Source organism: Streptomyces sp. NPDC052020 (assembly GCF_040680575.1).
GTDB lineage: Bacteria > Actinomycetota > Actinomycetes > Streptomycetales > Streptomycetaceae > Streptomyces.
In genome coordinates this window covers 1-56,556 of the sequence record NZ_JBFAWY010000019.1, presented here as the reverse complement: position 1 = coordinate 56,556, position 56,556 = coordinate 1, and the positions used below count along the sequence as shown (strand labels likewise).

Sequence of the window (56,556 nt, the reverse complement as noted above, 5' to 3'; positions counted from 1 at the left end):
CTCGGGGGCCGCGCCCAGGCCGCACGGGCATCCTGATCACGGGCAGCCGGACCGGAGGCATCCGGTTCGCGCGCACCCGGACCGGGCACATCGGGACCGGGCACATCCGGACCGCGTGCACCCGGATCGCGTGCACCCGGATCGCGCGCAGCCGGACCGGGCGCAGCCGTTGTTCCGGGTGCCGTTGCTGGTGGCCGACCGGGACGCGGCGATCGCGGCACTGGCCCGGCGGGGCATCGTCGTCGGCTACCTCTACGACCCGCCCCTGGACGACTACGCGGGCGCGGACTTCACCGACGTGTCGCCCGCCCCCGAGGGGGCGCGCTGGTTCGCCCGGCACGCGCTGCCCGTCGATCCGCTGCGCGCCCGCGAGGTCGCCGTCGTGCTGGAGGAGTGCGGGGCACGGCCCGCCGAGCCACCGCGCGGACGAGGTTCGGCGCGTGGCTGAGACGCGGGTGCACGAGCCCGCCACGGCTCCCGCCGACGGCGGCCCGAAGGCGCCCGGCGGCGGGCCCGCCGCCGACTCGCTGTTCAAGAACGCCTACTTCCTCATGCTCAGCACCGGCGTGTCCGCGGTGCTCGGGCTGGGGTTCTGGCTCGTGGCCGCGCGCTACTACTCGGAGGAGGCCGTCGGGCAGGGCTCGGCCGCCATCGCCGCGATGCGGCTCCTCGCCAGCATCACGGCGACCACGCTGATCGGCGCGGTCGTCCGCTTCGTGCCGCGCGCGGGCCGGGCCACCGCGTCCCTGGTGTGGCGTACGTACGCGGCCAGTTCGGTGGTCGTCACCCTCGCCGCCCTGGTCTTCCTGCTCACGCTGGACCTGTGGGGGGCGTCGTACGCGCCGCTGGGCACCCCCGCGGCGGGCGCGCTGTTCGTGGCGGCGTGCGCGGCGTGGGCGCTGCTCACCCTCCAGGACGGGGTGCTGACCGGGCTGCGCAAGGCCGAGTGGGTGCCGGCCGGCAACGCGGTCTTCTCGGTCGGGAAACTGGTCCTGCTGGCCCTCTTCGCCGGCACCCTGCCGGTGCTGGGCGTCTTCGTCTCCTGGGCCGTGGCGATCGCCTTCTCCACACTGCCGCTCGGCTGGCTCGTCTTCCGCCGGCTCATTCCCCGCCAGGCCGCCGCCGACCGCGATCTGGAGCCGCCCGGCATCCGGGAGATGGGCCGCTTCCTGGCCGGGGACTCGCTGGGCGCGCTGTTCAGCCTGGCGATGATCAACCTGCTGCCGGTGATGGTCGCCGTGCGCTTCAGCGCGGCGGAGAACGGCTACTTCTACGTGGCGTACACCGTCGGCGGGACGATGGAGTTCATGGCCATCAACATGGCCTCCTCGCTCACCGCCCACGCCTCGCACGACCCGCGCCATCTGGCCGACGGAGTCCGCGGGGCGCTGCGCCGCATGACGCTGCTGCTGGTGCCGGTGGTGCTGGTGCTGGTGGTCTTCGCCCCGCGGATCCTCGCGCCCTTCGACGCGGACTACGCCGAGCACGGCTCCGCGGTGCTGCGGCTGCTCGCCCTCGGCGCGCTGCCGCGCGTCGCCGTCGAGCTGTACATCGGGGTGCTGCGGGTCCAGGGCCGTACCGGCGTGCTGGCCGTCGTCCAGGGCGCCATGTGCGTCCTCGTCCTGGGCGGCGCGGCCGTGCTGTTCACCCCGGCCGGGATCGCGGGCGCCGGCTGGGCGGTGCTGCTGGGCATGACGGTGGTCGCCGCGGGCTGCGTCCCCGGCCTGCGCGGCGCCCTGCGCGGCAACGAAGGCGGCGGGCCCGGGCGCCTCCCGCGCCGCCGGAAGCAGGCCGCCGGCACCCCCGCCGCCCCCGCCTACGGCACCCGCTGGGCCCGGTTGAACGCCACCGCCGGGTACGGCACGAACTGGGCCCGGCGGGCGGCGTACGAGCACAAGGGCGCCGACGAGGACACGGCCACCTTGTTCATCGGCCGTCCCGGGTACGAACGCGAGGCGCTTCAGGCGGACACGCTGGCCCTGATCGTCCGGCCGCACCAGCCCGACGCCCGCGCCCACACCGAAACCGAGAACGACACCGACACCGACACCAAGAACGACACCGACACCGACACCGGTACCGACACCGACACCAAGGGCGACACCTGGACGGAGGGTCCCGGCAGACCGCCCCCGGCCGGGAGGGGCGGGCACGCCGACCCCCGGGTGCGGTGGCTCACGGCTGCCCTGTGGTGCGTGCTCGGTCTCGCCACCGCGGTCTTCTGGGCGGCTCTGCGCGGCCTGCCCTGGCTCGACCGCGCGCCACGGCGTTCCGGGACCGGGCCGACCGGGCGCCAGCTGCTGGAGGGACTGCCGCCTTCGGCGCTCGTCGCGGGCGGTGTGCTGCTCGTGGTGTTCGTGGCGTCGGTGACGCTGCGCGCCGCGCGCGACGCGTGGCTGCCAGGGGCGGCGCTGGGCTCCGTACTGATCGCCCTGTACGCCGCGCCCGTGGCGCTCGGCTGGGAGCCGGGGCCGGTGGGCGGGCCGGGGTACGCGCCGGTGGCCGGGTTCCTGGCGGAGGTGGTGGGGCTCGACAGCTCTGAGCCGCTGCTGCGGTGGGCTCCGGTGGTCGCGCAACCGCTGTGCCTCGCACCTCTGGGGCTGCTGCTCGCCCGGGCGGCCGGGCGGCTGACCTGGCCGGGGCTGTGGGGGGTGCTGTACGTCGTCGCGCTGGGCGGCTGGGCGGGACGGGACGCGCTCGCGCCGGTCGCCGTGCCGCTGCTCGCCCTGCTCGCCGTACTCCTCCCGCTCGCCCGCGCGGTGCCGGCGCCGGGGCGTCCGCGCCCCGGAGACCCGGACGGCTGAACGGGCCATCGACGGAGCCCGTCCCGCCGCTGGCGCGGACCTGGCCGGGGAGCCGGGCCCCGGGTCAGGAAGCGGGTGTCAGCGGGTCGGCACCGGCTGGTGGAAGTACCCGTCCTTCCCCGCCTCCCGGTAGCCCTCCAGGCCCGGACCGTCGTCGACGGTCAGATCGCACACGGCCTCCTCGGACGTCGGCCGGTTCCAGTGCACCAGGGCCTTCACCGCGGGCAACTCCCTCACCGCGGCGGGGATCCGCTCGTACCAGTCGCGCTGGCGCCCCGGGTCCTCGGCGTCGGGCGCGGTGGCGAACTCCGCCAGCATCACCGGCTTGTCGTCGCTGATGTTCGCCCGCAGCCATCGGTAGCTGGGCCGCTGGCTGCGCAGGAAGTCCTTCCAGTCGGTGGTGCCGTGGCACTGGTAGTAGTTGTACTGGTCCATGGCGATCCAGTCGACGTACGCGTCCCCGGGGTAGAGCGCCTTCATCTCGTCGGCGCTGCCCAGGTAGCCGGACACGGTCCACACCCATACGACGTTGTCGGCGCCCAGCTCCCGGAAGCGGTCGCGCAGATGGCGGTAGGCCGCCACGAACTCCTCCGGGGTGCCGGCGCCTTCCCCGACGCGGGCGTCGGTCTCCTGGTCGAAGGAGAGGAAGACGCGTTTGCCGTACGCCTTGATGCGCCGGATCTGCGGATCGAGGATCTCCTCGTCGTACTTCCCCGAGGCGATGTTCTTCCAGCCGAGCTGGGTCTCCGCCCAGTTCTCGTGGTGCGGCTCGGTCCAGACGGTGGACTCCCAGGCCAGCATGAGCAGCCGGTCCTCGCCGAGCTCCTGCTCGTCGGGCGTGAGCAGCTGCCCGTCGAGCTCGGTGCCCGACATGTCGTGGTAGTTGTAGACGAGATCGAGCTTGCGGCCGATCCTCTTCTCGAAGCCGAGCACCGCGTCCTTGAGCGAGCCGTTCGCCGCGTACGGGACATAGGCCCCCCACCAGGCGCCGCACGGCGGCACCAGCGTGCCGGTGGGGGCGCAGGGCCCGCTGGGCAGCTCGCCGGAGGCGGCGTCGCGGGGCATGGCGTCCCCCGGGGCCCGGGAGTCCCCGGTGCGGGCGGCCCAGACGCCGAGCCCCGCGAGCAGCGCGGCCACCGCCACCAGGACGACGGCCGTACCGGCGCGCTTCCTTCGCCCCGCGCCCGGCACCCCGCGCGACTCGGACGGCCCGCCCCGCCGGTACCGCCCCCTCACGCGCCGCCCCCGTCGGCGGACCGGCGGGGCGCGCGCACCACCGCGCCGCGCCGCGCGGCGGGCAGCGGCAGCCCCGGCAGCGCCGCGGCGATCGTGGTGAAGACGGCGAGCGCGAGGAGGAAGGCGGTCGCCGAGAAGCCCTCCACCAGGAACAGCGAGGTGGCGGTGAGCACACCGAGCGAGAGGCTCACGGGCGCGGCGAGCGCGACGGCCTCCAGCCGGGCACCGGCGGCCAGCCCGCCCGGCTGCGGATACAGCACCGCGCAGCCCGGGCCGAACAGGGTGAACAGCAGCACCGGGATCCAACGCGGCGCGGCGGGGCCGGGTACGGCGGTGGCGGCCAGCGCGAGCCAGCCCGAGACCGCGATGAGGACTCTGAGCCGGGCCCGGGTAACCGAGGTGCCCCGGGCCCCGCCGGTCGGGCCGATGTGCTCGGACTCGGTGGTGTTCATGGGCTGGCCTGACTGACGTTCACGGTCACTTCGTCACCTCGGGGTCGTTCGTCGGATGGCCGGGCGGTACTCCAGGACGACGCCGTAGGGACGCGCCTCGACGGTGCGGAAGAGCGGCGAGGCGGACAGCTTCGCGCGCAGGGTCCGGAAGCCGCCGGCCGGCAGCAGGCCCTCTCCGGCGGTGTAGACGTCCTGGGTGCGGGTGAGGACGACGTAGGCGGTGGTGCCCGGCGGGATGCCGTCGGCGAGGTAACCGGCCGGGTCCTTCAGCATCCTCTCGTTCTCGGTCAGCTCCTGCTCGGCGAAGAACCAGTGTTCGAGACGGTCGTAGCGGTGGAGCGCCCGCGGGAAGGAACCGGTGGCGGCGAGGATCAGCGAGCCGTCGGGAGCGTTGTCGAGGGCCCGGGTGACCAGCGCGGTCTCCTCGGGCGGCGTGTAGTACATCTTCTCCTTGCCGTAGTACGACGGCAGGAAGCCGGCCAGCAGCATCAGCAGGACGGCCGGCCGGACGAACGCCGAGACCCCGCGCCACCGCACGCGGGCCCGGCTGCGGTGGCTGCCCGCGACGGCCGGTACCAGCGCGGCGGCGGCGAAGAAGGCCGCACCGGGCAGTCCGAACAGATAGACGCGGAAGAGCATCTCGCCGCCGTAGTCGTTCACGGCGAACAGCGGCACCGGGGCGACGGAGACCAGCAGCAGCGGCAGCGCGCCGCGGGTCAGCCGGCGCCGCAGTACGACGGCGGCCCCGGCGAGGGCGGCGACCGCGAGCACCATCAGCACGCCCGCGGTGCCCGCGAGTTCGGGGCCGGGGCCGGTGAGCTGCCCCGCGTAACCCGCCCGGGAGTTCCGGGTCAGCTCGCCGATCGACTCCCTGAGCGTGGAGAGCGTCTCGACGAACAGCGGCCGGCCCATGGTCAGGTCCCAGGTGAGCATCAGCAGCGCGGCGACGGCCAGCAGCCCGTGGTTGCGGTAGCGGCGGGTGAGGTTGAGCGCGAGCAGACAGACGCAGAGCATCACCGGGGTGAGCTGGTGGGTGGCGTTGACGGCGGCGATCAGCGGGGCGAGGATCACCACGCACAACGCCCGCTGCCGGGTCCCGGTGGGCGGTGGCACGGCGGCGGCCGCCGGGTCGAGGAAGGCGCGGTCGCGCAGCCGGCCGGCGGAACCGGGGCGCACGAAGTGCCGGAGCACCACCGCGATGACCGTCAGGTGCAGCAGGTACGCGAGTCCCTGCGGGGCGAAGTAGTCCTGGCCCACCCAGTTGGCGAGCTGGAAGATCCACACGGCGGTCCACACCAGCCGCCAGTCCTGGCAGAAGGTGCGGTAGATCAGGACGAGCACCGGCAGCGTGAGCAGGCCGAGGACGATCGGTGCCCAGTTGGCGTACACGGCGGCGGTCTCCACGCCGAAGGCGCGCACCAGGCCCGCGTTGAGCGTGAAGAAACCCGGCCACTGGTCGTAGGCGGACATGTTGCCCGACAGCGCGGCGCCCGGCCGCAGTGCACGGTTGGCGAGCAGGGTCTCGACGACGGCGTCGTGCTTGGAGGCCCACGGGTAGCGCACCGCCCCGTACAGCACCGCCGGGGGCGCCTTCAGCGCGAACAGCAGCGCGGCGCAGTGCGCGGCCGGCCACCAGGGGGCGGTGCCCGCGCGCCGCAGACTGAGGACGAAGCCGGCGGTGAGAACCAGCAGGGAGAGGTGATAGGCGGCGGGGAGCCGGTCCAGCAGGCCGTAGTCGCCCATGTCGCGGAAGCCGATGCGGGGCAGCGCGTACCCCCACAGGCCGGCCGCGATCAGCAGGACCGGCAGGCAGAGGCCGGGCGGCCGCCGCGGGAGCCACCGGCGTCCGCGGTCGTCGCCCGCGCTCCCCGCCGGGACGCCCGGACCGGCGGCGAGGTCAGGGGCGGGCAGCGCGCTGCTCTCGGCGCTCGGTACAGGCACATGACGCCGCACGCTGAGGCTCCCCTCCCCTGGGCCAAGTATAGGGATTAATCATGTTTTTCACGCTGAAAGTCGCCGTATGCGTGAGGATGGCGGGGGCGGTGGCGGTCTCGCCGGTCGCCCACCGCGCCCACCGCGCCCACCGCGCCCACCGCGCCCGCCGCGCTCGCCGTTCGCCTCACGATCAGCCGGCGAAGACGGGGCCGTGCAGCAGGGCACGGGCCCGGCGGTACCACCGCCAGCCGACCGTCGTCGGCCCGTCGCGGTACGGCGCGACGCGGGCGCCCTCGCCCGCCAGCCAGCTCTCGACGTCGGCGACGGTGTGGCCGCGGCGCACGATGAGGCGGGCGATGCGGTAGCGCTCGTCGCGGTCCGAGCTGAGAGCGTGCCGTACGGCGGTGGCCGTCTCGTATCCGGCGCGCGCCGACATGGCCCGCACCCGCGGGCTGTTGTAGCCGTGCGGATAGGCCAGGTGCCGGACCGGATGGCCGAGCGCGTCCTCCAGCACGGCCTTGGAGGCGCGCAGTTCGTATGCCAGCGCCTTCGGGGACAGCGTGTCGAGCTGGGCGTGCGTGACCGTGTGGCTGCCGATCTCCATGCCGTGGCGTTCCAGCTCCGCCACCCGGTCGAGGGTCATCATCGGCGCGGGCGGCAGCAGGCTGCGCCCGCCCGGGACGATGGCGCCGGTGGTGAGATACGCGGTGGCCGGCAGCCCGCGCGCGGCCAGCGCCTCGGCGGTGGGCCCGGGCAGGTCGGCGAAGCCGTCGTCGAAGGTCAGCGCCACGGGACGGGGCGGCAGGGGTGCCCGCCCGGTGAGGTGGTCGGCGATCGCTCCGATGGTGACGGGCGTGCGCCCGCTGCGGGCGATCGCGTCGAGGTGGGCGGCGAACTCCTTCGGGCGGACCGTGAACTCGGCGATCCAGGACGGCGGGTCGTCCATCACGGCGTGGTAGAGGAAGACGGGGATGGCGGCCCGGCCCCGGGCGCCGTGGCCCGCCGGCCCTCCGCCGCCGCCGTCCGCCGCCGGTGTCATCTCGCCTCCCGGGTGAGCGCGCGCAGGGCGTGCCGCGCCCGCAGATAGCCGACGGGGCCGTACAGCATCCCCCGGCGCTGGAGGCGGGAGAGGCGGTGCGGCCACGGGTGGGCGCGCGCGTCGTGCCCGCCCGGCGCACCGGCCGTGCCGCCCGCCCGGCGGGCCGCGCTCAGCGTACGGGCGCGGGCCAGGCCGCGGGGCAGCCGGGCGAGGAAGGCCGGCAGCAGCGCGGGGCGGTTGACCAGCAGCGCCGTGAGATAGGCGGTGAGGCCGGCGCCGTAGCCGTACGCCTGGGTCTCCAGGTCCCGCCACGTCTCCCGGTGGTGGTGCCACACCAGCGCCCGCGGGGTGTAGTGCAGCCGGTGCCCCTCGGCGAGGGCGCGGACGAAGCCGTACAGGTCGTCGCCGCCCCGGGCGCGGGTGCCCGCCCCGGTGGCCGGGTCGAAGCCGCCGACGCGGCGCAGCACCTCCGTACGGAAGGCCATGTTGGCGCCCGAGCCGAACCGGCCCGCGGTGAACGGGAACAGCGGGTCACCGGTCGGCGGCCGCTCCGGATCGTACGTGCGCGCGGTGAAGCCCTTGGCGAAGCCGCCGTGGCTCTCCAGCAGCACCTGGGCCGGGGTGCGCAGCCGCGCGGGCAGGATCAGCCCGGTGGCGCAGCCCAGGCGGGGGTCGGCGGCGAAGGGCGTGGTCAGCTCGGTGAGCCAGCGCGGGTCGGCGACCACGTCGTCGTCCGTGAAGGCGACCACCTCGCCCCGGACGGCCGCGAGTCCCCGGTTGTGCGCGGCCGCGAGGCCGGGGACGGGTTCACGCACGTACCGCACGCGCTCGCCGTACTCCCGCTCGACCAGCTCCCGGGTCTCCTCGGTCGCGGGCGCGTTGTCGACGACGACGATCTCGAAGCGCGGATGGTCCTGGGCCAGGAGCGAGTCCAGGGCGCGGGCGAGCTGTCCGGCACGCTCGCGGGTGGCGACGACGACGGCGGCGGAGGGCGGCTCGGGTGGCGCCGCCTCGCCCGCCGTACCGCCCATCCCCCCGGCCCCGGCCCCGCCCGCCGTACGGCCGGTCTCCTCGGCCCCGGCGGCGCCCTCCCGGCGCTCCGCGGCCCGCGCGAGCCCGGCGAGCACCTCCTGCGGATCGGTGCCCTCCGGCACCCGGCCGAGCAGCGTACCGACGGGCCTCCCACCCCTCCTGACCAAGACGAACACCTCACCGGCGGTCACCGGCGGACTGCCCGGCCCCGGTCTGAGGACGGCCTCCGCGCCGTCCGGTCCCAGGTCCAGCTCGGCGACCTGCAAGGGCTCGATCCCCTGCACCAGCGCGATCTCCTGCCGCACCCGCGTGCCACGGGACACGCGCCTTCCCCCCTCGCTCATGCGCCCGCCGCCTCCTTTGCGGCCCTGGGCCGTCCGCCGCCGCTCACGCGCCTCTCCTTCGGCCGTGGGCCCCCTGCGGCCCTGGATTCGGGCCCTTTCGGCCCTGCACCGTCCGTTCCGGCCATGCGTGCGTCCCCCCTCCGTCACCCCTCCGTCGTCACGCCTCCGGCACCCCTGAACGACCCCTGAGCACCCCGGAGGCCGGTCCCGTGCCGGTCCGGCGCCGCCCCTCCCCGGTGTCACGACCGGCGCAGCCGTGCCGCGCCCTTCAGCGAGCGTGCCGCCAGGGAGGCCAGCCGCGGCCTGCCCCGGACGAAACCCTGCGCCCGGCGGGCCGGTTCGCGGCCCAGCCAGTGCAGCGCGGCACCCGTGCCCGGGCGGGTCACCGCGCCTTCGTACACGGGCAGTTCGCCCGTCTTCAGCGATTCCTTGTACTCGGCCCGTCCCCGCCCCAGGTCGAGCAGGCCGATGCCCCGCGCCGCGGCGGCCTCGGCCATCCGCAGATGCAGCACCAGCCCCGGCGAGTACTTCGCGAACCGCGGGTCGTAGGCCGGGAACCAGCAGGCCAGCACGGACGCCGAGCACAACCCGAAGTGGGCCGCGACCGGCCGCCCGCCGGCGTAGAGCACGGACAGCGCGCCGCTGCACTGCGGTGCCCGTGTCCCGGCGAGCCGCCCGACGAGCCGGGTGATCCATTCCCGGGCGAACCGGTCCCGGCGGCCCGTACGGCGGTACTGCGCCGACTTCCACGCCATGAGCGCGCGCAGCGCCGCCGGGTCGCGCTCATCGAAGACGAACCGGACGTCCCCGACCTGGCGGCCGAGCCGGCGCTCCTTGGCGAGCGTGCTCTTGAGGAACTTCGGCGCGTGGCTGCGCAGACCGGACTCGTAGGTCTCGTACCCCTGGTCCACGTCGATGACGTAGGCGGGGTGCTCCTCGGCGGCGTACGGCGCGAACAGGCCCTGCCCCGCCTGGAGGTTGTCGAAGACGAAGCTGGACAGCGAGCAGGCCCGCAGCAGTTCGCGGGAGTCCATCCGCAGGCCCTGGCGCAGCACCGCGCCCTGGCAGTCGGACACGCCGAGCCCGATCGCCCGGCCCTGGCCGAACGGCCCCCGCTCGTGCGGCAGGAAACCGGCCGCCTCACCGCCCTCGTAGACCACCGCCACCCGTGCCCGGGGCCGTACGAGTCCCACGGCGTCGGTGAACTCCGGCTCCATGAACGGGTTCCGCGGTGCCGGGGTCTTCGCGCGCAGTTCCCGCCAGTGTTCCCGTTCCCCCTCGCCCAGCTCCTGTGGCCTCAGCACACGAACGCGTCCACTGCTCAACCTGACCCCCCGATCAAGTCCCCCCTGGACACAAGGGACGGTACCGTCGAGCCCGCCCGGACGGTAGGTAGCGGAAGATGTTGTTGCCAACCGGTGCAGAGGCCCTCAACGGTGCGCAGCCGGTGATGCGTCAGCTTTCGGACACGCGGTTCCCTCCCTCCGGGGGTCCGGGGCCGCGTTCCGCCGTACGGCGGGTGCGGCCCGCCCGGCAGCCGGACGACCCAACGCACGCCGCCCGAGGGCCTGTCGGGGCGCGTCGCGGATCGGCCGGTTCGACGGTGAAACGACGGGGCGGGTTGTCCGTATTCTCTGATCATGGACCGCTCTGCATATGCACTCATCGCCACTGACCTGGACGGAACGCTGTTGCGCGGCGACGACACCGTCTCCGACCGGTCGCGCGCGGCCCTCGCGCGGGTGGCCGAGGCCGGCGCCCGGCATCTGGTGGTCACGGGCCGCCCGGCGCCGAGGGTGCGGTCGCTGCTCGAGGACCTGGGGTGCACCGGGCTGGCGGTGTGCGGACAGGGGGCGCAGCTGTACGACGCCGGCGCCGGCCGCCTGCTGTGGTCGGTCACGCTGGACCGGGAGCTGGCCGAGACCGCGCTCGGCAAGATCGAGGCGGAGGTGGGGCAGGTCTACGCCGCCGTCGACCAGGACGGTGTCGACGGGCTCACCCTCATCGAGCCCGGGTACCTGATGCCGCACCCGACCCTGCCCGCGGTGCGGATCGACCGGCGCGACGAGCTGTGGTGCGCGCCCATCAGCAAGGTGCTGCTGCGCCATGCCGAGCTGTCCGACGACGAGCTGGCGGAGACCGCGCGCGCGGTGGTCGGCTCGCTGGCGACGGTCACCATGTCGGGGCCGGGCACCGTCGAGCTCCAGCCGTGCGGCATCACCAAGGCGACCGGGCTCGCGCTGGCCGCCGGGCGTCTCGGCCTGAGCCCGTGGCAGACCATCGCCTTCGGGGACATGCCCAACGACATCCCGATGTTCGACTGGGCGGCGCGCGGCGTCGCGATGGCCAACGCCCACCCCGACCTCAAGGCGGTCGCCGACGAGGTCACGGCGTCGAACGAGGACGACGGCATCGCCGTCGTCCTCGAACGACTGTTTTCGGCCAGCCCCGTTCGGTGACACTGTTCGGCGGTGCCCTTCGCCGGCGCCGTTCAGCGGCACGGTGCGGCGGGGCGGCCCGGCGGCGCGGACCGGGAGCGCGGTCCCGCGCCGGGGCCCCGCGGCGGATCAGTACGGTCCGAAGACGTTGTCGATCGAGCCGTACCGGTGGGCCGCGTAGTTGCAGGCGGCGGTGATGTTCGCGACCGGGTCGTACGGGTCCCACGAGGTGCCGGGCACGTGGTACGCCTGGAACGTCGGGTCGATGACCTGGAGCAGGCCCTTGGACGGGGTGCCCGCGGCGGCGTTGGAGTCCCAGTTGTTGATGGCGTACGGGTTGCCGGACGACTCGCGGATGACGTTGCGGTGGATGCCGTCGTACGTCCCCGGAATCCCCTGCTGCGCCATGATGTCGAGCGACTGCCGGATCCAGCCGTCGAGGTCGTTGGTGTAGGCGGAAGCCGCGGTGGTGGCCGCCGGCGCGGCGGCCGGGGTGGCCGCGGAGGCGCCGGTGGCGCCGACGAGCGGCAGGGCGAGTATGGCGGCGCCCGTGCCGGCGAGGGCCAGCTTGCGGGCGAGCCGGGCGGTGGTGGCGGGCCGGAGGTGACCGGTTGCGCGCATGACGTATTCCTCTCCTGCCGCCTGCGAGGTGAGCTGTCGGGTTCGGGCGGGAGGTGCCCGGCCATGGCCCTGACGGGCACGGCTTCACCCCAAGCCGCTCCGGTGTGGTGACCGGCGCGGCGACTTACCTGGGTCCCCCGCTCCTGCCGTGCGTGAGTTGGTCGAGTCGATGTGAGTGCGTCCGGGCGGCGGCAGGATTCGGCGTCCGCCCGACAGGCCGGGAAGGTATGCGAGGGAACATGTCCGAAACAAGTGCAGGAATCACCTATCGATCCTGTTGACCTTGGTCTGGGGTGTTTGCGGTACTTGATCCTTTGCGGGGGCGCAGACCCAACTGGCTTACGGGGCAAAGGGGAGGCGGCGGGCCCGGGGCGGCCGTGCGCCGGGAGTGACGCGTGAGCCAACTCACGAGAGACCGGAAGAGTGCCAAAACGGGCAATAGGGCCAACTAGCCCTCAAATGCCCAACCCTGGGGAGCGAGGCGGATGCCGGCCGGGGCTCGGCGGGTGACGAGTGTCCCGGGGCTCACCGGGAGGCGGAGTGGAAAGGCGGGGCGGGCGGGGGACGGAGGGAGATGGCGGACGGGGAACGGAGGGAGATGGGGAGGTGCGGAGGGGAGGTGGGTGCCGGATGGGTGACGTTCCCGGGGTGCCGGGCGTTGGTCGCGGTGGTGGGATCTTCCGGGCCGGCTCCGGCGCGCCGTGTCGGCTCAGGGGTGTCGGTTCATGTCTGCTCATATCGACTGATCAAAAGCATGCCGGTCATGATCCGATACCGACCATCCTGTAACGGTGGGCGCTAGCGGTGATCGAAACGTGACCGGATACGCTGACTTGAGTGATGGCAGCGACCTATCGACAAACCGTGTAAGCGCCAGTAGACACCAGCAGACAGGAGACCCCTCGTGACCGTCGTCGGGCCGTTCGGGCTGAGCGTGCGGGACCAGGCACTGGAAGCCGATGTCCAGGCCGGACTGGCGGCTGTCGAGGAAGGGTTGCTCGAGGCAACCAAAAGCGAAGTGCCGTTCATCACAGAGGCCGCCCAGCACCTGGTGCGGGCGGGCGGGAAGCGCTTCCGTCCGCTGCTGGTGATGCTCGCGGCCCGGTTCGGCGACCCGTACGCCCCGGGCATCGTGCCCTCGGCCGTCGTCGTCGAGCTGACCCACCTGGCGACGCTGTACCACGACGACGTGATGGACGAGGCCGCGGTGCGGCGCGGGGTCGCCAGCGCCAACACCCGCTGGGGCAACTCGGTGGCGGTCCTCACCGGCGACTTCCTGTTCGCGCGGGCCTCGCAGATCCTCGCCGACCTCGGCCCGGAGGCGGTCCGCGTCCAGGCCCTGGCGTTCGAGCGGCTGGTCACCGGGCAGATCCTGGAGACGGCCGGACCGCAGGACGGGCGGGACCCGGTCGACCACTACCTCGATGTCCTCGGCGGCAAGACGGGGTCGCTGGTGGCCGTCTCGTGCCGGTTCGGCGCGATGATGTCCGGGGCCGACGAGACGCACGTGGACGTGCTCACCCAGTACGGGGAGCGGCTCGGCGTCGCCTTCCAGCTCGCGGACGACGTACTGGACATCGCCTCCGACTCCCACGAGTCGGGCAAGACGCCGGGGACGGACCTGCGCGAGGGCATCGCCACCCTGCCCGTACTCCGTCTGCGGGAGCGGGCGGCCCGGCTGGGGCTGGCCGAGGACCGCGCCCTGTGCGAGCTGCTCGAATCCGACCTGTCCGACGACGAGCGCCACGCGGAGGCGCTGCGCCTGCTGCGCGCCCACCCGGCGCTGGAGCAGGCCCGCCGGGACACCGTGCGCTACGCCGAGGACGCGCGCTCCGCGCTGGCCCCGCTGCCGGAGTGCGAGGCGAAGGCGGCCCTGGTGGAGCTGTGCGACGCGGTGGTGCACCGGGCCGGATAGCCGGGGCCCGGACCGTCGGGGCCTGGGGCCCGGACAGCCGGGGCGCGCGCCCCGGGGCCGGTCGCGGGCGGCGCGTCCCCTACTGGACGGGGGTGTCGTCGTCCCCTCGTGTCATACCGCAGCAGTAGGCGGAGTTGAGTCCGCAGTCTGACGAATCCGCCTGTCCGATTTGGTCAGATGGGGATCGCGGACATCACCACTCCTCACCGATTCGGGTGAGAATGGCGGCTCACGGTGAGACCGGTGCGAGGACGCACGACGCTGAGGACACGACCCGGCCAGCCGCCGCCGACCACGGAGGTAGGGCACACATGGCACCGTACGCATCCGACGACAGCACGACCGCGGCCGAGGGCCGGGAACCGGGGACCCGGCGGCGCAGGGCCGCGCGGTACGTCGTCCCCGTCGCGGTGACAGGGGTCGCGGCGGCGACGATCGGGCTGGTCCCGGCGCTCGCCGACGCCGGCGATCCCGATCTCCCGGACATCACGGCGCAGCAGCTCATCGAGAAGATCGCGACGTCGGACGTGCAGCGGCTGTCCGGCACGGTGAAGATCAGTACGGACCTCGGCCTGCCGGACCTGGGCGGCCTCGTGGACGGGATGGCGGGCGGGCTGGCGGGCGGCATGGCCTCCGGCTCCCCGGGGCAGGACGACGGCGGCTCCGCCGCGGACCCGTCGGCCAGGCTCACGGAGCTGGTGTCCGGCACGCACACCCTGCGGGTCGCGGCCGACGGCCCGGACCGGCAGAAGCTGTCGCTGCTGGAGAACGCGGCCGAGTACAGCCTGATCCACGACGGCGAGGACGTCTGGGGCTACGACAGCGCGTCGAACGAGGTCTACCACGCCACCGTCCCCGGCTCCGCCGGCGAGCGGACGAAGGAGCGCCGGCAGATGCCGGCCACCCCGCGGGAACTCACCGAGGAGGCGCTGAAGGCGGTCGACGACACCACGTCGGTGACGGTCGACGGCACCGCGCAGGTCGCCGGCCGGGACGCCTACAAGCTGCTGATCAAGCCCCGGCAGGAGGGCTCCACGATCGGGGCGGTCAGTGTCGCCGTGGACGCGAAGACCGGGCTGCCGCTGAAGTTCACCCTCACCCCGGCCGGTGGCGGTGCCGCCGTCGTGGACGCGGGCTTCACCCAGGTCAGCTTCGCCAAGCCGCCCGCCTCGACCTTCGACTTCACCCCGCCCGAGGGCGCGAAGATCACCGAGGACGGCGGCACGGACCGGGCGCCCGAGACCGGACGGAAGACGGAGGGGGACCGCGCCGGGGAGCGCGGCGGCATCGAGGTCATCGGCGAGGGCTGGAACACGATCGCCGCCTTCGACACGGGCGGGCAGGGCCTGCCGGCCGCCACGGGGGGCGGCGGCCTCGGTGACCTCGGTGACGTCGGCGGCTTCCTCGGCTCCTTCGGCGACGAGGTCTCCGGGAGCTTCGGCTCCGGCACGGTGTTCAGCACCCGGCTCGTCAACGCCCTGGTCACCGAGGACGGCAAGGTCTACGCCGGCACCGTCACCAAGGAGGCACTGGTGAAGGCGGCCGACGCGCGGAAGTGAGCCGCGCCGGCGGCCACATCCGGCAGCGCCGGCGGACGCAACCGGGAGAGAACGAGGGAGCCGATGGCCGAACCGCCCGCCACCGAACCGGACCGGGCACGGGACCGGGCTCGCGATCGGGTGCCGGACCCGGGCCGGGAGCGGACGCCGGATCAGGCACGGGACCGGGCTCGCGATCGGGTGCCGGGCCCCGGCCGGGAGCGGACGCCGGATCAGGCACCGGGTCGGACGCCGGACCGGACACCGGCCCCGTCACCGGATCGCACCGATCCCGGCGGAGCGGTCATCGTCACCCGTGCGCTGACCAAGCGTTACCGCGGCGGCCAGCTCGCCGTGGACGGTCTGGACCTGACCGTCCCGGCGGGCAGCGTCTTCGGCTTCCTCGGCCCCAACGGATCCGGCAAGACCACCACCATCCGCATGCTGATGGGGCTGATCGAGCCGACCTCGGGCACCACCCGGGTGCTGGACCGGCCCATGCCGCAGGCGGCCCGGGCCGTACTGCCGCAGGTCGGGGCGCTCATCGAGGGCCCGGCCCTGTACGGCTTCCTGTCCGGGCGCGACAACCTGCTGCGGTACGACGCCGCCGACCCGACGGCCGATCCCCGCACCCGGCGCCACCGCGTCGCCGCCGCGCTCGACCGCGTCGGCCTCACGGCCGCGGCGGGCAAGAAGGCGAAGGCGTACTCCCTCGGCATGAAGCAGCGCCTCGGACTGGCGGCGGCGCTGCTCCGGCCCCGCCGGCTGCTGGTGCTGGACGAGCCGACCAACGGGCTCGACCCGCAGGGCATGCGGGAGATCCGCGCCCTCGTACGGGAGCTGGCCGGCGACGGCACGACCGTCTTCCTCTCCTCCCACCTGCTGGACGAGATCGAGCAGGTGTGCACGCACGCCGCGGTGATGGCGCGGGGCCGCCTGATCGTCCAGGGCGCGGTCGCCGACCTGGCGGCGGGACTGCGCGGCCGGCTGGCGGTGACGACGCCGGACACCGGTGCGGCGGCCCGGGTGCTGAAGGAGCGGGGGGCGGCGGACGTGGCCGTCACCGGGGACCGGGTCACGGCCGAGCCGCCCGGCGGCGACCTCGCGGACGTCAACGCGGCGCTGGTCGCGGCGGGCGTCCGGGTCCGCGGCTTCGGGCTGGAACGGGCCTCCCTGGAGGACGCGTTCGTGGCGCTGACGGGGGAGGGGTTCGATGTCGCGGGCTGAGACCGACGGCGCAGCCGGGGCGGCGGCCGCGAGGGGCGCCGGGACCGCGGACGCCACCGGAACGGCCCGGGGCCGCCCCGGGCCGCGTCCGCCGTGGGCCCTCGGACTGCTCGGACTGCTGGGCAGCGAGCTGCGGACCACCTTCCGGCGCTGGCGCACCCTCGCGTTGCTGGGCGTGCTGGCCGCCGTACCGATCCTGGTCGGAATCGCCGTCAGGATCGAGACGAGCGACGGCTCGCCGGCCGGCGGCGGGGGCGGGCAGGGACCGGCGTTCATCTCGCAGGTCACCAACAACGGCCTGTTCCTGGTCTTCACCGCGCTGGCCGCCACGCTCCCGTTCTTCCTGCCGATGGCCGTCGGGGTCGTCGCGGGCGACGCGATCGCCGGCGAGGCGAACGCCGGCACCCTGCGCTACCTGCTGGTCGCCCCGGCCGGCCGCACCCGCCTGCTGCTCACCAAGTACGCCGCCGTGCTGGCCTTCTGCCTGGCGGCCACCCTGGTGGTCGCCGTCTCGGCGCTCGCGGTCGGGGCGCTGCTGTTCCCGCTCGGCGACCTGACGACCATCTCGGGGACACGGATCGGCTTGACCGAGGGCATGGGGCGGGCCCTGCTGATCGCCCTGACCGTCGCCGCGTCACTGATCGGCGTGGCGGCCCTCGGCCTGTTCGTCTCCACGCTGACGGGCAGCGGGATCGCGGCCATGGCGGCCACCGTCGGGCTGGTGATCACGGTCCAGATCCTCGACCAGATCCCCCAACTGCACGCGGTACGGACGTACTTCTTCTCCCACTACTGGATGTCCTTCGCCGATCTGATGCGCGAGCCCGTCTACTGGGACGACCTGGTGGCGAACCTCGGCCTCCAGGTCCTCTACGCGGCGGTGTTCGGATCGGCGGCCTGGGCGCGGTTCACGGCGAAGGACATCATGGCGTAGGGGTCCCCGGCGGACTCGGCGAACCCGGAGGGCCGGGGGTGGGGGGGGGCTCAGTCCGTCTCGTAGGGGAAGCGTGCGAGCGGCGCCCGCTGGGCGAAGAAGGTCTTGGCGCGGGCCAGGGCCCCGGTGTCCCGCAGGACGTCACCGGGCCTGCTGCCGTTGCCGAGCAGGACGCCGCCGAAACGCATTCCCATGTACGCCGCGGAGTTGCGGAGGGTGCCGACCAGCGGGTCGGCGACCACCTGCTCCTCGTGCGCGAGCGCGGTGACGCCCCAGAGGGTGCGCCCGGCCATCGTCGCCTTGAAGTCCAGGCCGGGGGTGCGCAGCCAGCCCGACCAGTAGTCGAGGTAGCGCTTGGTGTGGGCGGACACCGAGTACCAGTACAGCGGTGAGGCGATCACGACGTCCGTGGCGGCGAGCGTGGCGTCGAGCAGCAGAGCGGCGGCGCCCTCCCGGGGGCGGACGTGGTCGCTGTCGTGACGCAGATCCTCGAAGTCGGGCAGCGGGTGCTCGGAGAGGCTGATCCACTGCTGCTCGGTGCCCTCGGGCAACTGTTCCGCGGCGCGGCGGGCCAGCAGTTCGGTGTTGCCGTCCGCGCGGCTGCTGCCGAGCAGGAAGAGGAAGCGACGGCTCATGGTGATCCCCCCAGCAGGTCGTACGACCGGCACGAGATTTCAATTCCCCTGCATCATATGCATGTGCATGCATATCGCCAAGGGGTTCGTCTCTCCGCCGGGCCGACGGGGGCCCCGGGGACTCCGGCCGGGACGTCGACGTCCGTTTTCCGCCGGTCCTCGGGAGGTCCGGTGGTCACTGTGAAGCGCATGACCACCGCACACACCAGCCCCGTCCCGGCACACCTGCCGCCGTCCGCCGCCATCGAGCCGGGCATCCTCTACTTCGGGACTCCGGTCGTCCTGCTCGCCACGGCCAATGAGGACGGCACGCCCAACCTCGCCCCCATGTCGTCCGCGTTCTGGCTGGGGTGGCGGGGCGTTCTGGGACTCGGAGCCGCTTCCCAGACCGCCCGGAACCTGCTGCGCACCCGTGAGTGCGTCCTCAACCTGCCCTCCGACTCGCTCGCTCCCGCCGTCGACCGGCTGGCGCTGACCACCGGCTCCGATCCGGTGCCGCCGCGCAAGCACGCACGCGGGTACCGGCACGTGGCGGACAAGTTCGAGCGGGCGGGGCTGACCCCGGTGCCGTCCGAGACGGTCGAGCCGCCCCGCGCGGGGGAGTGCCCGGTCGCGCTGGAGGCCGTGGTGGAGGCGGTCCACCCGATCGGCGAGGACGACGAGGCGCTGCGCGGCAAGATCCTCACCTTCGAGGTGCGGGTGCAGCGGGTCCATGTGCACGAGGCCATCCGTGCCGAGGGCGCGGCGGACCGGATCGACCCGGACCGGTGGCGGCCGCTCATCATGAGCTTCCAGCACTTCTACGGCCTGGGCCCCCGCGTCCACCCCTCCACCCTCGCGTCCATCCCGGAGCGGCTGTACCGCGGCCCGGACACCGACCGGGCCCGGCAGGTCCCACGCCGGGCCTGACGCCACGTCTGCACCGGGTCTCACGGGGCATACGCACGCTGTCCGGCGAGGGACGGGAGGAACGGGCCGGTGGACGTGGCACCATGCGGGGCGAGGTCTCTGGGACGAGCCTGTGACGGCGTGGTGACGTGAGAAGGGCGCGCGAGCGGAGAGACTCGACAGTGGGGATACGACAACTCTCCACGGATCTTTACGGTGCGCAGCCGAACGCACCCGGCGCTCAACCGCCGACGCCCGAGTGAGGGGACGATGGCTCGACTCAGCCGCGACAGCAAGCGGAACCGCCCGGACACCGGCCCGGCGGCCGGCCCGCCCACGGCCCCGGTGGACGTCCGGGTGCCCGGCGCGGTGAGCGACACCGCCCCGGGGGCCCGGCCCGGCGCGGCGGCCGACGCCTCCGTCACCTCCGTCGCCTCCGTCGACGGGGTGCCGATCGCCGCGGCGCCCGGCCAGGAGGCCCAGCACGCCGTGCTGGCCCATCTCCACCGCGTCGCCCTCTCCACCGGCCGTCCGGTCCTCGCCACGGTCCACGACGACCGCATCGGCTACATCGTCCCGCTCCGCGTCGACCCGGACGGCTCCAGCCACTTCACCGCGGAACCGGTACGGACGGCTCCGCCACGGGAGGCGGCAGCGCCCTCCCCGGATCCCTCGACCGGGCCCTCGGGTCCGGCGGGGCCTCCGCCTCCCCCGCGGGGCGGCGCCGCGCCCACGCCGCGCCCCGCGGAGTCCGGGCCGCCCCCCGGGCCGGAGGCGTCCACATCCGACGGGCAGGCCCCGGCCTCCCCGCCCGCGTTCCCGCCCCCGGCGGGGGTGTTCGGACCGGCGGCGGGTGAGTTCGGACCGCCGACAGGAGAGTTCGGACCGCCGCCGCGGAGGGACGCCCTTCCCGGCGTCGCGGGAGCCGCCACCGCACCGGTGGCGCCGTTCGTTCCCGAGAGGCCGGAAGGCGCCAGGGACCCCAAGCCCGCGCCGGTCCGGGGGTTCGACGCCGTGGCCGAGGCCGTCCTCGGGGAGGATCCGCACACCACCCCCGGCGACGGCAGCGCCCCCGACCTCCTCGCCGAGCCCACGGCCCGCATCAACGAGGCCGTCAGGACGGGACGGACGGACGCCGCGGCGCTTCTCGCGGAGCAGACGGTGGCGCGGGCGTCGCGGACGCTGGGATCCGAGCACCCCGAGGTGCTCAGGCTGCGCGAGCTCACCGCGTACATCGCCTACCTGTCCGACGACCCGGTCCGCGCCCTGCGCGTCTCCCTCGACCTGGCCCGGATCCACCGCCGCGCGGGCGACGCGGAGGCCGCGTACGGCAGTCTCCACGGCGCGGTCACCGCCTGGCGCGCGGTACGCGACCCGCAGCGGGGGATGGAACTGGGGCACGACCTGATCGGCCTGTGGGCCGGGCTGGTCGCCGATGGGGGCCCGGCGGCCGAGGAGGCCGAGCGCCTGGAGTCGGCCCGCGCCCGCATGGGCCGCCTGACCGAGCGCGCCCGCGCCCGCCGACCGGAGCAGGACCCCGCTCGCCCGCCCGCGGAGACCGCCGCCCCGTTGGCCAGGTGATCAGGTGATCAGGTGATCCGGTTCCCCGGTCTCCCGGGGAGTCCGTTCTTGCCGGTCCCGGCCGGGGCCGGCTACGGCCTGGCGTCCAGCGGCTCCGGCTCCGGTTCGGCGGGTCCCGAGGCGCCCGGAGGCACGGTCCGCGCGCCGCCGCCCTTCGGCAGGGTGGCGCCGGTCCTGGTCGCCTCGGCCCTGAGCGCTCGCGCGGACCGGCGGGCGGTGCGCAGGGCGTCCCAGGTGAGCAGCGCGAGCGCCAGCCACACCAGCGCGAACCCGGCCCAGCGCTCGGGCGGCATGGCCTCGTGGAAGTAGAGGATGCCGAGCAGGAACTGGAAGACCGGGGCCAGGTACTGGAGCAGGCCCAGCGTCGACAGCGGCACGCGGATCGCCGCCGCGCCGAAGCAGACGAGGGGGACCGCGGTCACCAGGCCGGTCGCGGCGAGCAGCGCCGCGTGGCCGGCGCCCTCGGAGGTGAAGGTCGAGTCTCCCCGCGCGGAGAGCCACAGCAGGTAGCCGAGGGCGGGCAGGAACTGGACCGCGGTCTCGGCGGCCAGCGACTCGACGCCGCCGAGGTTGACCTTCTTCTTCACCAGGCCGTACGTGGCGAAGGAGAGGGCGAGGACGAGCGAGATCCACGGCGGGCGGCCGTAGCCGACGGTCAGGACCACCACGGCGGCGAAGCCGACACCGACCGCGACCCACTGCGCGGGACGCAGCCGCTCCTTCAGCAGCAGCACGCCCATGGCGATGGTGACCAGGGGGTTGATGAAGTAACCGAGCGACGCCTCGACGACGTGGCCGCTGTTCACGGCCCAGATGTAAACGCCCCAGTTGACCGTGATGACGGCGGCGGCCACCGTGATGAGCGCCAGCTTGCGCGGCTGCCGCAGCAGCTCGCCGGCCCACGCCCAGCGCCGTACGAACAGCAGCGCGACGGCGACGAGGGCGAGGGACCACACCATCCGGTGGGCGAGGATCTCCACCGCCCCGGCCGGTTTGAGCAGCGGCCAGAACAGCGGGACGAGCCCCCACATGCCATACGCCGCGAAGCCGTTCAGCAGACCTATGCGCTGCTCACCCCTGGACGTCCCGGCCACGGGTCCCTCCTTTGCGACGGTGTCGTGCTCGCCCGCACGAAGGTAGCGCCGGAGCGCCCCGTCTGTCATGTCCGTACCGCTATACGGTCATGACAGACGGGCGAGGAGGGGCTGCCGGGACGGACCCGCCCCGTCCGGGGCGGCGGGGCGGGGGAGGGCCGGGCCGTGCGGATCAGTTCCCGAGCGCGGCGGCGACGGCCTCGGCGAGCGGGGTGGTGGGGCGGCCGATCAGGCGGGACAGGTCGCCGGTGGGGACGACCAGTTCCCCCTTCTCGATGGAGGCGTCCACACCGGCCAGGATCCGGGCGAGCGGTTCGGGCAGCCCGGCACCGGTGAGGATGCCGGTGTACGCCTCGACGGAGACGGCCCGGTAGGTGATCTCCCGGCCGGTCCGCCGGCTCAGCTCGGCGGCGTACTCCGCGAAGCTCCACGCTTCGTCGCCGCCCAGCTCGTACGTCGCGTACTCGTGGCCCTCGCCGGTGAGGACGGCGACCGCGGCGGCGGCGTAGTCGGCGCGCGAGGCCGAGGAGACGCGGCCCTCGCCGGCGGCCTGCACGACGGCACCGTGCTCCAGGACCGGGCCGAGGTTCTCGGTGTAGTTCTCGTGGTACCAGCCGTTGCGCAGCACCGTGTACGGCACGCCGGAGCCCAGCAGGATCTCCTCGGTGGCGCGGTGGTCGTCGGCGAGCGCGGCCGTCAGGCTGCCGGGAGCGCTGGTGTAGGCGAGCAGGGCGACGCCGGCGTCCTTCGCCGCGTCGATGACGGCCTTGTGCTGTCCGGGCCGTCCCTTGTCGAACTCGTTGCCGGAGATCAGCAGCACCTTGTCCCCGGCCGAGAACAGGCCGTCGAAGGTCTCGGGGGCGTTGTAGTCGGCGACCGCGATCCGCACCCCGCGGGCGGCGAGGTCCGCGGCCTTGCCGGGCGAGCGGACGACGGCCGTGACCTGATCGGCCGGAACCTTCTCCAGCACCTGGCCGACGACGTGACGGCCGAGGTGTCCGGTGGCTCCGGTGACGACGATGCTCATGGTGGTGACTCCTTGGTGGGCTGGCTCTGACAGGCGTGGCACCCACCTTAGGGAGAGCGCTAACTGGAGGAAAGTACCCACTTTGAAGTAAGGTACCGGCATGCCCGTAAGCAAGCGGGGGCGGGACGGCCGTTCCGGCGCCCCTGACGCCTCTCACGCTCCCGGCGCCGCTCACGCCGTCGTCGCCGGCTCTGCCGGCGACGAGTCCCTGTGCCCGTACCGGCTCGTCCTGGAGCACGTCACCAGCCGCTGGGGCGTCCTGGTCCTCATCGCCCTGCTCGACCGCCCGTACCGCTTCAGCGAACTGCGCCGTGAGGTCGGCCGGCGCGGCCGGGAGGTCAGCGAGAAGATGCTGGCCCAGACCCTCCAGACCCTTCAGCGCGACGGCCTGGTCCACCGGGACGCCAAGCCGGTCATCCCGCCCCGTGTCGACTACTCCCTGACCGGTCTCGGCCGGGAGGCCGCCGAACAGGTGCGGGCGCTGGCCCGGTGGACTGAGCGGCGCATGACGGACGTGGAACGGGCCCGCCAGGCATACGACGAGGCCCGGGCGCTGGCGTCCCGGGCCTCGTGAGTCTTCGCCGGTCTCAGCCGACGACGGTCCAGGTGTCCCCGCCGGCCAGCAGCGCGGCCAGGTCGCCCTTGCCCGTCTGCTCGACGGCGGTGTCGAGCTGCTCCGCCATCAGCGTGTCGTACACCGGCCGCTCCACGGAGCGGAAGACACCGATCGGGGTGCGGTACAGGGTGTCCGGGTCGGCGAGGCGCGAGAGGGCGAAGGCGGTGGTCGGGGACGCGGCGTGGGCGTCGTGGACCAGGACGTCCGCCTCGTTCTCCGGCGTGACGGTGACCACCTCCAGATCGCCCGTCCGCCGGTCCCGTACGACGCCCTGGGAGCCGTCGGCGCCGAAGCGGATCGGCCGGCCGTGCTCCAGCCGGATCACCGCGTCCTCGGCCCGCTGCTTGTCCTTGAGGGCGTCGAAGGCGCCGTCGTTGAAGATGTTGCAGTTCTGGTAGATCTCGATCAGTGCCGTGCCCGGGTGGGCCGCGGCCTGCCGCAGCACCTCGGTGAGGTGCTTGCGGTCGGAGTCGATGGTCCGGGCGACGAAGGACGCCTCGGCGCCGAGCGCCAGGGACACCGGGTTGAACGGCGCGTCCAGCGACCCCATCGGCGTCGACTTGGTGATCTTGCCGACCTCGGAGGTGGGGGAGTACTGGCCCTTGGTCAGCCCGTAGATCCGGTTGTTGAACAGCAGGATCTTCAGGTTCACATTGCGGCGCAGGGCGTGGATGAGGTGGTTGCCGCCGATGGACAGCGCGTCGCCGTCGCCGGTGACCACCCACACGGACAGGTCGCGGCGGGAGGTCGCCAGGCCGGTGGCGATCGCGGGGGCACGGCCGTGGATGGAGTGCATCCCGTAGGTGTTCATGTAGTACGGGAAGCGGGAGGAGCAGCCGATGCCGGAGACGAAGACGATGTTCTCCTTCGCCAGGCCCAGCTCGGGCATGAAGCCCTGCACGGCGGCGAGGATGGCGTAGTCGCCGCATCCCGGGCACCAGCGCACTTCCTGATCGGACTTGAAGTCCTTCATCGACTGCCGGCCCTCGGCCTTGGGGACGAGGGAGAGCGCCTCGAGGGTGCTCGTGCCTGGTGTGGTCGTCTCAGCCATCGATGGCCTCCTTCAGCGCCGTGGCGAGCTGCTCCGCCTTGAACGGCATGCCGTTGACCTGGTTGTACGAGTGGGCGTCGACCAGGTACTTCGCCCGGATGAGGGTGGCGAGCTGACCGAGGTTCATCTCGGGGATCACCACCCTGTCGTACTGCTTGAGGACGGTCCCCAGGTTCCCCGGGAAGGGGTTGAGGTGCCGCAGGTGCGCCTGCGCGATCGACTCCCCGGCCGCGCGCAGCCGCCGCACCGCGGCCGTGATCGGCCCGTATGTCGATCCCCAGCCCAGGACCAGCGTGCGCGCCCGGTCCGGGTCGTCGACCTCCAGGTCGGGGACGGCGATGCCGTCGACCTTGGCCTGGCGGGTGCGGACCATCAGGTCGTGGTTGGCGGGGGCGTAGGAGATGTTGCCCGTGCCGTCTTCCTTCTCGATGCCGCCGATGCGGTGCTCCAGGCCCGGCGTGCCCGGGATCGCCCACGGGCGGGCGAGCGTCTGCGGGTCGCGCTTGTAGGGCCAGAAGACCTCGGTGCCGTCGTCCAGCGTGTGGTTGGGACCCTGCGCGAACTGGACGCGCAGATCCGGCAGCTCGTCCGGCTCCGGGACGCGCCAGGGCTCCGAACCGTTGGCCAGATAGCCGTCGGACAGCAGGAAGACCGGGGTGCGGTAGGCCAGCGCGATACGGGCGGCCTCCAGCGCGGCGTCGAAGCAGTCCGCGGGCGTCCGCGGCGCGACCACGGGCACGGGCGCCTCGCCGTTGCGGCCGTACATCGCCTGGAGCAGGTCCGCCTGCTCGGTCTTGGTGGGCAGGCCGGTCGACGGGCCGCCGCGCTGGATGTCCACGATCAGCAGCGGCAGCTCCAGCGAGACCGCCAGGCCGATGGTCTCCGACTTCAGCGCCACACCGGGACCGGAGGTCGTGGTCACCGCCAGCGATCCGCCGAAGGCCGCGCCGAGGGCGGCACCGATGCCGGCGATCTCGTCCTCCGCCTGGAACGTGCGCACGCCGAAGTTCTTGTGCCGGCTCAGCTCGTGCAGGATGTCGGAGGCCGGGGTGATCGGGTACGAGCCCAGGTACAGCGGCAGATCGGCCTGCCGGGAGGCGGCGATCAGGCCGTAGGCCAGGGCCAGGTTCCCGGAGATGTTGCGGTACAGGCCCGGCGGGAACGCCGTCGCCGCGGGCGCCACCTCGTAGGAGACCGCGAAGTCCTCGGTGGTCTCGCCGAAGTTCCAGCCCGCCCGGAACGCGGCGATGTTCGCCTCCGCGATGTCGGGCTTCTTCGCGAACTTCTTCCGCAGGAACTTCTCCGTGCCCTCCGTGGGCCGGTGGTACATCCAGCTCAGCAGGCCCAGCGCGAACATGTTCTTGCTGCGCTCGGCCTCCTTGCGGGTGAGGCCGAAGTCCTTCAGCGCCTCTACCGTCAGCGTCGTCAGCGGCACAGGGTGCAGGCCGTAGCCGTCGAGGGAGCCGTCCTCCAGCGGCGAGGACTCGTAACCGACCTTCTGCATGGCCCGCTTGGTGAACTCGTCCGTGTTGACGATGATCTCCGCGCCGCGCGGCAGATCGCCGATGTTCGCCTTCAGCGCGGCCGGGTTCATCGCCACCAGCACGTTGGGCGCGTCGCCGGGGGTGAGGATGTCGTGGTCGGCGAAGTGCAGCTGGAACGACGACACACCCGGCAGCGTGCCTGCGGGGGCCCTGATCTCGGCCGGGAAGTTCGGCAGTGTCGACAGATCGTTGCCGAAGGACGCGGTCTCGGAGGTGAAGCGGTCACCGGTGAGCTGCATGCCGTCACCCGAGTCCCCCGCGAACCTGATGATCACCCGGTCCAGCCGGCGGACGTCCTTGGCCCCCGCCGGTTTGCGCTGCTCTCCCACGACGGTTCCGTCGGCCTGTTCCGTTGGGCTACTGACCTGGCTGGTCACTGAACTGGACCTCCCTCGAGGCGGCTGCCGGGGAGTGGCCTCTCGCGACCCTCCCAGGATCAACCCTACGTCGGTAAGGCTCGCCTTCTTGTGGAGAATCGCATGATGGACACAACGCCGGACAGGGAGCCGGAGCGGCACCGGGACGGCGCCCGCGCCCCGGCCCGGTCACGCCACGAGCGCCCCGGCGCCCGCCGGACCCGCGGTGACCAGGGGCCCGGCGGTGATCAGAGATCGCTCCGGTGGTGATCAGGGGGCGCTCTGGCGGTGATCAGAGATCGCTCTGGCGGTGATCAGAGATTGGTCCGGTGGCGATCAGAGATTGGTCCGATGGTGGTCAGGGCCGGGCTGGTGGTGGTCAGGGAGCGGTCCGGTGGTGATCAGGGGTCGGTTCGGCGGTGGTCAGTGGTCGGTCCGGACCCGATCAGGCATCCGGCGCCGTTCACGGATCCGGTGGCGATCAGGGATCCGCTGGCGATCAGGGGTGGGGCGCGGTCCGGCGGCGCGCAGGGGTGCGCGGCGTTCGGGCGGGAGCGCTCTACGAGTTCAGGTAGGTCAGCACGGCCAGGACGCGCCGGTGGTCGCCCTCGCTCGGGGACAGTCCCAGCTTCATGAAGATGTTGCTGACGTGCTTCTCGACGGCTCCGTCGCTCACGACGAGCTGCTTGGCGATCGCCGAGTTCGTCCGCCCCTCGGCCATGAGGCCCAGCACCTCGCGCTCGCGCGGGGTGAGCCCGGTCAGCACGTCCTGCTTGCGGCTGCGGCCCAGCAGCTGCGCGACCACCTCCGGGTCGAGCGCCGTACCGCCCCGGGCCACCCGCACCACCGCGTCCACGAACTCACGCACTTCGGCCACCCGGTCCTTGAGCAGGTAGCCGACGCCCTGGCTGGAACCGGCCAGGAGCTCGGTGGCGTACCGCTCCTCCACGTACTGCGACAGCACCAGCACGCCCAGGTCCGGGTGGGCCTTGCGGAGCTGCACCGCCGCCCGTACGCCTTCGTCGGTGTGGGTCGGCGGCATCCGTACGTCGGCGACGACGACGTCCGGCAGCTCGCCCTGCGCGTCGAGATCCGTGATGGTCTTGATCAGCGCCTCGCCGTCCCCGACACCGGCGACGACCTCGTGCCCGCGGTCGGTCAGCAGCCGGGTCAGGCCCTCCCTGAGCAGCACTGAATCCTCGGCGATGACCACTCGCACCCTGTCCTCCACGTTTCTTCCGCCCCCCACAGCCCGCGCCGGTTCCCGTGCCGGCTCTCTGCCCGCCCCGGCGATCGCGTCCAGCATTCCAGCTTCGGGGGCTCCGTGCGCCCGGGCAACGTGCCGGGCCGGACCGGGGCGTGTCTCCTGGGGAATCTCCTGGGGTGTTTCCTGTCGGGAGTCGGGAGCCGGGAGCCGGGAGCCGGGAGCCGGGAGCCGGGAGCCGGGAGCCGGGAGCCGGGAGCCGGGAGCCGGGAGCCGGGACCGTGGGCCACGGTGGCGGGGCGTCGATCGAGAATGGCTGATTTCCGGAGCGGGTTGGCTGGTTCCGAACCTGGGGCCGCCGGTCGGAAACAGGCGGAGCCGGTTGTGAAGCAGACGCGGCGGGTCCACAACGGGCGGGCGTCTTCGGCGGGGGAGGAGGGCCGACCGCGGGGTGCCGACTACGGGACGCGGGGGCCGGGCGGGTCACGCCCCCGCGTCTACGGAGTGCGGATGCCGACGGCGACGGCGCCTCATCACGGGTGTGCCGACCGCCACGGCAGCTCCGCCGTCACCCGCGTGGGTCCGCCGGCCGGCGAGTCCACCACGAGGATGCCGTCGACCGCGTCGAGCCGTTCCGCCAGCCCGGCCAGCCCCGACCCGGCGGATATGTCGGCGCCGCCCACGCCGTCGTCCACGACCTGCAACATCAGCCGGTTCTCCACCCGCCACACCTCGACGGCCGCCGAGGTGGCCCGCGCGTGCTTGCTGACGTTTTGCAGCAGCTCCGACACCGTGAAGTACGCGATGCCCTCGATGGCCGGAGCCGGTCGCTCCGTCAGGTCCACCTCGACCCGTACCGGCACGGTGCACCGGGAGGCGACCGAGGACAGGGCCGCGTCCAGGCCGCGGTCGGTCAGGACGGCGGGGTGGATGCCCCGGGCCAGGTCCCGCAGTTCCCGCAACGCGGTCTTCACCTCGCCGTGCGCCTCGTCCACCATCCGCGCCGCCGCTCGCGGATCCTCCTTGAGCTTCTCCTTCGCCAGCCCCAGGTCCATGGCGAGGTTGACCAGGCGGGCCTGCGCGCCGTCGTGCAGGTCCCGCTCGATGCGCCGCAGATCGGCCGCGGCGGTGTCGACCACGGCCCCGCGATCCGACTCCAGTTCCACCACCCGCTTCACCAGCCGCGACGGCCCGAGCAGACCGTGCACCAGCACCCGGTCCACCATGGTCAGCGCCCGCACGATCCACGGCGCGGCCAGCGCGAACAACAGGCCCACCAGCGCGGTCACGGTGATCTCGAACGGATTGTCCAGGTAGACCTGGTGTGTCTCGTCGCCGTACAACTGCAAGCCGCCCTGCCCGGCGTACAGGGGGAAGACCCAGAACCACAGCGGATACGTCAGCATCGCCCAGCCCCACGTCCAGACCGTCACGGCGACGGCGAACGAGAACACCGCCCACGGGAAGTGCAGCAGCGCGTAGAGCAAGGCCCGCCAGGAGGTGCCGCTCTTGAGCACGGCCCCCATCCACGCCATCGCGCCGTTCTTCTTCATCCGCAGCGGCTCGGGGTCCGCCACCCGCAGGCCGAGCAGCCCTCGCGCCCGCGTCCGCTCCAGTGTCCCGAAGCCCCGGCACCCGGCGAGCGCGGCCGCCAGCACCGGGACCCCCAGGAACGTCACCAGCAGGCCCGCCCCCAGCGACACCATCGTGACCGCGTACGTGAAGAGCAGGATGCCGACCGGCAGGCCCAGCAGCACATAACCGAGCTCCCGCAGGCTGCGGGCCTCGAACGGCGCCCGCAGTCCCGCCGGAAGCCGGTGCCGCCGCTCCCCGGCCCTCCCGTGCGGGCCGGGTCCGTCCCCGAGCCCGTAGCCTCGTCCGTACTCCGTGGCCATCGGCGTCGTCCTTCTCTCCTCGTCCTGCTCCTGCGCTGTCGTGCTTCCACCCTGCGGCTTCCGGGCCGCCCGGACCATGGAGCCCATCGGCGTCTCGGGCCGGGGGTTTTCCCCACCCTCGCAGTGAGGGGAGATGGGGGAGGGGAGGGCGGAGGGATGTGCGGCGGATACCGGAGAGGTCCGGCGGTACCGGAGCTCGTCTGGCGGTACCGGCGTGCGTCCGTCGGTACCGGAACGTGTGCGGCGGTACCGGAGCCCGTCCGGCGGTACCGGAGCGCGTCCGGGCCGGACGGGGCCGTCCCCCTACTCGCGGCCGGAGGCCTCAGCGCGGTCCCGCCACGGCAGCTCGGCCGTGACCGTGGTCGGGCCGCCCTCCGGCGAATCCACGACGAACAGGCCGTCCACGGCGCCCAGCCGGTCGGCGAGCCCCCTCATCCCCGTACCGCCGTCGAGGCGCGCGCCCCCGCGACCGTCGTCCGACACCTGTATGAGCAGCCGGTCCTCCGCGCGCCAGACCTCGACCGAGGCGGACCGCGCCCCGCTGTGCTTGCTGACGTTCTGGAGCAGCTCGGAGACGGTGAAGTAGGCGATGCCCTCGATGGCCGCCGCCGGCCGCTCTGCCAGGTCCACCGTCACCCTGACCGGCACGGTGCACCGCGAGGCGACCGAGGACAGGGCCGCGTCCAGGCCGCGGTCGGTCAGGACGGCGGGGTGGATGCCCCGGGCCAGGTCCCGCAGTTCCTGGAGGGCGAGCTTCACCTCGCCGTGCGCCTCCTCGACCATGGCCGCCGCCGAGTCGGGGTCCTCCAGCAGCTTCTCCTTGGCCAGGCCCAGCCCCATGGCCAGGTTGACCAGGCGGGCCTGCGCACCGTCGTGCAGGTCCCGCTCGATGCGCCGAAGATCCGCCGCGGCCGTGTCGACCACGGTTCCCCGGCCGGCCTCCAGCTCGGAGATGCGCCGCTCCAGTTCGTCGGAGGGCGACAGCAGCCCCCGCACCATCGCCCGGTCCGCGTTGGCCAGGCCCCGGGCGATGAACGGCAGCACCGGCCACAGCACGAACAGCGAGGTCAGCGTGGCGGCGAAGGTGAGGACACCCCAGGGCAGCCGTATGACGTCGTACAGGACCGTGCGCCAGCCCACCGGGTCCTTCAGGGCCATCCACAGCCGTGGGAGGAATCCGCCGGCGCCGCGCAGCGGCAGCCGGCTCGGCTCGTCCACCCGCACGCCGAGCAGCGCCCTGGCCCGTGCCCGCTCCAGCCTGCCCAGCCGGCGCGCGCCCAGCAGCCCGGCCGCCACCAAGGGGATACCGATCACCGTGACCGTCAGCGCGATACCGGCGGACAGCACCGTCACCACATAGGTGAACCCGAACAGCGCAACCGGAAGGTTCGACAGAAGGTGGGCGATCTCTTTCCAGGTGTGCCGGTCGTAGGCGAACCGGGCCGGCGGCAGGCGAGCGCCGTCCGCGTCCGGCGCACGTCCCCGGCCCGGGCGGGCCGTGCCCGTCCGCTTTCTCCGGCCCGCAGCGGCTTTCCCCGTACCACCTGCGGGTACTTCCCCGGTGCGGGTGGCGACGGCTTGCCCGGCAGCGCCGGGGACGGCTTGCCGCGTACGGCCCGGGGAGTCTTCCCCCGCGAGGTCCGAGGGCGAGAGGCGTTCGGTCATACGGGTCAGCGTGCCGCGTGCCGGGGCACCGCGCCATGAGGTGGACCGCCCAGATCCCCTGAGGAAAACCCCACCCCGCGGGCCCCAAGGTGCGACAGGCTGCTTACGGGTTCTTTAGCAACGCCTAGACTCCCATGCGTACAGATCGTCGAACAGCAGCGTTCAGGACAGGGAGCGAGGGAAGGACGTGCGGACACCGACCGTCGTCGACACGACCGTCGTCGCGGCGGACTACTTCCAGTCCTACTCGGTGGTCGGACTGCTCGCCGTGGTGGGCGTGCTCTTCGTCGCCGTGGCCTTCTCGGCGGCGCGCCTGCTGCGGCCGGTGGTCCCCACCCCCGAGAAACTGCTGACGTACGAGTGCGGCGTCGACCCCGTCGGCGAGGGCTGGGCCCACACCCAGGTCCGCTACTACGTCTACGCGTTCCTGTACGTCATCTTCGCGGTCGACTCGATCTTCCTGTTCCCGTGGGCGACCGTCTTCGCCGACCCCGGTTACGGCGCGGCCACCCTCGTGGAGATGTTCATCTTCCTCGGCTTCCTGGCCGTGGGCCTGCTGTACGCATACAAGAAGGGCGTCCTGGCATGGACGTGACCCCGACCCCCGCCCCCGTGCCGCTGCCCGAGCCGAAGCGGCTGGGCACGCTCGCCCGGCTGGCCCCCGAGCCGATGAAGGTGATCCTCAACTGGGGCCGCCGCTACTCGCTGTGGGTCTTCAACTTCGGCCTGGCCTGCTGCGCGATCGAGTTCATCGCCGCGTCGATGGCCCGCCACGACTTCATCCGCCTCGGCGTCATCCCGTTCGCGCCGGGCCCCCGCCAGGCCGACCTCATGGTGGTCTCCGGCACGGTCACGGACAAGATGGCCCCCGCCGTGAAGCGCCTGTACGAGCAGATGCCGGAGCCGAAGTACGTCATCTCCTTCGGTGCCTGCTCCAACTGCGGCGGTCCGTACTGGGACTCCTACTCCGTGACGAAGGGCGTCGACCAGATCATTCCCGTGGACGTCTACGTGCCGGGCTGCCCGCCCCGTCCGGAGGCGCTGCTCCAAGGCATCCTGAAACTCCAGGAGAAGATCGCGCGGGAGTCGCTGGGGGAGCGGTACGGCTCGTCCCCCCGGCCGTCGGCGGCCGCCCTGCGAAGCGGCCTGGTGCAGCCGCCCGCCCCGGGCGCGGTGTCCGGCCCGGCACCCGGCACGGCCACCGCCGCGCCGTCCGCCTCCGCCTCCGGACCCACCTCCGGCCCCGCTTCCGGTCCGGCCTCCGGTCCGATCTCCCGTCCGGCTGCCGAGGAGGAGCGATGACCACGGCCGGCTGGCTGCCCGCGGACGTCGAGGAACTCTTCGGCGCGCGGGCCACGGCCGAGGAGACGTACGACGTCCTCACGGTGGACGTACCGCCCACGGCCTGGACCGCCGCCCTGGAGACCGCGCGCGACCGGCTGGGCTGCACCTACTTCGACTGGCTGAGCGCGGTCGACGAACCGGGCACGGGCTTCCGCGTCGTGGCCCACGTCGCGGCCCTGTCGCCGGTGCGGCGGCTGCTGCTGCGCACCACGGTCCCGCACGAGTCCCCGGTCCTGCCCACCGCGGTCGGGGTGTACGCGGGCGCGGCCTGGCACGAGCGCGAGACCCACGAGATGTTCGGCGTCGTCTTCGAAGGCCACCCGGCACTGGACCACCTGCTTCTCCCGGAGGGCTTCGAGGGCCACCCGTTGCGCAAGGACTTCGTCCTGGCGGCGCGGGTCGCCAAGGCATGGCCCGGGGCGAAGGAGCCCGGCGAGTCCGACCACGGTGGCCCGCGGCGCCGTCAGATGCTGCCCCCCGGTGTCCCCGACCCGAACGAATGGGGTCCCTTGAAGGGGCAGCTGCCGCCCGCGCCGGCCCGGCCCGCCAGGGGTGCCGGCCGCACGGGGGCTCCCGCCCGCGCGGCGGGTGCGGCGGGCGACCGCCCGGTACGCCGCACCCGTACGGCCGCGCAGGGCTCCGCGAGCCAGGCGTCCCCCGCCGCCGCCACCGAGGAGACCGCCCCGGCACCGGCGCCCCGCCGCGCGCGCAGCGCGAGTGAGGGATCGGCGTCCCAGCGGGCGGCCGAAGCGCCGGGAGGCCCGGCCGGCCCCCGGCGTGCCCGCAGCGCGTCCGAGGGGTCCGCGAGCCAGCGGGCCGCGTCGTCCGGCGCCCCGGCGCCCGGTGACGAAGCTCGCGGCGAGGCCGCTCCGGGTGACGTGACGGGGAACGCCCCGGCCCCGGCCCCGGCCCCGGCCCCGGCTGCGGCTCCGGCTCCGGCTCCGGAGGAAACGGCGTCCTCACGCACCGAGGGACCCGCCGCGAAGCCCCGGGCAGCCGCCCCCCGCACGACTCCGCGCAGCCCGGACGCCCCGTGGCACCACGCCCGCCCCGCCTTCGAGGAACCGGGAACCGAGCCGGCTCCGCAGCGCACGCCGGACCAGCAGGGCACGCAGGGCCGGCAGCGCACGCCGGACCAGCAGGGCACGCCGGACCAGACGGGCGTCCCCCGCCCGCAGGGCGGATCCGGCGCCCCCGCGCCCGCCCCGGAGCAGCCGCAGCAGCCCGCGGCGACCGGCAACGGGCGGCCCACGGAGCCCCCGCGCCCTGGCGAGACCCAGCGCCCCGCGGAGCCGGGAGGCCCCGGCGCAGTCGATCAGCCGTCCGATCCGAAACGACCCACAGCCCCGGAACGCCCGGAAGACAAACACCCGGAAGACACCCGAGAAGGAGGCCCGCAGTGACCGACGCGCTCGACGTCACCCTGCGCCTCCTCGCCGTCTTCGTCGCCTTCCTGGTGCTCCCCCTGGTGGTCGGCCAGACCGAGCACAAGGTGATGGCCCATATGCAGGGCCGCCTCGGGCCGATGTACGCCGGCGGCTTCCACGGCTGGGCCCAGCTCGTCGCGGACGGCGTGAAGTTCGCGCAGAAGGAGGACGTGGTCCCCGCGGGCGCGGACCGCCGTATCTTCCAGCTGGCCCCCGCGGTGGCCCTCCTGCCGTACCTCCTGGTCCTGCTCGCCATCCCCATCGGGCCCGGTGAGGGCGCCGTCGGCCAGGTCGTCGACGCGGGCATCTTCTTCGTCCTCGCCGTCATGGGCGTCGGTGTCCTCGGCTCGCTCATGGCCGGCTGGGCCTCCGCCAACAAGTTCTCCCTCCTCGGCGGCCTGCGCACCGCCGCCCAGCTCCTCGCCTACGAACTCCCGATGCTGCTCGCCGCCGCCTCCGTCGCGATGGCGGCGGGCACGGTCTCCCTGCCGGGCATCCTGGACGCCTTCGCGTGGTGGTGGCTGCCCTGGCAGATCGTCGGCGCGATCGTCTTCTTCGTCGCCGGTCTCGCCGAGCTGCAACGGCCCCCGTTCGACATGCCCGTCGCCGACTCGGAGATCATCTTCGGCGCCTACACCGAGTACACCGGCCTGCGCTTCGCGCTGTTCCTCCTCGCCGAGTACGCCGGGATCGTCGTCCTGTGCGGCCTGACCACTGTCCTCTTCCTGGGCGGCTGGCACGGCCCCTGGGGTGCCGACGGCCTGGGCTGGGTGTGGACCCTGCTGAAGACGGCCGTCCTCGCCTTCATCGTGATCTGGCTGCGCGTGACCTATCCCCGCCTGCGGGAGGACCAGCTCCAGAAGCTCTCCTGGACGCTTCTCGTCCCCCTCGCCCTCGCCCAGATCGCCCTCACCGGCGTCGTCAAGGTGGTGATCCAGTAGCCATGGCCGAGCCTGTCCCGCCCACCCGGTCCCGCATCCCTGGCAGCGGCCTCGCCAAGGGCCTGGCCGTCACCCTGCGCACGATGACGAAGAAGACCGTCACCGAGCAGTACCCGGACGTCCAGCCCGACCTGCCGCCCCGCAGCCGTGGCGTCATCGGGCTGTTCGAGGAGAACTGCACGGTCTGCATGCTGTGCGCCCGCGAGTGCCCGGACTGGTGTATCTACATCGACTCCCACAAGGAGACGATCCCCGCGGCCGCCCCCGGCGGCCGTGAGCGCAGCCGCAACGTCCTCGACCGTTTCGCGATCGACTTCTCCCTGTGCATGTACTGCGGTATCTGCATCGAGGTCTGTCCTTTCGACGCGTTGTTCTGGTCCCCCGAGTTCGAGTACGCCGAGACCGACATCCGCGATCTCACCCACGAGCGCGACAAGCTCCGCGAGTGGATGTGGACGGTCCCGGCCCCGCCCGCCCTCGACCCCGGTGCCGAGGAGCCGAAGGAACTCGCCGCCGCCCGCAAGACCGCCGACAAGCTCGCCGCCCAGCGGCAGACCGAGGCCACCGAGGTCACCGAGGCCACCGAGACGGCCGTGCGACCCGGATCCCCGGCCGAGCCGCACGCCGACGAACAGGCACGCGCCGCCGAGCGGCCCACCCGGCCGATGGGGGAGTCCCGGCAGCAGACGGACCAGCCGAGGCAGGAGGGCCGGGAATGACCCTCGCCGCAACCGCCGGCGGCCTCATCGCCACCGTGAGCAGCGGGCTCACCGGCCGTGGCACGACCCTGGCCGCCCAGACCCACGGCTTCCTCTCGCCGACCGGTGTGGAGATCGCCTTCCTCCTCGTCGGCCTGGTGACCTTCGGCGCCGCGATCGTCACCGTCACGACCCGGCAGCTCGTGCACGCCGCGCTGTGGCTCGTGGTGGCCCTCGGCGGCCTCGCCGTCGAGTACCTGCTGCTCACCGCCGAGTTCATCGCCTGGGTGCAGGTCCTCATCTATGTCGGTTCCGTCGTCGTCCTCCTCCTGTTCGGGCTGATGCTCACCAGGGCGCCGATCGGCCGGTCGCCGGACGCCGATTCCGGCAACCGCTGGGCCGCGCTCACCGTGGCCGTCGCCGCCGCGGCGGCCCTGGTCTGGGTCGTCGTCGACGCCTTCCGGACGACCTGGATCGACCTGGACGGCCCGGCCGCCGGCTCCACGCGGGCCACCGGCGCCAGCCTCTTCCAGAACTGGGTCCTCCCCTTCGAGGCCCTCTCCGTCCTCCTCCTCGCCGCCCTGGTCGGCGCGATCGTCCTGTCGCGGAAGGCCAAGGCGGACGCGACCGGCACCACCGCCCACCACGCCGCAGGACGCGGCGACGCCCCGAACCCGGCCGGCACGACCCGCCCGGCCGGGACGACGAGCGGCGCACGTACGGCCGGCCCGGCGGCCGACCCCGGCACCCCGGGCCGTCCCCGGCAGGCCGACGCCCGCCCGGACAACGAGGCGAGCCCCCAGGCCGACGCCCGCTCCGCCAGCGAGGCGGACGCCCGAGCCGACGCCCCGGCCGGCACCGAGGGCGGTGACCGCTGATGCACCTCGCCTACCCGGCCGTCCTGTCCGCCCTCCTGTTCTGCACGGGCCTGTACGGCGTCCTCGCCCGCCGCAACGCGATCCTCGTGCTGATGTCGGTCGAGCTGATGCTCAACGCCGTCAACCTCAACCTGGTCGCTTTCGACGTCTGGCTCAGCAAGGCGGCCGAGGAGACCCTGCACTCCGGCCAGGCCCTGACCCTGTTCACCATCGCCATCGCCGCCGCCGAGATCGGCATCGGCCTGGCGATCGTCCTCGCCGTCCACCGCAACCGCGGCACCGCGGACATCGACAAGCTCCGCGACACCGCCGAGGGACACGGCACCGACGGCCCCGACCGAGACGCCCTCACGGCCGCCGAGGCCGAGAAGGCCGAGGCCACCGCGTGACCACCACCACCCTCGCCGCCCTCGTCCCCCTCCTTCCGTTCCTGGGCGCCGCCGCCGGTCTCCTCCTGGGCCGCACCGGCCCCGGGTTCGTCCGGCCGCTCGCCGTGCTGCCGACGCTCGCGTCCCTCGTGCTCGCCGCGCTGGTCGCCGCACGCCAGGGCGGCGACCAGGCCGTCGACGCCGCCACCGAGCTCACGCCCACCGGCTCGGTCCCGATCGAGCTCGCCCTGCACATCGACGGCTTCGCCGCGCTCACCGCCGTCCTGGTCGCCCTGGTCGCGACCTGCGTGCAGATCTACTCCACGGGCTATCTGCGCGAGGACCCGCGCTACCCCTCCTACGCCGCACTCGTCTCCCTGTTCACCTCCGCGATGCTCCTCGTCGTCTACTCCGGCGACCTGATGGTGCTGCTGGTCGGCTGGGAGATCATGGGCATCTGCTCGTACTTCCTGGTCGGCCACTACTGGGAGACCCCGGAGGCCCGCGCCGCCTCCCTGAAGGCCTTCCTGGTGACCAAGCTCGGTGACGTCCCCTTCCTGATCGGACTGTTCGCGCTGGCCACCGACGCCGGGTCCTTCCGCGTCACCAAGGTCCTCGACGCGGTCGCGAGCGGTGGACTCGACCACCCGACGCCGATCGCGCTGCTCCTGCTGGCCGGCGTCGCGGGCAAGTCGGCACAGTTCCCGCTGCACACCTGGCTCCCCGACGCCATGGCGGGCCCCACCCCCGTCTCCGCGCTGATCCACGCCGCGACGATGGTCGCCGCCGGTGTCTACTTCATCGCCCGGCTCCTCCCGGTCTTCGAGGCCTCGCGGGCCGCGATGGTGGTCCTGGCCGTCATGGCCGCCGTCACGATGACCGGCTCCGCCCTCGCCGCCCTCGCCCAGGACGACATCAAACGGGTCCTCGCCTACTCGACGATCGGCCAGCTCGGCTACATGACCGGTGCCCTCGCCGTCGGCGAGCGGTCGGCCGCCGTCTTCCACCTCCTGTCCCACGGCGCCTTCAAGGCGCTGCTGTTCCTCGCGGCCGGCGTGATCATCCACGCCTCCGGTACCAACTCGCTGGCCGCCCTGTCCCGCATGCGGAACCTGCGCGACCGGATCCCCGACGCCTACTGGACGATGACCGTGGCGCTGCTGGCGCTCGCCGCGATCCCGCCGTTCAGCGGCTTCTTCTCCAAGGAGTCCGTCCTGGGCGCCGCCGAACACGTCGTCGGCGGCCACACCGAGCACGCCCCCGGCGCCGCCGGCTGGATCGTCCTGCTCGCCGGCCTGCTCACGGCGCTACTCACCGCCGCCTACGCGATGCGGCTGTGGCTGCTCGCCTTCCGCGGGCAGGGCGCCGAGGCCCCCGACCACGGCAGGCAGCCGATCGTCATGAACGCCGTGCTGTGGGTGCTCGCCGTGCCCTCCCTCGCTCTCGGCGGACTCGCGTTCCGCCTGCTGCCCGACTGGTTCGACGGCCGTGACCTGACCCCGACCCTCACCACCTCCGTGCTCGGCACGGGCGTGGCCCTGGTCGGCGGCATCGTCACCTACGCGACCTGGCGGCACACCACCGCGCTCGCCGCCCGCGTACCTCTCGGCGCGGTCGCCGCCCACCCGGAGGGCGACGCCGCCCGGGTCGAGGCCGAGGCCATCGCCAGCCACGCACCCGCCTACGGTGACGTGGCCCACGCCCCCGACCCGGCGGACCCCGGGCGGCTCCTGCTCGGCCCCCTGCACCGGCCCGCGGCCGCCGGCTTCCACCTGGACGCCGTGTACACGGTCCTGTTCGTCCGCCCGGTGCGGGCCGGAGCGAGCCTCGTCCGGTTCCTCGACCGGGAGGTCGTCGACACCTACGTACGCGGGGCGGGAGCCCTGCCGCGCTGGCTCGGCGCCGCCGCCCGCCGGGCCCAGACCGGCAACGTCCAGACCTATGTGAGCGCGCTGCTCGCCGGCACCGTCGTCCTCGCGGTCGCCGCCGTCCTCGTCGCCACGGGAGCGTGAGCAGGCGTGATCGATATCAGCGAGTCCGTGATGCAGTTCCTCCTGGCGTTCATCGTGGCCGGCCCGCTCCTCGGTGCCGCCGCCGCTCTCCTGCCCGCCCCGCCCGGGCTGAAGGGGAAGTCTCCCGAGCAGGCCGTGCTGCGGCACGGCGTCACCGTCACCGCAGCCGTGCTCCTCGCCGCGGTCGTCCTCGCGCTCGGCTTCGACCACGGCCACCCGTCGAGGATGCAGGCGAGCACGGACATCAGCTGGATCCCCGCACTCGACGTGCGGATCCACCTCGGCATCGACGGCATCTCCCTCCCCCTCCTGGTCCTGACCGCGCTGCTGACCTTCCTCTGCGCGCTCTACTCGTACTTCAAGATGCCCACGGGCCCGTCCCCGAAGGCGTTCGTCGCCCTGCTGCTCGTCCTGGAGTCCGGCACCCTCGCCACCTTCGCCGTCCTCGACCTGCTGCTGTTCTTCCTCGCCTTCGAGATGGTCCTGATCCCGATGTACTTCCTCATCGCCCGCTGGGGCGGCGAGGGCCGGGCCGAGGCGGCCTGGAAGTTCATCCTGTACACACTGCTCGGCTCCGTGGTCATGCTGCTCGGCCTGCTCCTGATCGGAATCAGGGCAGGCACGTTCGACATGGTGGCACTCGCCACTGACAACGGCCGATCGCTGACCACGTCCGTGCAGGTCATCGCGGTTCTCGCGATCGGGATCGGGCTCGCGGTGAAGACCCCGATGTGGCCGCTGCACAGCTGGCTGCCCGATGCCCACACCGCCGCCCCGACCGTCGGCTCGGTGCTGCTGGCCGGCGTCCTGCTGAAGATGGGCACGTACGGGTTCGTCCGCATCCTCCTCCCCGTCGCCCCGGACGGCCTGCGCACCTTCGCGCCCTACCTCGCCGCCTTCGCGGTCGTCGGGATCATCTACGGGTCCCTGGCCTGCCTGGCCCTGGCCAGGCGCGGCGCGAAGGGCGACCTCAAGCGGCTCATCGCCTACTCCTCCGTCGGCCACATGGGCTTCGTCCTGCTCGGCATCGCCACCATGACCCCGACCGGCGTCAACGGCGCCCTGTTCGCCAACATCGCCCACGGCCTCATCACCGGCCTGCTCTTCTTCCTGGTCGGAGCGCTGAAGGACCGCACCGGCACCACCGACCTCGACACGCTGGCCGAGGAGACCGGCGCCGCGCTGTACGGCAGGGCCCCCCGCCTGGGCGCCCTGCTCGCCTTCGGCGCCGTCGCCTCGCTCGGCCTGCCGGGCCTGGCCGGTTTCTGGGGCGAGATGCTGGCCCTCTTCGGCGCCTTCGACCCGCACGCCGGCCTCAGCCGCCCCGCCTTCCTGACCTTCACGGCGATCGGCGCGTTCGGCACGCTGCTGACCGCCGCGTACCTGCTGACCGTGGTCCGCCGTGTCTGCATGGGCACGGTGCCGCAGGGAGCGCCGCGGCTCACCGACGTACGCCGTTACGAGTTCGCGGCCTGGACGCCGCTCGTCGTCCTCACCGTCGTCGCCGGGCTGTGGCCCAAGGCCCTCCTGGGGCTGACCGACCCGGCCGTGCAGCAGCTCCTCGCAGGAGGCACCCGATGAGCTCCCCGGTCCAGCCCCTGGCCGCGTCGCTGATCCAGTCCGTCGACTGGCTCGCCATCGCGCCGCCGACCATCGCGGCGGTCCTCGGCCTCGCCGTCCTGGTCGCGGACCTCTTCGTCGGCGAACGCCGCAAGGCGCTCCTCGGCTGGGTGTCGGTCGCCGGCCTCGCCGCGTCCCTGCTCATGCTGCTGCCGCTCCTCGACGGCGACCGCTCCACCTTCTGCCTGACCGGCGACACCGACGCGTGCAGCTACACTGCGGACCAGTTCACGCTGGTCATCCAGTTCCTGGTCCTCGGCGGCGCCCTCGTGGCCGCCCTGCTGTCGGTCACCGCGCTGAGGGACGCGGACCGAGGGCTGCCCGAAGGGGAGTTCTGGTTCCTGCTGCTGTCCTCCGCGGCCGGTGCCGCCCTCCTGCCCGCCTCCCGCGACCTCGCGACCCTCGTCGTCGCCCTGGAGGTCGCCTCCCTCCCCGCGTTCGCCCTCGTCGGTCTGCGACACGGCGACCGGCGCTCCTCGGAAGCGGCCCTGAAGTTCTTCCTGTCCTCGGTCACCGCCACCGCGGTCAGCCTCATGGGCATCAGCTTCCTGTACGCCTCCACCGGCACCCTTTACCTCACCGAGATCGCCGGGCGCGTGCGGCACGTCGACGGGCAGCTCACGACGCTGGCCCACACCGGCGTCGTCCTCACCCTCGTCGGGTTCGCCTTCAAGACGGCCGCCGTCCCCTTCCACTTCTGGGTGCCCGACACCTACGTAGGCGCGCCTCTCCCCGTCGCCGCCTACCTGTCGGTCGTCGGCAAGGCGGTCGGCTTCTCCGGCCTCATCCTGGTCGCGGTCGTCGCCCTGCCGTCGTACGCCGGCGTATGGGGCCCGGCGCTCGCCGTGCTGGCCGCCCTCACCATGACCCTCGGCAACGCGGGCGCCCTCCGGCAGCAGGCCACGCGCGCGTACAGCGCGGTACGCCTCCTCGCGTGGTCGTCGGTCGGCCAGGCCGGCTACCTCCTGGTGCCGATCGCCGCGGCCGCCTACTCCGACGACGCCGAGCGGTCGGCCGGCTCCACCGTCGCCTACGCCCTGATGTACGCGGCCGTGAACCTCGGCGCCTTCGCGGTGGCCGCCCTGGTGGGCCGTACCCGCTCCCTCAACCGCGTCTCCGACTACCGCGGCCTGTACGCGACCAACCCCCTGACGGCGCTGCTCCTGGCGTTCTTCCTGCTCTGCCTCGCCGGACTGCCGCCGGGCATCATCGGCCTGTTCGCCAAGGTCACCGTCTTCTCCGCGGCCGTCGACGCGGGCCTGGGCTGGCTCGCCGTGGTGATGGCCGTCAACGTCGTCGTCGCGCTGTTCTACTACCTCCAGTGGACGGCCCTGCTGTTCCGCGCCCCCGAGGGGGAGTCGGTCAAGCACCGCCTCCCCGCCCCGCTCACGGCCGCGATCACCGTCACCGGGGTCCTCGCCGTCGCCCTGTCGGGAGCCCCTCAGCTGGTCCTGCGCTTCGCCGGCACCGGGCTGTTCTGAGCCCGCTCCCCCCTCCCCGTACCGGTCCCTGCCAACACCCCGGGCTTCCCGCCGCCCGCCGGCTGCGCGGAGCACCGGGACGCGTGCGGCACGCGCGGGTGGGGCACCCGACGCCCACGCGCGCGCCGCACACCGCCCGCCGTCACCCGTACGGCGCGCTCGCACCGCCGTACGCACCAGGGAACTGGTGGTCCTCGCCTGGCGTTGACCAGTACGGGAGGGTCCACTGGACGTGACACCACGGCACCGGTGGCATCGGAGACCGGACAGCAAGACCAGCAAGCGAGAGCGCCAAGCAAAGGGTTCCCCTGCTGCACCACTTGGAGGGCGTACCGTGCACCGCCGGCACAACGGGCTCAGGACCGCAGTACTCCTCGGGGGACTGTCCGCCCTCATCATCGTCATCGGCGGCTTCTTCGGCCGAGCGGGGCTCGTCGTCGCCGTCCTGATCGCACTGGGCACCAACGCCTACGCGTACTGGAACAGCGACAAGCTGGCCCTCCGGGCGATGCGGGCCCGCCCGGTGAGCGAGTTCGAGGCGCCCGGTCTGTACCGCATGGTCCGTGAGCTCTCCACCCAGGCCCGCCAGCCCATGCCCCGGCTCTACATCTCGCCGACCGAGGCGCCCAACGCCTTCGCGACCGGCCGCAATCCCCGCAACGCCGCCGTGTGCTGCACCGACGGCATCCTGCGCCTGCTGGACGAGCGGGAGCTGCGCGGCGTCATCGGCCATGAGCTCAGTCACGTCTACAACCGCGACATCCTGATCTCCTCGGTCGCCGGCGCCCTCGCCTCTGTGATCATGTTCCTGGTCAACTTCGCCTGGCTGATCCCCATCGGACGCTCCGATGACGACGACGGTCCCGGCCTCCTCGGCATGCTGCTGATCATGATTCTGGGTCCGCTCGCCGCCTCGCTCATCCAGCTGGCCATCAGCCGCTCCCGGGAGTACGAGGCCGACGCCGCGGGCGCCCAGCTCACCGGCGACCCGATCGCCCTGGCCGGCGCCCTGCGCAAGCTGGAACTCGGTACCAAGCAGCTCCCGCTGCCCCCGGAGCCCCGGATCGAGACCGCCAGCCACATGATGATCGCCAATCCGTTCCGCCCGGGTCAGGGGCTGTCGAAGATGTTCTCCACCCACCCGCCGATGGCGGACCGCATCGCCCGGCTCGAGAAGATGGCAGGTCACTCGCAGTGAAGACCATCCTCAACGTCATATGGCTCGTCCTGAGCGGCTTCTGGCTGTTCCTCGGTTACCTGCTGGCCGGCGTGCTGCTGTGCGTCACCGTCATCGGCATCCCCTTCGGGATCGCCGCGTTCCGCGTCGGTGTCTACGCCCTGTGGCCCTTCGGCTACACGACGGTCGAACGCCGTGACGCCGGAGCCCCGTCCTGCATCGGCAACGTCCTGTGGCTCGTCCTCGCCGGCTGGTGGCTGGCCCTCGGGCACATCGTCACCGGCATCGCCCTCTGCGTCACGATCATCGGCATCCCCCTGGGCGTCGCCAACTTCAAGCTGATCCCGGTCTCCCTGCTTCCGCTCGGCCGTGAGATCGTCCGGACGGATCAGCCGTTCACGGCCCGCTGACCGGACGCCGCCGGCCGCCGGTGCGTCCACGGTGGGCATCCAGGGCCCGTAGGCCCTCTCCCCTGGAGCGACGCGCGGTCACGGCCACCGCCACGGCCATGGGCCCCGTGCCGCTGCCCGTCTCAAGCCGTCTCGCCGACGGCCTTTTTCCACAAGCCCCGGGTTATCCACAGCCCCGAGCGGCCGTCAGCGGTGGCTCGCATCATGAATCCATGACCGACAGCGAGCACACGCCGACACGGGTGCCGTCCCGAGTTCCCCGGCAGACGCCGGCGCGGGCGCCGTCAGAAGTTCACCCGCACCCGCGCACGGGCCTGCACCACCTTCCCGCGCCCGCCGACAGGCCCGCCAGCCCTCGTCCGCCGAGGACCGCCCGAGCGGTACGGGACATCGGCAGACCCGCGAACCATCACCCCGCCCGGCCCCCGGCCGACCGCATACGCCTCCCGTGGTCGATGCACCCCCGCACTCGGCGGACGCCAGCCGTCGTCAGCACGCAGACGAGGTGGCCGTGCGGTAAGCAGGCCCGCTGACACGGGCCATGAGGCCGTCGGCACACGTGGTCGGTGTTGACCTTCGAGTCAGTTGAAGCTCGACGATGGATGGGTGCCAAACCTTGAGCTGATGCCGATCGGGATCTTTGCCCAGCGCACTGGTCTGACGTCCAGCGCCTTGCGGTTCTACGCCGACTCCGGGCTCGTGCCCCCCGCAGAGATCGACCCAGTCTCGGGTTACCGCTACTACACCGCTGACCAGGTAGCACGGGCAGTGGAGCTTCGTCAGCTCCGTGAGATCGCCATGCCCCTCACCGCCGTCGAGGCAGTCCTCGACGCCGAGCCTGGTGAAGCGTCTCGCCTGATCGACGAGCACGTCGCGAAGGTCCTGGGAGACGCGAATGCGGCGCGGCAGAAGGCCGCTCTGATCAAGTCATCGCTCTCCGACGAGCCGTGTCTGCCGGTCGCAGTGCTGAAGGGTCCCGTGCTGGCTGACGCGATCGAGCAGGTCCTGACCGCGACCGCCCGCGATCCGGACATGCCGGTACTCGGGGGACTACGCGTCGAGGCGACCCAGGAAGCGGTCACGCTGACCGCGACCGACCGCTACCGGCTCTCGACACGAACACTGGTTCCTGCCGAGCCGGCAGCCACGACATGGGCGGCCACGGTCAACGGCGACGAGCTGCGGGCCGCGGTCAGTGAGATCCGCCGCAGTGTGCTGGTGCGAGTCGACGCCACGCCGCACGGAATCTGGCTGCGTATGGCGGGCCGGGAAGACCAGTACTGCCAACTGCTGCCAGAGGAGTTCCCCGACCACCGGCTGATGCTCGCGTCACTGTCCGAGGCTGTGACCCGTGTGACGGTCTCGAAAGCTCTGCTCCTGCGCGTCCTGGAAGAACATCCAGGTGCGCGACTCTCGCTGCGGGTGTCCCACCGCGGCCTGAAGGTTCTGGCAGCCGATGACGAGCACCCCGGCCTTCCGCTCCCGGCCGCCGTGACGGGACGCGCCCTCCACATCTCTTTCGAGCTGACCACGCTCTTTCCAGCCGTCAGCACCGCCATCGGCCCCGACGTGATGCTCGACCTGCGAGGACCTGACCAACCCGTCACGATCCGCTCCGCCGACCGCGGCGATCTCACCACCGTGGCCATGCCCGTCAAACACGACCGCTCCGCCTGAGCAGGAAAGACGAGGACCACGCCCATGACCGCTCTTCCCCCCGGCCCCGACGCGACCATGGAAGCCGTCGGCCAGGCCGTCACCGAAGGACGAGCCGGAGACATCGTCACCGCCCGCCAGAAACTCCAAGACCTCTGGTCCACGATCGGCGTCACCGGCGACCCACTGCACCGCTGCACCCTCGCGCACCACATGGCAGACCTCTACGACGACCCCGCCCAAGCCCTCGCCTGGGACGTCCGGGCCCTGGACGCGGCCGACGCCCTGACCGATCAGCGCGTACAGGAGCATCACGCCAGCCTTCAGATCGCCGGCTTCTATCCGTCGCTGCACCTCAACCTCGCCGACGACTACCGGCGGCTCGGATCCTTCGACGCCGCCGCCCAGCACATCAACGCGGCCCAACAGCATGCCCCGGACTTGCCGCAGGATGCTTACGGTGCCTTGCTGCGTACCGCCATCGAGCGGGTGGCTGAAGCCATCACCCAACGGGACACCGCCAAGAGAGCCTCCCATCCCGGGCGATCGCAGGCGTAGCCGCGGACGCGGCCGGTCCGGTTGTCCCGGGCGATGAAGTCGATCGCGAACCTGCGGACGGGCAGCGCGACCTTCCCCTCCTCATCGAAGACCAGCCAGACCAGCCAGACCAGCCAGGGCGCGGCACCTGGGTCCGCCGCCACCCGCCCCCACCGCGGGAGCTGGATAGCGCGGACGTCACGGGATCGCTCGTTCAACTCCGTTGCGCTCATTCGTTCTCGGACTGCGCAACGCCTACCGACTGGGCCGAGCGGGGGACGCGCTCCGGTCCGGCGTGTCTCTCCGCGGTCCGGTCAACGACTCGATGCCGCCCACCGCCGCGCCCCGTACGCGCCCGCGCCCACCGCCAGCACACCCGCGCCCACGGCCACCGAGGCCGCCGGGAGGGAGACCGCCACCACCACGCACCCGACCAGCCCCACGGCCGGAACGACGCGGGTCGCCGGTGCCCGTTCCAGCGTCCAGGCCGACGCGTTGGCCACCGCGTAGTACGCCAGCACCCCGAAGGAGGAGAAGCCGATCGCGCCGCGCACGTCCACCGTGGCGGCCAGGGCTGCGACGACCGCCCCCACCACCAGCTCGGCCCGGTGCGGCACCTGAAAACGCGGGTGCACGACGGCCAGTGCTCCGGGCGGATGGCGGTCGCGCGCCATGGCCAGCGTCGTGCGCGAGACGCCCAGAATCAGAGCCAGCAGGGAGCCCAGGGCGGCCACGGCGGCGCCCACGCGCACCACCGGCGCCAGCTCTGGCACGCCTGCCGCCCGCACGGCGTCGGCCAGCGGCGCGGCCGCCTGCCCGAGACCGCCCGGGTCCAGCACCGAGAGGACGGCCACCGCGACACCCGCGTACACGACCAGTGCGATGCCCAGGGCCAGCGGAATCGCACGGGGGATGGTGCGTGCGGGATCCCGCACCTCCTCGCCGAGGGTCGCGATGCGCGCGTAGCCCGCGAACGCGAAGAACAGCAGCCCCGCCGCCTCCAGCACTCCGCCCGCCGAAGCGCCCTCCCACCCCTGGACGCCCAGGCGCCCGGCGTCGGACCGCCCGGACCCGAGGCACACCGCCACCACGGAAGCGAGGACAGCCAGCACGACCACGACGATGACCCGCGTCAGCCAGGCCGACTTCTGGACGCCGCCGTAATTCACCGCGGTCAGCACCAGCACGGCGGCGACCGCGACCACACGCCCGTGCCCCGGCCAGACGTACGCGCCCACGGTGAGCGCCATGGCGGCGCAGGAAGCCGTCTTGCCGACCACGAACGACCAGCCCGCCAGATACCCCCAGAACTCCCCGAGCCGCTCACGCCCGTACACGTACGTGCCACCGGAAGCCGGGTACAGGGCGGCCAGCCGTGCCGACGAGGAAGCGTTGCAGTAGGCGACCAAGGCGGCCAGCGCCAGCCCGAGCAGCAGCCCCGACCCTGCCGCGCGCGCCGCGGGCGCCGGTGCGGCGAAGACTCCGGCTCCGAGCATCGAGCCGAGCCCGACGACCACGGCATCCCGCACGCCCAGGGTGCGCCGCAGTTCCGAACCCGCAGGTGTCATGGCTCGCACCCTACTGACGAGCGCAACCACCAGATGCGAGCGTGACGTCTCCGTCACCAAGAGAGCATGAACACACGACAGCCGACCACCACGAACCGACCACGGCCACAGCGCCCCGCGACCGGCACCCGATGCGACAACCGGCAAACCGACAACCGGCGAACCGGCGACCGAGACCGATGACCGACCCCCAACGACCGTAAGAGCGCAGTGACTCGCAACGCCGGAAGGACGCGGCCGCGCGGGAAAGGCAGGTTCACCGCATGACGATCATCAGCTGGATCATCCTTGGGCTCCTGGCCGGAGCCATCGCCAAGTTCCTGCTGCCGGGCCGCGACCCGGGCGGGATCATCGGCACCACGCTCATCGGAGTCGCCGGTGCGTTCGTCGGCGGCTGGCTATCGGCCCGCTGGCTGGACCACCCGATCACCCGGGACTTCTATGACGGCGCCACCTGGGCGGCGGCGATCGGCGGGTCGCTGGTCCTGCTGATCGCCTACCGACTCCTCTTCGGCCACTCCCGCGACTGACCCGTCCGGACGCGGCCGGAAGAAGGACATGCCGGAAGCGCCGACTCCCCACCGCGCCCCGAGAGCCTGCGATGACCCCGCCCCGCCAAGAGCCCGCCTCGGTCCGGCCGGGGCCGGCCCGGCCCGCACACGGACGAAGGGACCAGAGGAGACGGAGAGGGCCGCCGCCGGGGCCGTGAGGCCGGCCGGTCCCGGCGGCGGCCCTCCCCGTGCCGACGCAGGGGCCTGGCGGCGTTGGCGCAGGCCGGCCGGCAGCTCAGCCGGTCACCGGTAGTTGACGAACTGCATCGCGAAGTCGAAGTCCTTGCCCTTCAGCAGGGCGATCACGGCCTGCAAGTCGTCACGGCTCTTCGAGCTGACGCGCAGTTCCTCGCCCTGGACCTGGGCCTTCACGCCCTTCGGGCCCTCGTCACGGATGATCTTCGCCACCTTCTTCGCGTTCTCCTGGGAGATGCCCTCCTGGATCGTCGCGAAGATCTTGTACTCCTTGCCGGAGATCTGCGGCTCGCCGGCCTCCAGGGCCTTCAGCGAGATACCACGCTTGATCAGCTTGGACTGGAAGACGTCGAGGACAGCCTTCACCCGGTCCTCGGAGTTGGCCTCCATGAGGATCTTGTCGCCGGACCACGAGATCGAGGCACCCACGCCCTTGAAGTCGTAGCGCTGCGAGATCTCCTTGGCGGCCTGGTTGAGGGCGTTGTCGACCTCCTGCCGCTCGACCTTCGAGACGATGTCGAAACTGGAGTCGGCCATGTCCTGTGGCTCCTTGTATCAGGGTGCGTATCGGTGCGTACGGCGTACGTGGACGGCGACCGAGCCCGCGGGGCTTCCCCGGCCGCATCCGGACAAGCCTAGCCACCCCCCGACCTCCGGGCCCACGATCAACCGGGTGGCGAAGCACCCCTCCACATCGGGTATTGTTTACGTCGTTGCCACGGAGCACCGCCGAAAGGCGGTTCGAAGGGCAGCTACCCCGGCGGTGTGCCCGAGCGGCCAAAGGGAGCAGACTGTAAATCTGCCGGCTCAGCCTTCCTAGGTTCGAATCCTAGCGCCGCCACACTGGGGAAGACCCCCTCCGAACTGCGGAAACGCAGAACGGAGGGGGTCTCTTCGTTTGCTCGGCCCGCGCACGGTGCGAGGCTGCTTCACCGGTGTGGCGACTCATGGCGGGCACGGTCGTCGGGCAGAGCGGCCTCCGGACCCGGCAGGACCGCTCCGCTCCGGTCGCGCGCCCCGCGCCCTCCGAGCCGGTCCGGCAGCCATCTGAGGGCAGGCGTCAGGAACTGCCCGGACGCGGCTCTCCGCGGACCACGCTGAGCAGCATGGACAGGGAACTCCTCGGTCATCCCGCAGTCGCCCGCCACGGCACGCATCCGGTGCAGCACCGGAGCGAAGAACTCCGCCCGGCGGTCCGTGGACACAGGGCAGCCCACGGCTTCGGCACATGGTGCCGCGCGCCTCGCCCACCGGGTCACCGGGTCCTTCCTCACCCCCGCCCGCGGCACACTGACCGCATGCCCTCCACGTCCTCCCGCCGCAGGACCTGCCCCGAGTGCCGCCGAGAGATCGCGGTCGTCGCCGGGCGGTACGCGCGCCACGATCCGCCCGGCGCGCGGGCGAGCGGTGAGCTGACGTCCTGTCCGGGATCCCGAAGGCCGGCCCAACTGGGGGCCGTACAGCCGTCGCTGGACGGGTACGCCGTCCGCGACTTCCCCGGTCAGATGCCCCTGTTCTGACCCTGGCCCACACCCCCGGTCTCCTCCCGGCTCAACTCCGGCGTCGACCCGATTCCGCTTCGCCACACCCCGTCACGCCCCGCCCCGCGAGAGACCCGGCCGGGCCGCCGGCCCCCGCCGGTCGCGGGTGCCGCGTACGTCCGCCGCGGCGACCCCTTCCGAGCGGCCGGGACCCCGACGTCCGCCGCCCGGCCCTCAGTTGCCCGCCACCGACTTCACCGCGACCGACACCGGCGCCGACCCGCCGATGAGTTCGAGGGTCAGCCCGGCCGTCGCCGGGGTGTCCACCAGCTCGGCGAGGACGGCGGCAACGTCGTCGCGTGGAACGGGTCCCCGGCCCGTGTGCGCCTCCAGGCGTACGAGGCCGGTGCCCGCGTCGTCCGTCAGCTGACCGGGCCGCAGGATCGTCCAGTCCAGGGCGTCCAGGCCGCGGACGTACGCGTCCGCCTCGCCCTTGGCGCGCAGGTACACGTCGAAGACCTCGTCGCCCTCGTGGGCCGGATCGGCGCCCATGGAGGACACGACCAGGAAGCGCCGTACCCCGGCCCGTACCGCGGCGTCCGCCAACAGGATCGCCGCCGCCTTGTCCACCGTCTCCTTGCGGTCCGCTCCGCTGCCCGGGCCCGCGCCCGCCGCGAAGACGGCCGCGTCGGCGCCCCGCAACCGCTCCGCGACCTCCTCGACCGTCGCCGACTCCAGGTCGAGGACGACCGGCTCGGCACCGGCCCGGCGCAGGTCGTCCGCCTGCTCCGGCTTGCGGATGAGACCCACGGCCTCGTCCCCGCGCGCGGCGAGCAGCCGCTCCAGCCGCAGCGCGATCTGACCATGACCACCAGCGATGACAATGCGCATGTCTTCGACCGTACGCCCCGAAGACGCCCTCCGCCGCACGGTCACCGGCGGTGCGAGCCCGGCCCCCGGGACGGGACCTCGGCCGCCCCCGAGGTATGCCCGCCCCCGCACCCCTCCGGCACCCTCTCCGGCTCCTTCCGCACCTCCCGCACGGTCCCCGGCGTCCCCGGCGGCCCGGGACCCGGCCTCGGCCCGCACGCCGTACGGCAGCCGGCGCCCGGCCGCGCACTCGGCACCGCGCTCCCCCGGACGGGCTCAGTCCGGTTCCGCCCGCCCCTGCCGGGGCAGCCCCAGTTCCGCCGCCGTCGACGCGTCGCCGTACTCCCGTACCGCGCTGGTGCGCGCCACCACCCGCCCCCGGTGGACCACGATCCGGCTGTACGCCAGCGACAGCGCCGCCGACAGCCGGTCCCCGCGCACCGCCAGGAGCTCGGCCGGGAAGCCCGCCTCCACCCGCACCTCGGGCAGGCCGAGCACCGCCCGCGCCGAGGCGCTCACGGCGTCGTACGCGTCCTCAGGGCACAGCCCGTGGCGCGAAACCAGCAGGTACGCCGCGTCCAGGGGATCGCCGCGCCCCACCGGGTTGCTCACGTCCCGCAGGGCGCCGCTGCCCGCGGCGACCCGTACCCCGGCCGCCCGCAGCAGCCGTACCGGTGCCGTGCCGTCGCGGCGGTCGACGCCGCCGCAGCCGCCCTGCGGCAGGCACACCACCGCCACCCCGGCCGCCGCCAGCCGGTCGGCGGTCCGCGAGGCCACCTCCGCGGGCAGCCGGCCCAGGCCCCCGCACGGGCCGAGGGCCACCCCGGGGCGCAGCCCGCCCGCCATCGCCGCCAGCCGGGCCAGGCGGGCCGGGTCGGCGGCGTCCGTGTGCAGGTCGACGGGGCAGCCGTACTCGGAGGCGGCCTCCAGGACCGTCTCCACGTAGCCGGTCGGATCCGGGTCCAGGTCCGGACACCCGCCCACCGCACAGGCGCCCGCCTTCAGCGCGTCCCGCAGCACCGCCCGCCCGTCGGCCCCGGCCACCCCGGTCAGCACCCTCGGCATCGCCACCGTCGTCAGCCCGGCCAGCCCGCGCAGCGAGCGCCGCGCCCGGAGTACGGCGGTCAGGGCACCCAACCCCCGTACGCCGTCCACGCGCACATGGGCCCGCAGCGCGGTCACCCCGTGCCCGAGCTGGAGCAGCGCCGCTTCCGTGACGCGGCGCTGGACGTCCCCGGGTTCGTACGAGACCGGGCCGCCGGCGTCGGCGGTGAGCGCGGTGTCGCCGTGGACGTGGGGGTCGGCGGGGGCGGGCAGCAGCAGGTAGCCGGTGAGGTCCACACGCGTGCCGGTGCCGGGCGCGGTGCCCGCCGTCAGGCTGCCCGCGGTGCCGACCGCCTCGATGCGCCCGCCGCACAGCCGTACGTCCACGGTCCGGCCGTCGGTGAGCCGGGCCCCCGACAGCAGCAGCGGGCCGCGCGCGGCCGGGCCCGACGAGTTCGGCGAGTGGGGCGGCGGCTGCGGCCGGCTGTCGGGCATCGCGCTCCTCGGGCTCGGGGCTGCACAGGGGGACGCAAGATCACGCAGAGTGAGACGAGCCTAGGGCGGTGATCACGCGGGAGGGCGCAGGGGCGCAATAGTCGTACCGGTGTGCTCCGCCGCGCGGGGGGCGGGAGCCGGGCGGCGCCGGAGCGGGCGGGACGGCCGGGGCGGCGGGGCCGCCGGGTGTGCCCGGAGAACCGGGCGCGGCGGGAGCCGGGGAACGGATTTGGGAGTAGGGCTGCTGACCGTGTAATGTCTTCATCGCTCGCCCCAATAGCTCAGTCGGCAGAGCGTCTCCATGGTAAGGAGAAGGTCAACGGTTCGATTCCGTTTTGGGGCTCTGGTGCGGAAGGTTCCCCGTCGCGAGACGGGGGTCCGGATCGCATCAAAGCGGTGTAGCTCAGTCGGTAGAGCAAGCGGCTCATAATCGCTGTGTCACCGGTTCAAGTCCGGTCACCGCTACTCTTAGTAGCCGATTGCGGGGTCGGTCCTTCGATCGGCTACTCTTCTTGCGTTATATCAGTCCACCCGTTCGTCAAGGAGCACTCACGTGGCTGCCACCGACGTCCGCCCGAAGATCACGCTGGCCTGCGTGGAGTGCAAGGAGCGGAACTACATCACCAAGAAGAACCGGCGTAACAACCCGGATCGTCTGGAGATGAAGAAGCACTGCCCGCGTTGCAACGCGCACACCGCGCACCGCGAAACGCGATAAAACAGGCTCGTACGTGAGGCCGTCCCCACCCGGGGGCGGCCTCACGTCGTTTCGGTCGTCGCCCGGCCGCCTTCCGGCCGGCCGGGCGACGACCGGATTCGGTCAACCACAGCAGACAGCAGGAGGTGCCGAGCCCATGGCGCTCGACCAGTCCTTCGTCGGGCGGACCTATCCGCCCACCGAGCCCTATGAGGTGGGCCGGGAGAAGATCCGTGAGTTCGCCGAGGCGGTAGGGGACACCAATCCGGCCTACACGGACACGGAGGCCGCCAAGGCGCTCGGCCACCCCGATGTGATCGCCCCGCCCACGTTCGTGTTCGCCATCACGTTCAAGGCGGCCGGACAGGTCATCCAGGATCCGCGGCTCGGCCTGGACTACAGCCGGGTGGTCCACGGCGACCAGAAGTTCGCCTATCGCCGCCCGGTGCGCGCCGGTGACCGGCTGACGGTCACCTCGACCATCGAGTCGGTCAAGTCCATGGCCGGCAACGACATCCTGGACATCCGCGGCGAAGTCCACGACGAGGCGGGCGAGCACGTCGTGACCGCCTGGACGAAGCTGGTCGCCCGCGCGGCGGAGGAGGCGTGAGCAACCCCATGACGGCGAAGATTTCCTACGCCGAGGTCGAGGTCGGCACCGAACTGCCCGCCCAGAGCTTCCCGGTGACCCGCGCCACCCTCGTGCGGTACGCGGGCGCCTCCGGCGACTTCAACCCGATCCACTGGAACGAGAAGTTCGCCAAGGAGGTCGGCCTGCCCGACGTGATCGCGCACGGCATGTTCACCATGGCCGAGGCGATCCGCGTGGTCACCGACTGGGCCGGCGACCCCGGCGCGGTCGTCGAGTACGGCGTCCGCTTCACCAAGCCTGTCGTCGTCCCCAACGACGACCAGGGCGCCGTGATCGAGGTCAGCGGGAAGGTCGCGGCCAAGCTGGAAGACAACACCGTCCGCGTCGACCTGACGGCGACCAGCGACGGCCGGAAGGTGCTCGGGATGTCCCGCGCGGTCGTGCGGCTGGCCTAGACGAGTAAGTCCGGAGTCCTCGAACGCATGAAGCGAGGGCCTCGTGGGTTCGTTTGTGACGACAAACCTCGAAGCCCTCGCGTCGGCGCCGTACGTCGAGATCGATGACTCTCTGGCAGGAACGCGGCGATGGGGCCGTCCGCCGAGGCTGACGCCCGGGACACCGACCTGTGGCACGACGACGTGTGGATCGTGGACTCCACACCCAGAGCGCAAGCGCGGGGGAGCGGTCTGGGCCCTCGCGAGCACCAGCGTCGCCGGGCCCCGGGCGCTCCCGCGTACACGGCACGGGGCTGTCGGTGCCGTCTCGTAGTCTTGGGCGCGTGCAGGAACTCCACGACGCCCCCCTCGCCCCGCTGACCACCTTCCGGCTGGGCGGCCCCGCGACCCGGCTGGTCACCGCGACGACGGACGACGAGGTGATCACGGCCGTCCGCGAGGCCGACGACACCGGCACCCCGCTGCTGCTCATCGGCGGCGGTTCCAACCTCGTCATCGGCGACAAGGGCTTCGACGGCACCGCCCTGCACATCGCCACGCGCGGCCTCACGCTCGACGGCACGACGCTGGAGCTGGCCGCCGGTGAGGTGTGGACCGACGCCGTCGCCCGCACGGTCGAGGCCGGGCTCGCCGGCATCGAGTGCCTCGCCGGAATCCCCGGTTCGGCGGGCGCGACCCCCATCCAGAACGTGGGGGCGTACGGCCAGGAGGTCTCCGCCACGATCACCGAGGTGGTCGCCTACGACCGCCGGGCCCGCGAGACGGTCACCCTCACCAACGCCGAGTGCGCCTTCTCCTACCGCCACAGCCGCTTCAAGGCCGACCCGGAGCGGTACGTCGTCCTGCGGGTCCGCTTCGGCCTGGAGGACGCGGACGGCATGTCGGGCCCCCTGAAGTACGCCGAGACGGCCCGCGCCCTCGGCGTCGCCCCGGGTGACCGCGTACCGCTCGCCTCGGCCCGCGACACGGTCCTGAAGCTGCGTGCCGGCAAGGGAATGGTCCTGGACCCGGAGGACCACGACACCTGGTCGGCCGGTTCCTTCTTCACCAACCCCATCCTGACCGACGCGGAGTTCGCCGCCTTCCGCGCCCGTGTGCGCGAGCGCCTCGGCGACGGCGCGGAGCCGCCCGCCTACCCCGCCGGCGAGGGCCGCACGAAGACCTCCGCGGCCTGGCTGATCGACAAGGCCGGCTTCATCAAGGGCTACGGGGCGGGCCCCGCCCGCATCTCCACCAAGCACACCCTGGCCCTCACCAACCGGGGCGGCGCGACGACGGAGGATCTGCTCGCCCTGGCCCGCGAGGTCGTCGCCGGCGTCCGCGACGCCTTCGGGGTCACCCTGGTCAACGAGCCGGTGACGGTCGGCGTCAGTCTCTAGTGCCGCGGCGGACCCCGCCGGGGCGGCCGCCCGCCGGTCAGTACGCCACGCCGACGCCCTGTCCCACCGTCGTCGCGTCCTCGGTCATCGCCAGCATGGCGTGGGCGGCATCGGCGCGGCCCAGCACACGGCCCTTGGCGGGGAAGCCCCCGACGACGGTCCGGTAGCGGCCGGTGACCGGCCTGTCCAGCAGACGCGGCGGACGGACGACCGTCCAGTCGGTGCCGCTGCGGGCCAGCTCGGCCTCCATCGCCCGCAGATCCGCGTAGACGTCCTTCAGGACCGCGGAGACGACGCCGCGCAGCCCCCGGTCCAGCAGCCCCGCGCCCTCCGGCTCCGGGCCGACCGGCGCGGCGCTGACCACCACCAGCCGCCGCACCCCCTCCGCGTCCAGCGCGGCCAGCACCGCGCGCGTCAGCCGGGTCGCGATCCCCGCGTCCTTGCGGCTGCGCGCGCCGAGCCCGGACAGCACCGCGTCCCGCCCCGACACCGCGGGCCGGACCGCCTCCCAGTCGCTGACGTCCGCGCGGAACACCTCCAGACCCGTCCCGGTCACCGGCAGCCGCGACGGATCCCGTACGACCGCCGTGACCTGGTGGCCGGCCCGCAGCGCCTGCCGGACGATCTCCCGCCCGACACCGCCGGTGGCGCCGAAAACGGTGAGCTTCACGCATACCCCCGGGTACCACAGCGACCAAGGTGGGTGAGCACTCACTCACCCTGACTCTCCCCTATGGTGAGTAAGCACTCACCCACCCGTCAAGGTTCCTTGGAGCGGCCATGGACTCCGCCAAGCCGGCCCGGGAGCGCATCCTGGACGCCGCCCACGAGCTGATGCTCACCGTGGGGCTCGCCCGCGCCACGACGAAGGAGATCGCCCGGGCGGCCGAGTGCTCCGAAGCGGCGCTCTACAAGCACTTCGCGAGCAAGGAGGAACTGTTCATCCGGGTCCTGGCGGAGCGGCTGCCACGGCTGAGCCCGCTGCTGAACGCCCTCACCGCCGAACCGGGCCACGGCACCCTGGAGGAGAACCTCACCGAGATCGCCCGCCGGGCCGCCCTCTTCTACGAGCAGAGCTTTCCGATCGCCGCGTCCCTGTACGCCGAGACGAGCCTCAAGCGGCGGCACGACGACGCGATGCGGGAGATGGGCATCGGGCCGCACCTGCCGATCGAGGGCCTGGACACCTACCTCCGCGCGGAACGGGACGCCGGCCGGATCCGCCCCGACGCCGACACCTTCGCCGCCGCCTCCCTCCTCCTGGGCGCCTGCGCGCAGCGGGCGTTCGCCTACGACGCGACGACCGGACGGCCACCCGCGGACGACTTCGCCCGCCGACTGGCGCGGACCCTCCTGGCGGGGATCACCTGACGACGGATGCGATCCCCCGGGCGCCTGGGGGCACCTCCCAGGCCGTTCGGGCACTGGGGGAGGCAACGACTGCCCGCGGTTAGCGGCTTCGCGCGCCCGCGGCGCGCCCGGAGTGGGCGTGCCACCCGCGGGCGCCCGCGGCGGGGAGGGGCGTGTCGGGGGGTGGCCGCCCGCAGCGGTTGGCGCGTCAACACCGGAACGTTCTTGGCCGACCGATTCCGCGCCGTTCCGAGGACGG

51 protein-coding genes, 3 tRNA genes and 1 riboswitch (1 of these 55 only partly in view) are annotated in these 56,556 nt (G+C 73.2%); of the genes, 34 read left to right on the top strand and 20 right to left on the bottom strand.

Annotation, left to right across the window (positions count from 1 at the left end):
* A protein-coding gene (locus AB0L74_RS20670) for a DegT/DnrJ/EryC1/StrS family aminotransferase (RefSeq protein ID WP_365654066.1) crosses the window boundary here: on the top strand, nt 1-448 show its 3' end. The gene continues 932 nt to the left of window position 1, outside the view; 448 of the gene's 1,380 nt are visible here — the last part of the coding sequence; the start codon falls outside the window, past its left edge; its stop codon occupies nt 446-448.
* A complete protein-coding gene (locus tag AB0L74_RS20665; RefSeq protein WP_365654063.1) occupies nt 441-2,804 on the top strand; it encodes a lipopolysaccharide biosynthesis protein in 2,364 nt (787 codons plus the stop codon). The genes AB0L74_RS20670 and AB0L74_RS20665 overlap by 8 nt, the downstream gene beginning before the upstream one ends.
* Nucleotides 2,805-2,882: 78 nt before the next feature.
* On the opposite strand, the gene AB0L74_RS20660 is transcribed toward AB0L74_RS20665, so the two are convergent.
* The 6 genes from AB0L74_RS20660 to AB0L74_RS20635 form a co-directional block, all read right to left on the bottom strand.
* Nucleotides 2,883-4,040, bottom strand: coding sequence for a glycosyl hydrolase (locus AB0L74_RS20660; RefSeq protein ID WP_365654060.1), 1,158 nt, complete (start codon nt 4,038-4,040; stop codon nt 2,883-2,885).
* Entirely contained in the window at nt 4,037-4,492 is a 456-nt protein-coding gene (locus tag AB0L74_RS20655; protein ID WP_365654057.1) for a hypothetical protein, read from the bottom strand. The genes AB0L74_RS20660 and AB0L74_RS20655 overlap by 4 nt, the downstream gene beginning before the upstream one ends.
* 33 nt (nt 4,493-4,525) lie before the next feature.
* Complete coding sequence (locus tag AB0L74_RS20650; protein WP_365654054.1) at nt 4,526-6,433, bottom strand: hypothetical protein; 1,908 nt, start codon at nt 6,431-6,433, stop codon at nt 4,526-4,528.
* 184 nt (nt 6,434-6,617) lie between these two features.
* A complete protein-coding gene (locus tag AB0L74_RS20645; RefSeq protein ID WP_365654281.1) occupies nt 6,618-7,373 on the bottom strand; it encodes a polysaccharide deacetylase family protein in 756 nt (251 codons plus the stop codon).
* Nucleotides 7,374-7,462: 89 nt separating this feature from the next.
* Complete coding sequence (locus tag AB0L74_RS20640; protein WP_365654052.1) at nt 7,463-8,842, bottom strand: glycosyltransferase; 1,380 nt, start codon at nt 8,840-8,842, stop codon at nt 7,463-7,465.
* A gap of 239 nt (nt 8,843-9,081) precedes the next feature.
* A complete protein-coding gene (locus tag AB0L74_RS20635; RefSeq protein WP_365654049.1) occupies nt 9,082-10,146 on the bottom strand; it encodes a GNAT family N-acetyltransferase in 1,065 nt (354 codons plus the stop codon).
* 336 nt (nt 10,147-10,482) lie between these two features.
* Between AB0L74_RS20635 and AB0L74_RS20630 the strand changes: the two genes are divergently transcribed.
* Nucleotides 10,483-11,301: an HAD family hydrolase gene (locus AB0L74_RS20630; RefSeq protein WP_365654046.1), complete on the top strand. Its 819-nt coding sequence runs from the start codon at nt 10,483-10,485 to the stop codon at nt 11,299-11,301.
* 108 nt (nt 11,302-11,409) lie between these two features.
* On the opposite strand, the gene AB0L74_RS20625 is transcribed toward AB0L74_RS20630, so the two are convergent.
* Nucleotides 11,410-11,901: a transglycosylase SLT domain-containing protein gene (locus AB0L74_RS20625; RefSeq protein WP_365654043.1), complete on the bottom strand. Its 492-nt coding sequence runs from the start codon at nt 11,899-11,901 to the stop codon at nt 11,410-11,412.
* A gap of 4 nt (nt 11,902-11,905) precedes the next feature.
* Nucleotides 11,906-12,074: riboswitch (cyclic di-AMP (ydaO/yuaA leader) on the bottom strand.
* Between the two features lie 731 nt (nt 12,075-12,805).
* Between AB0L74_RS20625 and AB0L74_RS20620 the strand changes: the two genes are divergently transcribed.
* From AB0L74_RS20620 to AB0L74_RS20605, 4 genes are all read left to right on the top strand, one after another.
* Complete coding sequence (locus AB0L74_RS20620) at nt 12,806-13,816, top strand: polyprenyl synthetase family protein (RefSeq protein WP_365654040.1); 1,011 nt, start codon at nt 12,806-12,808, stop codon at nt 13,814-13,816.
* Between the two features lie 311 nt (nt 13,817-14,127).
* On the top strand, nt 14,128-15,375 hold the full coding sequence (locus AB0L74_RS20615; protein WP_365654037.1) for a DUF2092 domain-containing protein: 1,248 nt from the start codon (nt 14,128-14,130) through the stop codon (nt 15,373-15,375).
* 63 nt (nt 15,376-15,438) lie between these two features.
* The gene (locus tag AB0L74_RS20610; protein WP_365654034.1) at nt 15,439-16,581 is read left to right on the top strand and encodes an ABC transporter ATP-binding protein; all 1,143 of its coding nucleotides are present in this window, start codon (nt 15,439-15,441) and stop codon (nt 16,579-16,581) included.
* On the top strand, nt 16,568-17,515 hold the full coding sequence (locus AB0L74_RS20605; protein WP_365654030.1) for an ABC transporter permease: 948 nt from the start codon (nt 16,568-16,570) through the stop codon (nt 17,513-17,515). Before AB0L74_RS20610 ends, AB0L74_RS20605 begins: the two co-directional genes overlap by 14 nt.
* A 50-nt stretch (nt 17,516-17,565) precedes the next feature.
* Here AB0L74_RS20605 and AB0L74_RS20600 read toward each other — a convergent pair whose 3' ends face one another.
* Nucleotides 17,566-18,150 carry an NAD(P)H-dependent oxidoreductase gene (locus AB0L74_RS20600; RefSeq protein WP_365654027.1) on the bottom strand — a complete coding sequence of 195 codons (585 nt, stop codon included), beginning with the start codon at nt 18,148-18,150 and terminating at the stop codon, nt 17,566-17,568.
* A gap of 189 nt (nt 18,151-18,339) precedes the next feature.
* Between AB0L74_RS20600 and AB0L74_RS20595 the strand changes: the two genes are divergently transcribed.
* Together AB0L74_RS20595 and AB0L74_RS20590 are read left to right on the top strand one after the other, a co-directional pair.
* On the top strand, nt 18,340-19,059 hold the full coding sequence (locus AB0L74_RS20595; RefSeq protein WP_365654024.1) for a flavin reductase family protein: 720 nt from the start codon (nt 18,340-18,342) through the stop codon (nt 19,057-19,059).
* A gap of 249 nt (nt 19,060-19,308) precedes the next feature.
* The gene (locus AB0L74_RS20590; protein ID WP_365654021.1) at nt 19,309-20,619 is read left to right on the top strand and encodes a tetratricopeptide repeat protein; all 1,311 of its coding nucleotides are present in this window, start codon (nt 19,309-19,311) and stop codon (nt 20,617-20,619) included.
* Between the two features lie 71 nt (nt 20,620-20,690).
* Here the strand turns inward: AB0L74_RS20590 and rarD are convergent, their stop codons facing one another.
* Both rarD and AB0L74_RS20580 read right to left on the bottom strand, forming a co-directional pair.
* Nucleotides 20,691-21,713, bottom strand: coding sequence for an EamA family transporter RarD (rarD, locus tag AB0L74_RS20585; RefSeq protein WP_365654018.1), 1,023 nt, complete (start codon nt 21,711-21,713; stop codon nt 20,691-20,693).
* 172 nt (nt 21,714-21,885) lie between these two features.
* Nucleotides 21,886-22,740, bottom strand: coding sequence for an SDR family oxidoreductase (locus AB0L74_RS20580; protein ID WP_365654014.1), 855 nt, complete (start codon nt 22,738-22,740; stop codon nt 21,886-21,888).
* Nucleotides 22,741-22,840: 100 nt separating this feature from the next.
* On the opposite strand from AB0L74_RS20580, the gene AB0L74_RS20575 reads away from it, so the two are divergent.
* The gene (locus tag AB0L74_RS20575; protein WP_365654011.1) at nt 22,841-23,314 is read left to right on the top strand and encodes a helix-turn-helix domain-containing protein; all 474 of its coding nucleotides are present in this window, start codon (nt 22,841-22,843) and stop codon (nt 23,312-23,314) included.
* A 13-nt stretch (nt 23,315-23,327) separates the two neighbouring features.
* On the opposite strand, the gene AB0L74_RS20570 is transcribed toward AB0L74_RS20575, so the two are convergent.
* The 5 genes from AB0L74_RS20570 to AB0L74_RS20550 all read right to left on the bottom strand — a co-directional run bounded on the left by AB0L74_RS20570 (nt 23,328) and on the right by AB0L74_RS20550 (nt 31,071).
* Nucleotides 23,328-24,407, bottom strand: a complete 1,080-nt coding sequence (locus AB0L74_RS20570; RefSeq protein ID WP_365654008.1) for a 2-oxoacid:ferredoxin oxidoreductase subunit beta — start codon at nt 24,405-24,407, stop codon at nt 23,328-23,330.
* Nucleotides 24,400-26,328 (bottom strand): 2-oxoacid:acceptor oxidoreductase subunit alpha, encoded by a 1,929-nt coding sequence (locus AB0L74_RS20565; RefSeq protein ID WP_365654005.1) that lies wholly within the window; start codon nt 26,326-26,328, stop codon nt 24,400-24,402. The genes AB0L74_RS20570 and AB0L74_RS20565 overlap by 8 nt, the downstream gene beginning before the upstream one ends.
* Before the next feature lie 538 nt (nt 26,329-26,866).
* On the bottom strand, nt 26,867-27,526 hold the full coding sequence (locus tag AB0L74_RS20560) for a response regulator transcription factor (RefSeq protein WP_365654002.1): 660 nt from the start codon (nt 27,524-27,526) through the stop codon (nt 26,867-26,869).
* Between the two features lie 518 nt (nt 27,527-28,044).
* Nucleotides 28,045-29,406, bottom strand: coding sequence for a sensor domain-containing protein (locus AB0L74_RS20555; protein ID WP_365653999.1), 1,362 nt, complete (start codon nt 29,404-29,406; stop codon nt 28,045-28,047).
* A 303-nt stretch (nt 29,407-29,709) separates the two neighbouring features.
* The gene (locus AB0L74_RS20550; RefSeq protein ID WP_365653996.1) at nt 29,710-31,071 is read right to left on the bottom strand and encodes a sensor domain-containing protein; all 1,362 of its coding nucleotides are present in this window, start codon (nt 31,069-31,071) and stop codon (nt 29,710-29,712) included.
* Nucleotides 31,072-31,258: 187 nt separating this feature from the next.
* Here AB0L74_RS20550 and AB0L74_RS20545 point away from each other — a divergent pair, with 187 nt between their 5' ends.
* From AB0L74_RS20545 to AB0L74_RS20480, 14 genes are all read left to right on the top strand, one after another.
* On the top strand, nt 31,259-31,666 hold the full coding sequence (locus AB0L74_RS20545) for an NADH-quinone oxidoreductase subunit A (RefSeq protein WP_365653994.1): 408 nt from the start codon (nt 31,259-31,261) through the stop codon (nt 31,664-31,666).
* Entirely contained in the window at nt 31,657-32,373 is a 717-nt protein-coding gene (locus tag AB0L74_RS20540) for an NADH-quinone oxidoreductase subunit B family protein (protein WP_365653991.1), read from the top strand. The genes AB0L74_RS20545 and AB0L74_RS20540 overlap by 10 nt, the downstream gene beginning before the upstream one ends.
* Nucleotides 32,370-33,818 carry an NADH-quinone oxidoreductase subunit C gene (locus AB0L74_RS20535; protein ID WP_365653988.1) on the top strand — a complete coding sequence of 483 codons (1,449 nt, stop codon included), beginning with the start codon at nt 32,370-32,372 and terminating at the stop codon, nt 33,816-33,818. The genes AB0L74_RS20540 and AB0L74_RS20535 overlap by 4 nt, the downstream gene beginning before the upstream one ends.
* Nucleotides 33,815-34,783: a complex I subunit 1 family protein gene (locus AB0L74_RS20530; RefSeq protein WP_365653986.1), complete on the top strand. Its 969-nt coding sequence runs from the start codon at nt 33,815-33,817 to the stop codon at nt 34,781-34,783. The genes AB0L74_RS20535 and AB0L74_RS20530 overlap by 4 nt, the downstream gene beginning before the upstream one ends.
* A 2-nt stretch (nt 34,784-34,785) precedes the next feature.
* Nucleotides 34,786-35,502, top strand: a complete 717-nt coding sequence (locus tag AB0L74_RS20525; protein WP_365653983.1) for an NADH-quinone oxidoreductase subunit I — start codon at nt 34,786-34,788, stop codon at nt 35,500-35,502.
* Nucleotides 35,499-36,359 (top strand): NADH-quinone oxidoreductase subunit J, encoded by an 861-nt coding sequence (locus AB0L74_RS20520; protein ID WP_365653980.1) that lies wholly within the window; start codon nt 35,499-35,501, stop codon nt 36,357-36,359. The genes AB0L74_RS20525 and AB0L74_RS20520 overlap by 4 nt, the downstream gene beginning before the upstream one ends.
* On the top strand, nt 36,359-36,748 hold the full coding sequence (gene nuoK / locus AB0L74_RS20515) for an NADH-quinone oxidoreductase subunit NuoK (RefSeq protein WP_365653978.1): 390 nt from the start codon (nt 36,359-36,361) through the stop codon (nt 36,746-36,748). The genes AB0L74_RS20520 and nuoK overlap by 1 nt, the downstream gene beginning before the upstream one ends.
* Nucleotides 36,745-38,739 carry an NADH-quinone oxidoreductase subunit L gene (locus AB0L74_RS20510; protein WP_365653975.1) on the top strand — a complete coding sequence of 665 codons (1,995 nt, stop codon included), beginning with the start codon at nt 36,745-36,747 and terminating at the stop codon, nt 38,737-38,739. Before nuoK ends, AB0L74_RS20510 begins: the two co-directional genes overlap by 4 nt.
* A gap of 6 nt (nt 38,740-38,745) precedes the next feature.
* A complete protein-coding gene (locus AB0L74_RS20505; RefSeq protein ID WP_365653972.1) occupies nt 38,746-40,320 on the top strand; it encodes an NADH-quinone oxidoreductase subunit M in 1,575 nt (524 codons plus the stop codon).
* The gene (locus AB0L74_RS20500) at nt 40,317-41,840 is read left to right on the top strand and encodes an NADH-quinone oxidoreductase subunit N (RefSeq protein WP_365653970.1); all 1,524 of its coding nucleotides are present in this window, start codon (nt 40,317-40,319) and stop codon (nt 41,838-41,840) included. The genes AB0L74_RS20505 and AB0L74_RS20500 overlap by 4 nt, the downstream gene beginning before the upstream one ends.
* 334 nt (nt 41,841-42,174) lie before the next feature.
* Complete coding sequence (gene htpX / locus AB0L74_RS20495; protein ID WP_365653967.1) at nt 42,175-43,038, top strand: zinc metalloprotease HtpX; 864 nt, start codon at nt 42,175-42,177, stop codon at nt 43,036-43,038.
* The gene (locus AB0L74_RS20490; protein ID WP_365653964.1) at nt 43,035-43,427 is read left to right on the top strand and encodes a YccF domain-containing protein; all 393 of its coding nucleotides are present in this window, start codon (nt 43,035-43,037) and stop codon (nt 43,425-43,427) included. The genes htpX and AB0L74_RS20490 overlap by 4 nt, the downstream gene beginning before the upstream one ends.
* A gap of 606 nt (nt 43,428-44,033) precedes the next feature.
* Nucleotides 44,034-45,104, top strand: a complete 1,071-nt coding sequence (locus AB0L74_RS20485) for a MerR family transcriptional regulator (protein WP_365654278.1) — start codon at nt 44,034-44,036, stop codon at nt 45,102-45,104.
* A 24-nt stretch (nt 45,105-45,128) separates the two neighbouring features.
* Complete coding sequence (locus tag AB0L74_RS20480; RefSeq protein WP_365653961.1) at nt 45,129-45,641, top strand: hypothetical protein; 513 nt, start codon at nt 45,129-45,131, stop codon at nt 45,639-45,641.
* Between the two features lie 293 nt (nt 45,642-45,934).
* On the opposite strand, the gene AB0L74_RS20475 is transcribed toward AB0L74_RS20480, so the two are convergent.
* Complete coding sequence (locus tag AB0L74_RS20475) at nt 45,935-47,188, bottom strand: APC family permease (protein ID WP_365653958.1); 1,254 nt, start codon at nt 47,186-47,188, stop codon at nt 45,935-45,937.
* A gap of 263 nt (nt 47,189-47,451) precedes the next feature.
* On the opposite strand from AB0L74_RS20475, the gene AB0L74_RS20470 reads away from it, so the two are divergent.
* A complete protein-coding gene (locus AB0L74_RS20470) occupies nt 47,452-47,718 on the top strand; it encodes a GlsB/YeaQ/YmgE family stress response membrane protein (protein ID WP_365653955.1) in 267 nt (88 codons plus the stop codon).
* 264 nt (nt 47,719-47,982) lie between these two features.
* On the opposite strand, the gene AB0L74_RS20465 is transcribed toward AB0L74_RS20470, so the two are convergent.
* Nucleotides 47,983-48,471 (bottom strand): YajQ family cyclic di-GMP-binding protein, encoded by a 489-nt coding sequence (locus AB0L74_RS20465; protein WP_029383630.1) that lies wholly within the window; start codon nt 48,469-48,471, stop codon nt 47,983-47,985.
* A 222-nt stretch (nt 48,472-48,693) separates the two neighbouring features.
* On the opposite strand from AB0L74_RS20465, the gene AB0L74_RS20460 reads away from it, so the two are divergent.
* Nucleotides 48,694-48,775: transfer RNA gene (locus AB0L74_RS20460), tRNA-Tyr, on the top strand.
* A 457-nt stretch (nt 48,776-49,232) separates the two neighbouring features.
* Nucleotides 49,233-49,454 carry a hypothetical protein gene (locus AB0L74_RS20455; RefSeq protein WP_365653952.1) on the top strand — a complete coding sequence of 74 codons (222 nt, stop codon included), beginning with the start codon at nt 49,233-49,235 and terminating at the stop codon, nt 49,452-49,454.
* Between the two features lie 195 nt (nt 49,455-49,649).
* Here the strand turns inward: AB0L74_RS20455 and AB0L74_RS20450 are convergent, their stop codons facing one another.
* Nucleotides 49,650-50,306: an NAD(P)H-binding protein gene (locus tag AB0L74_RS20450; protein ID WP_365653949.1), complete on the bottom strand. Its 657-nt coding sequence runs from the start codon at nt 50,304-50,306 to the stop codon at nt 49,650-49,652.
* A 255-nt stretch (nt 50,307-50,561) separates the two neighbouring features.
* Nucleotides 50,562-51,824, bottom strand: coding sequence for an amidohydrolase family protein (locus tag AB0L74_RS20445; protein WP_365653946.1), 1,263 nt, complete (start codon nt 51,822-51,824; stop codon nt 50,562-50,564).
* A gap of 270 nt (nt 51,825-52,094) precedes the next feature.
* On the opposite strand from AB0L74_RS20445, the gene AB0L74_RS20440 reads away from it, so the two are divergent.
* The 6 genes from AB0L74_RS20440 to AB0L74_RS20415 all read left to right on the top strand — a co-directional run bounded on the left by AB0L74_RS20440 (nt 52,095) and on the right by AB0L74_RS20415 (nt 54,947).
* Nucleotides 52,095-52,167 (top strand) — tRNA-Thr (locus AB0L74_RS20440).
* Nucleotides 52,168-52,216: 49 nt separating this feature from the next.
* Nucleotides 52,217-52,289, top strand: a tRNA-Met gene (locus AB0L74_RS20435).
* An 88-nt stretch (nt 52,290-52,377) separates the two neighbouring features.
* The gene (gene rpmG / locus AB0L74_RS20430) at nt 52,378-52,542 is read left to right on the top strand and encodes a 50S ribosomal protein L33 (RefSeq protein ID WP_003948671.1); all 165 of its coding nucleotides are present in this window, start codon (nt 52,378-52,380) and stop codon (nt 52,540-52,542) included.
* A 136-nt stretch (nt 52,543-52,678) separates the two neighbouring features.
* Nucleotides 52,679-53,131, top strand: a complete 453-nt coding sequence (locus AB0L74_RS20425) for a MaoC family dehydratase N-terminal domain-containing protein (protein WP_365653942.1) — start codon at nt 52,679-52,681, stop codon at nt 53,129-53,131.
* Nucleotides 53,132-53,139: 8 nt separating this feature from the next.
* Nucleotides 53,140-53,568 carry a MaoC family dehydratase gene (locus AB0L74_RS20420; protein WP_365654275.1) on the top strand — a complete coding sequence of 143 codons (429 nt, stop codon included), beginning with the start codon at nt 53,140-53,142 and terminating at the stop codon, nt 53,566-53,568.
* Between the two features lie 323 nt (nt 53,569-53,891).
* Nucleotides 53,892-54,947 carry a UDP-N-acetylmuramate dehydrogenase gene (locus AB0L74_RS20415; protein WP_365653939.1) on the top strand — a complete coding sequence of 352 codons (1,056 nt, stop codon included), beginning with the start codon at nt 53,892-53,894 and terminating at the stop codon, nt 54,945-54,947.
* Between the two features lie 37 nt (nt 54,948-54,984).
* On the opposite strand, the gene AB0L74_RS20410 is transcribed toward AB0L74_RS20415, so the two are convergent.
* A complete protein-coding gene (locus tag AB0L74_RS20410) occupies nt 54,985-55,617 on the bottom strand; it encodes an NAD(P)H-binding protein (RefSeq protein ID WP_365653936.1) in 633 nt (210 codons plus the stop codon).
* A 110-nt stretch (nt 55,618-55,727) separates the two neighbouring features.
* Between AB0L74_RS20410 and AB0L74_RS20405 the strand changes: the two genes are divergently transcribed.
* Entirely contained in the window at nt 55,728-56,318 is a 591-nt protein-coding gene (locus AB0L74_RS20405) for a TetR/AcrR family transcriptional regulator (protein WP_365653933.1), read from the top strand.
* Nucleotides 56,319-56,556: the final 238 nt, after the last annotated feature.

Coding starts and splice junctions, on each gene's coding strand:
- AB0L74_RS20595 (WP_365654024.1), top strand. CDS start 18,340: ATGACCACCGCACACACCAGCCCCGTCCCGGCACACCTGCCGCCGTCC.
- AB0L74_RS20645 (WP_365654281.1), bottom strand. CDS start 7,373: ATGGACGACCCGCCGTCCTGGATCGCCGAGTTCACGGTCCGCCCGAAG.
- AB0L74_RS20535 (WP_365653988.1), top strand. CDS start 32,370: ATGACCACGGCCGGCTGGCTGCCCGCGGACGTCGAGGAACTCTTCGGC.
- AB0L74_RS20465 (WP_029383630.1), bottom strand. CDS start 48,471: ATGGCCGACTCCAGTTTCGACATCGTCTCGAAGGTCGAGCGGCAGGAG.
- AB0L74_RS20580 (WP_365654014.1), bottom strand. CDS start 22,740: ATGAGCATCGTCGTCACCGGAGCCACCGGACACCTCGGCCGTCACGTC.
- AB0L74_RS20525 (WP_365653983.1), top strand. CDS start 34,786: ATGGCCGAGCCTGTCCCGCCCACCCGGTCCCGCATCCCTGGCAGCGGC.
- AB0L74_RS20540 (WP_365653991.1), top strand. CDS start 31,657: ATGGACGTGACCCCGACCCCCGCCCCCGTGCCGCTGCCCGAGCCGAAG.
- AB0L74_RS20500 (WP_365653970.1), top strand. CDS start 40,317: ATGAGCTCCCCGGTCCAGCCCCTGGCCGCGTCGCTGATCCAGTCCGTC.
- AB0L74_RS20605 (WP_365654030.1), top strand. CDS start 16,568: ATGTCGCGGGCTGAGACCGACGGCGCAGCCGGGGCGGCGGCCGCGAGG.
- AB0L74_RS20640 (WP_365654052.1), bottom strand. CDS start 8,842: ATGAGCGAGGGGGGAAGGCGCGTGTCCCGTGGCACGCGGGTGCGGCAG.
- AB0L74_RS20520 (WP_365653980.1), top strand. CDS start 35,499: ATGACCCTCGCCGCAACCGCCGGCGGCCTCATCGCCACCGTGAGCAGC.
- AB0L74_RS20570 (WP_365654008.1), bottom strand. CDS start 24,407: ATGGCTGAGACGACCACACCAGGCACGAGCACCCTCGAGGCGCTCTCC.
- AB0L74_RS20470 (WP_365653955.1), top strand. CDS start 47,452: ATGACGATCATCAGCTGGATCATCCTTGGGCTCCTGGCCGGAGCCATC.
- AB0L74_RS20550 (WP_365653996.1), bottom strand. CDS start 31,071: ATGACCGAACGCCTCTCGCCCTCGGACCTCGCGGGGGAAGACTCCCCG.
- nuoK (WP_365653978.1), top strand. CDS start 36,359: ATGCACCTCGCCTACCCGGCCGTCCTGTCCGCCCTCCTGTTCTGCACG.
- AB0L74_RS20575 (WP_365654011.1), top strand. CDS start 22,841: ATGCCCGTAAGCAAGCGGGGGCGGGACGGCCGTTCCGGCGCCCCTGAC.
- AB0L74_RS20480 (WP_365653961.1), top strand. CDS start 45,129: ATGACCGCTCTTCCCCCCGGCCCCGACGCGACCATGGAAGCCGTCGGC.
- AB0L74_RS20615 (WP_365654037.1), top strand. CDS start 14,128: ATGGCACCGTACGCATCCGACGACAGCACGACCGCGGCCGAGGGCCGG.
- AB0L74_RS20625 (WP_365654043.1), bottom strand. CDS start 11,901: ATGCGCGCAACCGGTCACCTCCGGCCCGCCACCACCGCCCGGCTCGCC.
- AB0L74_RS20630 (WP_365654046.1), top strand. CDS start 10,483: ATGGACCGCTCTGCATATGCACTCATCGCCACTGACCTGGACGGAACG.
- AB0L74_RS20425 (WP_365653942.1), top strand. CDS start 52,679: ATGGCGCTCGACCAGTCCTTCGTCGGGCGGACCTATCCGCCCACCGAG.
- AB0L74_RS20475 (WP_365653958.1), bottom strand. CDS start 47,188: ATGACACCTGCGGGTTCGGAACTGCGGCGCACCCTGGGCGTGCGGGAT.
- AB0L74_RS20655 (WP_365654057.1), bottom strand. CDS start 4,492: ATGAACACCACCGAGTCCGAGCACATCGGCCCGACCGGCGGGGCCCGG.
- AB0L74_RS20450 (WP_365653949.1), bottom strand. CDS start 50,306: ATGCGCATTGTCATCGCTGGTGGTCATGGTCAGATCGCGCTGCGGCTG.
- AB0L74_RS20455 (WP_365653952.1), top strand. CDS start 49,233: ATGCCCTCCACGTCCTCCCGCCGCAGGACCTGCCCCGAGTGCCGCCGA.
- AB0L74_RS20590 (WP_365654021.1), top strand. CDS start 19,309: ATGGCTCGACTCAGCCGCGACAGCAAGCGGAACCGCCCGGACACCGGC.
- AB0L74_RS20420 (WP_365654275.1), top strand. CDS start 53,140: ATGACGGCGAAGATTTCCTACGCCGAGGTCGAGGTCGGCACCGAACTG.
- AB0L74_RS20555 (WP_365653999.1), bottom strand. CDS start 29,406: ATGGCCACGGAGTACGGACGAGGCTACGGGCTCGGGGACGGACCCGGC.
- AB0L74_RS20610 (WP_365654034.1), top strand. CDS start 15,439: ATGGCCGAACCGCCCGCCACCGAACCGGACCGGGCACGGGACCGGGCT.
- AB0L74_RS20405 (WP_365653933.1), top strand. CDS start 55,728: ATGGACTCCGCCAAGCCGGCCCGGGAGCGCATCCTGGACGCCGCCCAC.
- AB0L74_RS20445 (WP_365653946.1), bottom strand. CDS start 51,824: ATGCCCGACAGCCGGCCGCAGCCGCCGCCCCACTCGCCGAACTCGTCG.
- AB0L74_RS20600 (WP_365654027.1), bottom strand. CDS start 18,150: ATGAGCCGTCGCTTCCTCTTCCTGCTCGGCAGCAGCCGCGCGGACGGC.